Below are 55975 nucleotides of genomic sequence, written 5' to 3'. Positions count from 1 at the left end.
AGGTAGGCCGTGGTGGTCTTGCCGGAGGTGCCGGTGATGCCGATCTGGAGCAGGTCGCGCCCGGGGTGGCCGTAGATGGTGGCCGCGAGTTCGCCCATCCGCGCGCGGGGCTCGTCGGCGACCAGGACCGGCAGGCCGGTCGCGGCGGCGCGTTCGGCGCCCGCCGGGTCGGTCAGCACGGCGACCGCGCCGAGGCCGGCGGCCTGGGCGACGAAGTCGGCACCGTGCAGCCGGGCGCCCGGCAGGGCTGCGTACACGTCGCCGGGGCGGACCGCGCGCGAGTCATGGGTGATGCCCGTGACCTCCACTGTGTCCGCGGTGTCCGGGACGGCGGCGCCCAGCTGATCGGCGAGCTCCGCGAGGGGTGTGGCGGAGACCTGAACCGGCCTGGGCGGCCCCGGATATGTCACGGAAGCGCCCTTCTGGGTGGTTTGGGACTGATCAGCGTGTGGCACGGCGGTGAGCGTACCGGGCGCACCCGCTCCGGAGCGAAGTGAGGGCTCGGGGGCCCGGTGGTTCCCGGGATCGGGGGTGATCGTTGTCACGGGCTCGTTCCTGGTGGTCTTTCCGAAAAGCTGAGGCGCTGATCAGGGCTTGTAGTCGACGGGCAGCTTCGCCGCCTTGGCACCGGTCGGCGGGATCTGCAGGGTCTTGAGGGCGAACTCCATCACCTGCTTGTAGATCGGGCCGCAGATCTGGCCGCCGAAGTAGCTGCCGGCGGTGGCGTTCTGGATGGCGCAGTAGACGGTGATGCGGGGCTTGTCCGCGGGCGCGAACCCGGCGAACGACGAGGTGTAGCCGCGGTATCTGCCGGTGGCCGGATCCACTCGGTTGGCGGTGCCGGTCTTCCCCGCGACGTTGTAGCCGGGGATGGCCGCCTTGGCGCCCGTGCCCTGCTCGTCGTCCACGACGGACTCCAGCATCGCGGCGAGCGTCTTCGCGGTCTTCTCACTGACCACGCGGGTCTTCTTGGGCTGCGCGGACGGGGTGAAGCGGCCGTCGGCGCCCTTGGAGCCGCGCACCAGGGTGGGCTCCACCCGGACTCCGCCGTTGGCGATCGTCGAGTAGACGGAGGCCGCCTGCATGGCGTTGATGGAGAAGCCCTGACCGAAAGGAATCGTGTACTGCTGCGAGGTGGACCACTTGGCCGGGGCGGCGAGGATGCCCCGGGTCTCGCCGGGGAAGCCGAGCCCGGTGTAGCCGCCGATGCCGAACTTGCGCAGATACGAGTAGAGGACCTGGTTGGCCTGCTCCTGGGTCTTGCCGAGCTGGCCGGTGGCGAGGATGGTGCCGATGTTGCTGGACTTGGCGAGCACGCCGTTGAGCGTGAGGTACCAGGTCGCGTGGTCGATGTCGTCCTTGAAGAGCCGGTCGCCGCGGTGCAGCCGGTTGGGCACCACCACGTGCGTGAGCGGGGTGGCGGCGTTCTCCTCCAGGACGGCCGCCATCGACATCACCTTGGCGGTGGAGCCGGGCTCGTAGGCGTCCTGGAGGGCCGCGTTGCCCATCGCGGCGGCGTCGGCCGTCGACAGGTCGTTCGGGTCGAAGCCGGGCGAGTTGGCCATCGCCAGGATCTGCCCGGTCCTGGTGTCCTGGACGACCACGTAACCGCGGTCCGCCCTGGACTTCTTGACCTGCTCGGTGATGGCGTTCTGCGCGGCCCACTGGATGTCCCGGTCGATGGTCAGCTCGACGTCCGAGCCGGGTACGGCCGGGGTCTCCGTGGAGCCCGCGGTGGGCACCTCACGGCCGCCGGACTGGGCGTAGCGGATCTTGCCGTCCTTGCCGGTCAGCTGCTTGTCGAGCTGCTGCTCGACGCCGCCGCCGCCCTTGCCGTCGGCGTTGACCCAGCCCAGTATCCCGGCGGCCAGGTCGCCGTTCGGGTACACCCGCTGGCTGCTGGGGTCGGCGAAGACGCCGGCGAGCACGTTGACGGTGCCGGCGGCGGTCTCGGCCTTGTTGGTGAGCGCGGTCTTCAGGTCCTTGATCTGCTTCCAGACCTGCGGGGTCTGCCGGGCGGCGAGCCGGACGTAGCGCAGTTCCCGGTTCTCGGGCCGCAGCAGCTTGACGAGGGCGGCCTGGTCCTTGCCGAGGATCGGGGCGAGCAGCGCGGCGGCCTGCTCGGGGCCGTCGTTCACCTTGAGCTGCTTGCTGGTGAACATCGTGGGGTCGGCGGTGATGTCGTACGCGTCCTCGCTGATCGCCAGCGCCACGCCGTTGCGGTCGGTGATCCCGCCGCGCTCGGCGGCCAGGGTGTGCACGACGTACCGGTTCTGTTCGGCCTTCGCGGCGTACGCGCTGGCGTCCACGGCCTGCACCTGGAGCAGACGCCCGACGAAGACCAGCAGCACCAGGGTCAGGGCGAAGCCGACCATGCGCAGGCGGGGGCGGGGGCTGCCGAGCCGCAGGGGGCGCTGGGCCGGGGGGCGCGGCGCGCCCGGGCGGCGCACCGGGCGGGCGCCGGGGCCGGGGCCGCGCCGGACCGCGCCCCGGGGCTCCCGGGGGCGGGGCGGCCGGGCGGGGCCGGGCACGCGGCGGCGCGGCGACTGCCTTTCTCCAGAAGTGTCTGGCACGTCCGTCACCTGCCGGGGGTCGTGGTCGGGGTCGTCACGGGCGTGAGTGCCGGCGCCGGTGTCGTCACCGGTGTGGCGACCGGCGTGGTGACCGGCGTGGGTGCCGGTGCGGTCACCGCGGAGGAGCCGGCCGGCGTCGGCGGGGCGGGGGACGGCGTGCCGATGGCCTCGGGGGCGGCCGGCTGGGTGGTCCCCCGGAGGGCGGCGGTGCTGGGAACGCCCTTGACGGTGCCGTCGGAGCCGAGGAAGGCCGGGTCGCCGCCGGGGACCATGCCGAGTTCGCGGGCCCGGCGCTGCAGGGCGTCGGGAGCGGAGTAGGCGTCGATGTCCCGCTGCAGGGCCTGTTCCTCGTCGGTGAGGTTCTTGGTCTTCTTCTGCAGGTCGTCGAGTTTGAACGAGCCCTCGCTGAGCGCCGAGTTCAGCACCAGCAGGCCGATCAGGCCGCCGCCGAGCAGCAGGACGACCAGCAGGACGAACGGGGTGCGGGCGGCCTGGTTGGCCCGGCCGACCGGAAAGAGCCGGGCGAGCCGGGCGGCCCGTCCTTTCAGCTCGGGTTTCCTACTCACGTGTCCTCCGGTGGGTCCGGAAACCCAGCGTGCTCACGCCGCTCATTCAATGGACTCCCTGATGCGCTGGGCCCCTCGAAGACGCGCGGGCGCGGCCCGGCGGTTCTCGGCGACCTCTTCCTCGGTGGGAAGTTCGGCACCGCGCGTGAGCAGCTTGAGCCGGGGCTGGTACTGCTCGGGCACGACCGGCAGCCCGGGCGGCGCGGTGGTGGCGGCACCGGCCGCGAACACCTGCTTGACGAGGCGGTCTTCGAGCGAGTGGTACGACAGTACGGCGATCCGACCGCCGACCGCGAGGGCCTGCACCGCGGCCGGGATCGCCCTTTCCAGGACGGCCAGTTCGCCGTTGACCTCGATGCGCAGCGCCTGGAAGGTGCGCTTGGCAGGGTTGCCGCCGGTGCGCTTGGCGGCCTGCGGCAGGGAGTCCCGGATCAGCTCGACGAGCCGGGCGCTGTTGCCGAAGGGCTCCTTCTCGCGCTCCCGGACGATCGCCGAGACGATCCGTTTGGCCTGCTTCTCCTCGCCGTACGCGAAGAGGATGCGCACCAGGTCACCGGCCGGGTAGGTGTTGAGGACCTCGGCGGCGCTGATGCCGGTCGTCTGGTCCATGCGCATGTCGAGGGGGGCGTCCTGGGCGTAGGCGAAGCCGCGGTCCGCCTCGTCGAGCTGCATGGAGGAGACGCCGAGGTCGAACAGCACGCCCTGTACGCGCGCGATGCCGAGACGTTCGAGTACGTCGGGCAGCTCGTCGTAGACGGCGTGCACCAGGGTGGCGCGGTCACCGAAGGGGGCGAGGCGCTCGCCGGACAGGCGCAGGGCCTCCTTGTCGCGGTCGAGGGCGACCAGCCGGGCCTCGGGGAAGCGGGCCAGCAGCGCCTCGCTGTGGCCGCCGAGGCCGAGGGTGCAGTCGACGACCACGCTGCCCGGCGCCGCCAGGGCGGGTGCCAGCAGATCCAGGCACCGCTGGAGCATCACCGGAACGTGTCGACTCTGGCTCAAGGGGGCCTCTCAGGTCCGCGCGGGAGATACGCACCGCCGGGTCCCCGCCCGCTCGGTACGCGCGCCGCGCACGTGGGGAGACGGTCCGGGCGCCGTGCCGGGGTCTCCAGGGGATTTCACCAGCGGGGAGAGCCTCGCCTCCCGCTTCGCGTCACTTTAGTCCACCGTGTCGCCCGGTCAATCAACCGGCCTGTACGGCGCGTACGGCAGGGCGGCATGAGCCGGGATTGGAAAGGAATCACCCGTACAGCCCTGGTTTGCGCTCCGTGTGGGTTAGCTCACAACAAGCCACGATGACGTTCTTTGTGCCCTCTCACAGCAGGCTCTGAACGCCCGTGACCAGTACCGTCGTGTCTATGACGACTTCCGCAGCAGCTCCCACCGGACCCGAAGGCGCCATAACCGACGGCGGCACCGTGACGGATCGCCTGGTCGACGCCAACCGCACGTACGCGTCCGCCTTCACCGACCCCGGCATGGACGCCCGGCCCGTGCTGCACGTGGCCGTGGTGTCCTGTATGGACGCCCGCATCGACCTGCACAAGGCGCTCGGCCTGCAGCTCGGCGACTGTCACACCATCCGCAACGCGGGCGGCGTGGTCACCGACGACGTGATCCGCTCCCTCACCATCAGCCAGCGCAAGCTCGGCACCCGCAGCGTGGTCCTCATCCACCACACCGGCTGCGGCCTGGAGGCCCTCACCGAGGACTTCCGCACCGACCTGGAGATGGAGGTCGGCCAGCGCCCGGCCTGGGCGGTGGAGTCCTTCCGGGACGTCGACCAGGACGTACGGCAGTCCATGCAGCGGGTGCGCACCTCGCCGTTCCTGCTGCACACCGACGACGTACGCGGCTTCGTCTTCGACGTCCGCACCGGGCTGCTCCGTGAGGTCGACCCCGTCTGAGCCCACCGGCTCCGACGGACCGCCCGCCCCGAAAACCGCCGCCGTACCCTGTCAGGACGCTGTCGAATACACGACCGAAAGGCCGTAAGACCGACATAGTGCGAGCAGTTGTCCACAGGCGAGTGACACGAATCGGTAACGGCAGCAAGAATGCGGTGTGGGACGTCACGCGGAACTATTCACGCGTGGTGTCCGTGTTTCGGGGTGGGCCGGTTCCGCTGACAGAGCGCCGGCCCGGGCAATAAGGGGCCGAGGAGGGCCGGGTGACGACCTATGACGATCGAGCGAGCCTCACTGATCTGACCGCCACTGTGGAGCGGGTCCGCAGTTCGGTTGAGGGTGTGATCGAGGGCAAGCCGGAGGTCGTACGGCTTTCGCTGACCGTACTGCTGGCCGAGGGGCATCTTCTGATCGAGGACGTCCCGGGTGTCGGCAAGACGATGCTGGCGAAGGCGCTTGCGCGGTCCATCGACTGTTCGGTGCGACGCATCCAGTTCACGCCCGACCTGCTGCCGTCGGACATCACCGGCGTGTCCATCTGGGACCAGCAGCGCCGGGACTTCGAGTTCAAACCGGGCGCCATCTTCGCCCAGATCGTGATCGGCGACGAGATCAACCGCGCCTCGCCCAAGACCCAGTCCGCGCTGCTGGAGTCGATGGAGGAGCGGCAGGTCACCATCGACGGGCAGACCTATGAACTGCCCAGCCCGTTCATGGTGGTGGCCACCCAGAACCCGGTCGAGATGGAGGGCACCTATCCGCTGCCGGAGGCCCAGCGCGACCGCTTCATGGCCCGCGTCTCGGTCGGCTACCCCAGCGCGGAGGCCGAGTTGCAGATGCTCGACATCCACGGCGGGGCGAACCCCCTGGACGACCTCCAGCCGGTGGCGCACGCGCACGACATCGTGAAGCTCGTCGAGACCGTACGGGGCGTGCATGTCGCCGAGACGGTCCGGCGGTACGCGGTGGACCTGGTCTCCGCCACCCGTACCCACCCCGACCTCAGACTCGGCGCCTCCCCGCGCGCGACGCTGCACCTGCTGCGCGCGGCGAAGGCGTCCGCGGCTCTGAGCGGCCGGGAGTACGCGCTCCCGGACGACGTACAGGCACTCGCCGTGGCGGTCCTGGCGCACCGGCTGCTGCCCACCGCCCAGGCCCAGCTCAACCGGCGCACCGCGGAGCAGGTCGTCCAGGAGATCCTGCAGCAGACCCCGGTGCCCGCGGCGGCCCCCCGGCAGCAGAACGGCTTCGGTGGTCTGGGCCGGGGCGTGCCGGCGTATCCCCAGCAGCCCCCGCGGAGTCTGTGATGAGCGCCCCGGCGGAGGCCGACCGTGACGAGTCGGGCGGCGTCCGCACGGCCCTGGCCGGGCTGACCACCCGCGGCCGCTCCTTCCTGGCGGCCGGCATCGCTGCGGTGATCTGCGCGTACATTCTCGGCCAGAGCGATCTGCGCCGGGTCGGGCTGCTGCTCGCCGTGCTGCCGCTGATCTGCGCGGCCGTGCTCTACCGCACCCGCTACCGGGTGGCCGGCAGCCGCCGGCTCTCCCCCTCGCGGGTGCCGGCCAGCAGCGAGGCCCGCGTCCATCTGCGGATGGACAACGTCTCGCGGCTGCCCACCGGCCTGCTGATGCTCCAGGACCGGGTGCCCTACGTCCTCGGTCCACGCCCGCGCTTCGTCCTGGACCGGGTCGAGCCGGGCGGTCGGCGGGAGGTCTCCTACCGGGTCCGCTCCGACCTGCGCGGCCGCTATCCGCTGGGCCCGCTCCAGCTGCGCCTGACCGACCCGTTCGGGATGTGCGAACTGACCCGGTCCTTCTCGACGTTCGACACCCTGACCGTCATCCCGCGCGTGGAGCCGCTGTCGCCGATCCGGCTCAGCGGCGAGGCGAAGGGGTACGGCGACGGGCGGCAGCGCTCGCTGGCCCTGGCCGGCGAGGACGACGTGATCCCGCGCGGCTACCGGTACGGCGACGACCTGCGCCGCGTGCACTGGCGCTCCACCGCCCGCTACGGCGAGCTGATGGTGCGCCGCGAGGAGCAGCCGCAGCGCGCCCGCTGCACGGTGCTGCTGGACACCCGGGGCATCGCCTACGAGGGCGCGGGCCCCGACTCGGCGTTCGAGTGGGCGGTCTCCGGCGCCGCCTCGGTCCTGGTCCACATGCTCGAACGCGGCTTCTCGGTGCGGCTGTTGACGGACACCGGCAGCGCGGTGCCCGGTGAGGGCGCCGACGGTTTCGCGGGTTCCGGCCAGGACTCGGCGGACGCGGCCGGGCTGTTGATGGACACCCTGGCGGTGGTCGACCACTCGGACGGCACCGGCCTGTCCCGGGCCTACGACGTCCTGCGCGGCGGGAACGAGGGGCTGCTCGTGGCCTTCCTGGGCGACCTCGACGAGGAACAGGCGGCGGTGGCCACCAAGATGCGCCGGCGCAGCGGCGGTGCCGTCGCCTTCGTCCTGGACCCGGACACCTGGGTGCGGGAGCCCACCGACGTGCCCGCGCCGGGCAACGCGCACGAGGAGCGGCTGCGGATGCTGCGCGAGGCCGGCTGGACGGCGGTCAGCGTGGCGCGTGGTGCTCCGCTGGCCGAGCTGTGGCGGCAGGCGGACCGGGAGCGTCTGTCGGTGGCCGTGGCGGGCGGGGAGGCCCGGTGATGAGCGGACGGGCCCGGCTGGCCCTCACCGCGGCGGCGGCGACGCTGATGGCGTCCTGTTCCCTGCTGCCCCTGGTCTCCCCGACGACCTGGCTGTTCCAGGCGGCCTTCCTGGTGGCGGTCCAGACCGGCGTCGGCGCGGCCGCGCGGCGGGTGCCGCTGGCCCGGCCGCTGACCGTGGCCGCGCAGGCCCTGGTCACCCTGCTGATGCTCACCCTGGTCTTCGCCCGGGGCCACGCGATCGCCGGGCTGATCCCCGGCCCGGACACCTTCCGGTACTTCGCCGACCTGCTCCAGCAGGGCTCCGACGACGTCAGCCGGTATGCGATACCCGCGCCGCTGTCGGACGGCATCCGGCTGATGGTGATCGGCGGGGTACTGGTCGTCGGGCTGATCGTGGACACCCTCGCGGTGACCTTCCGCAGCGCGGCCCCGGCGGGACTGCCGCTGCTCGCGCTGTACTCGGTGGCGGCGGGCCTGTCCGACGGACCGACCGACTGGCTCTGGTTCCTGGTGGCGGCGTCCGGCTACCTGCTGTTGCTGCTCGCCGAGGGCCGGGACCGGCTCTCGCAGTGGGGCCGGGTGTTCGGCGGGGTCTCCCGTACCCCGGGCGGCCCGGAGAGCGGCGCGGTGGCCCCGGTGCGCACCGGACGCCGGATCGGCTTCGCGGTGCTGAGCGTCGCCCTGTTCGTGCCGTTCGTGATGCCCTCGATCCAGGGCGGCCTGCTGGACGGCACCGGGAACGGCGTCGGTGTGGGCAACGGGAACGGCGGCACGATCTCCGCGGTCAACCCGCTGGTGTCGCTGCGGGACAGCCTCAACTTGGACGAGGACCGGCAGGTGCTGTCCGTACGGACCAGCACCGCCGACCTCTCCGACATGTATCTGCGGATCGTCTCCCTGGACGACTTCGACGGCACCACCTGGAAGCCGGCCCAGCGGCACATCACCGGAGTCCCGGACACCTTCCCGACCCCGGTCGGTCTGGGCGGCGACGTCAAGCGGGCGGCGGTGCGGACCACGATCTCGGCCGCCGACTGGTACGCCCAGGACTGGCTGCCGATGCCGTACCCGCCGAGCGGGGTGAAGGTCGCCGGCACCTGGCGCTACGAGCCCGTCGGGATGACCCTGGTCGGCGACCACGGGCAGAGCACCCGCGGTGAGACCTACCAGGTCACCAGCCTGGACGTGCAGCCGACGGCTGATCAGCTGGCCGCGGCGCCGGAGCCGTCGGCGGCCATGAAGAAGGACTACACCAAGGTGCCCTCCTCGCTGCCGTCGGTGGTGGCGCAGACGGCCCGGGAGGTCACCGCGGGCTCGACGAGCCACTACGAGGAGGCGGTCAAGCTCCAGGACTACTTCGCGGTGAACGGCGGCTTCCAGTACGACACCCAGGTGCAGGTCGGCCGGGGCGAGGGCGCGATCGCGAACTTCCTGAAGCAGAAGCGCGGTTTCTGCGTGCACTTCTCCTTCGCGATGGCCGCGATGGCCCGGACGCTGGGCATCCCGGCCCGGGTCGCGGTGGGCTTCGCGCCCGGCACCCCGCAGGCCGACGGCACGGTCTCGGTGGGCCTCAAAGACGCGCACGCCTGGCCCGAACTGTACTTCGAGGGCGTGGGCTGGACCCGGTTCGAGCCGACCCCAACCCGCGGCACGACGCCGTCGTACACCGTTTCGGACACCCCCGGCTCCTCGGTGCCGGACCAGACGCTGCCCTCCAAGGGCGCCTCGGCGGCGCCGTCGGCCTCGGCCTCGGAGAGTCAGAGCTGCTCGGCCCAGCTGCGCAAGCAGGACGTCTGCGCGAGCCCGTCGGCGGCGAGCGCGGTGCAGCAGGGCGACGGCGGGCCGCCGTGGTGGCAGCTGGCGCTGTGGGCGCTCGCCGGACTCGCCGTCCTGGCGGTGCCGCTGTCACCGATGCTCTACCGGCAGCGGGTGCGTGCCAACCGGCTCGGGGCCTACGACCGTACCCCCGACGGTGTGGCGGCGCACACGCTGGCGGTCTGGCAGGAACTGACCGACACGGTCTGGGACTTCGGCGTCCTGCCGGACGACTCGCAGAGCCCGCGCGGCGCGGCCGCCCGGATCGTCCTGCTGGGCCGTCTCGACCCGGTCGCCGCCGCCTCGGTGCACCGGGTGGCGGACGCGGTCGAACAGGTGCTGTACGCGCCACGGCCGCGGCTGACGGCGGGCCTCTCGGACGACGTCCGCCGGGTCACGGCCGCGTTCAACGGCACGGTCGGCGTCCCCACCCGGCTGAGGGCGCTGTTCGCCCCGCGGTCGGCCGTGCGGGCGCTGTGGGCGGCGTCGGCCAGGTGGGCACGGCTGAAGGACCGGGCGGCAGCGACCCGCCCGACCCTGCGCAAGCCGTCGGGCCAGCAGGGCTGACCGGCGGCGAGCTGACCGACCGACGGCGGCTCGCACCGGAAGAGGGTTGACGGGCAGCGGGCTCGCTGACCGGCGGCGGGCTGACGGGCAGCGGGCTCGCCGACCGGCGGCGGGCTGACCGGCAGCGGCCTCGCCGACCGGCGCCGGGCTGACCGGCAGCGGCCTCGCCGACCGGCGCCGGGCTGACCGGCGCCGGGCTGACCGGCAGCGGCCTCGCCGACCGGCAGCGGCTCGCACCGGCAGAGGGTTGACCGGCGGCGGGCTCGCCGACCGGCACAGGGCTCGGCGGACATGACTGAGGGGGGACCACCCACCGGGTGGTCCCCCCCTCAGTCGCGCTCTGTTCTGCCTGTTCGGCGAATCCCTATTGGCCCTGCTCGTCCCGGCGGCGCTGCCAGCGCTCCTCGATGCGGTCCATCATGGAGCGCTTCGGCCGGACCTGACGGCGGGCCTGCTGGCCTCCCGCGGGCTGCTCGCCGGGCTTGGGAGCCTTGCGCCAGCCGGTGACGGCGAGGACCGCGCAGCCCAGCATGACGAGGAAGCCCACCACGCTGACCCAGATCTCCTTGGCAACCATTCCGGCCATGAGGAGCGCGATACCCACGAGGAAGCCGGCGATCGCCTGGTAGACCCGTCGCCGGGTGTACGACCGCAGCCCGCTTCCCTCAAGCGCTGTCGCGAACTTGGGGTCTTCGGCGTACAGCGCTCGCTCCATCTGCTCAAGCATTCGCTGCTCGTGCTCCGAGAGCGGCACGGCGTCCTCCTCATCGTGCAGTCGCCGGGGCGACCCGGGGGGTCCCTTCAGGATAGGCAGGGAATCGCCCCCGTGAAACCCGCCCCTCTAGGCCAATTGGCCAACCGGAATCCGCCATGGCCGTTCCGGCTCGCTGAGGCTTCCATTCCCCGGCGGCCGGCCCGTCATGCCGAGCGGTCTCCCTCGATCATACGGCGCAAACCCCTCGATCGGGGGGCCTGTGGCGTACTCCATCCGCTGCCGAGTCCCTGATCAGCGGGCTCGTCTCAGGGGAATCTCAGGCCCCGGCCGCACCCGGAGTCTCGCCGAGGACATGGAGCTGGGTGGCGACGGCGTGAAAGGCCGGGAGCTCGGCCGCGGCGGCCTCCAGCTTGAGCAGCGCGTCGAGAGCGCCGGGCTCGGTGTCCACCAGGACGCCGGGGACGAGGTCGGCGAAGACCCGCACGCCGTGCACGGCGGCGACGGCCAGACCGGCGCCCTCGACCAGGCCGGTGAGCTGCTCGGCGGTGAAGCGACGCGGCATGGGGTCGCCGCTGCCCCAGCGGCCGTCGGGGTCGTCGAGGGCCTGCCGGGCCTCCTTGAAGTGCCCGGCGAGGGCCCGCGCGACCACGGCCCCGCCGAGTCCGGCGGCGAGCAGGCTGAGGACGCCCTCGGAGCGCAGCGCGGCCACCGTGTTGCGCACGCCCTCGGCCGGGTCGTCGACGTACTCCAGGACGCCGTGGCAGAGCACGACGTCGTGGCTGCCGCGCTCGACCACGTCGAACAGGCCGAGGACGTCGCCCTGGACGCCCTTGACCCGGTCGGCGACGCCGGCCTCGGCGGCGCGGCGCTCCAGCGCGAACAGCGCGTTCGGGCTGGGGTCGACGACGGTGACGCGGTGGCCGAGACGGGCGAGGGGCACGGCGAAGTTGCCGCTGCCGCCGCCGGTGTCGAGGACGTCCAGCGCGTCCCGCCCGGTGGCCTTGACCCGGCGGTCGAGGGCGTCCTGGAGGACCTCCCAGACCACGGCGGTACGGAGAGAAGCGCGGGGTCGTGTGGGGTCCGGCACGGCAGTTGACTCCTCGGCGCGGCACCGCCTGTTGCCCGGCGGCGCGAACTCGGTGCCTCCCCGGCCCGGAGTGCGGGAGGAGGGAAGGCTTCAGGCGCTCTCCACCCTATTGCCTCCGCTGCCCGGCCATGGCCTCCGCCGCCTCCCCCAGGTCCTCCCGGGCAGGGCGTCCGCGTCCTGGTCAGCCCGCGTCGGGCAGCCCCCTGTCCGGGGCGCCGTCCGGCTGCTCGCCGTCCTGTCGGCGGGGCTGCGGCAGCACCGGCTGGAGGATGAGCATCCGCTCGACGATACGGAGGAACATCTCCACGTCCCGTATCAGGTCGTCGGCGTCGCGGCGGCCGGCCGCGCCCTGGATGCCCGCCTCGGCGCGGGCACGGCGGCCGGCGCCGGCGGCGAACAGGGCGCTCCACTCGGTGAGCTCGGGCGCCACCTCGGGAAGCACCTCCCAGGCGCTGCGGATGCGGGCCCGGCGCCGGGGCGAGGTCTCGGGGCGGGCACGGGCGGCGAGCACGGCGGCCGCGGTGCGCAGGGCGGCCAGATGGGCCGTCGCATAGCGCTCGTTGGGGGTGTCGAGGAGTTCGGCCTCGTCTAGGGCGGCGCGGGCCTGGGTGAGCAGGTCGAGGGCGGCGGGCGGGGCCGTGGCCCGGCGGAGCACAGGGTGCACGTCGCTCGCCGGGCCGGTCAGTGAGGGGGCAGGGCCGGTGGCGCGGCGCCGGTGGGCGGCGGCCGCTGAGGAGTTGGCCATGACGAACCTCCCGTCGTCTGGGTGACGGCTCCCTTACCCGGGGTGCCGTATGTGCCCATCGTGCGGTATGGCACTGACAATCCGTTCTGACCTGGGGTTTTGCTTCGATCGCGAGTTCGGGCTAGTTTTTGCACTGACCAGTCAGTTCAAAAACGAAGCCGATGCGGACACCACTTCGGAAGGCAGGGGGGAACCTGTGCACGGCGTACCTGTCAGGGCCGAGCGGCTCGGGCTCAAGGGCCCGCGCGGCTGGGCGTTCCAGGGGATCTCCCTGGACGCCGGGGCCGGCGCGCTGATCGCGGTGGAGGGGCCGTCCGGCTCCGGCCGTACCTGTGTGCTGCTCGCCCTCACCGGACGGATGAGGGCCACCGAGGGCACCGCGACCGTCGGCGGGGCCCGGCTGCCCAAGCAGTTGGCGGCCGTGCGCCGGATCAGCGCGGTGGCCAACGTCGCCGGGGTCACCGACCTCGAACCCGCCCTGACCGTCGGCGAACACCTGCGGGAACGGGCCCTGCTGCAGCGCCGGTTCGGCGACTCGCTGCGCGCCCTGCTGCGGCCCCGGGCCGAGAAGGGCGCACAGGCACGGCAGTTGACCGACGAGGCCCTGGCCGCCGCCGGGCTCGACCTGGAGTCGCTGCCGAAGGGCGCCCGGACCGCCGTACGGGATCTGGAGCGGATCGAGGCGCTGCGGCTGTCGGTGGCGCTGGCGCTGGTCGGGAGGCCGCGGCTGCTCGCCGTGGACGACGCGGACCTGAAGCTGTCGGCGGCCGAACGGACCCAGGTGCGGACGCTGTTGGCGTCGATCGCCGAGGCCGGCACGACCGTGGTGGCGGTCTGCGGGGAGGCGCTGGAGGGGGCCGTCGTGGTACGCACCGGGACCGTTCAGGAAGAGGAGAGCGGGATGCCGGAAGGCCCCGGAACCGGGGAGGAGGCCGGCGATGCGCTCACCGCGACTGGCCGCGCTTGAGCTCAGGCGCTTCGGACGGGGGAGGCTGCCCCGCGCGGCCCTGGTGGCCCTGCTGGTGCTGCCGCTGCTGTACGGCGCGCTCTACCTGTGGTCGTTCTGGGATCCGTACGGCCGGCTGGACCGCATCCCGGTGGCGCTCGTGAACGACGACAAGGGGGCGAGCGCGAGCGGCAGGAAGATCACCGCGGGCGACGACATCGTCGACGGGCTGCGGGACAGCAGGACGTTCGAGTGGCACCAGGTGAGCGCGGCGGAGGCCCGCCGGGGTGTCGAGAACGGCACCTACTACCTGTCGCTGACCATGCCCGCCGACTTCAGCTCGCGCATCGCCTCCAGTGCCGGCGACTCCCCGGAGACCGGTGCGCTCCAGGTCCGCACCAACGACGCGAACAACTACATCGTCGGCCAGATCTCCCGCACGGTCTTCAACGAGGTGCGCTCGGCCGCGTCCGCGAAGGCCTCCCGGTCCTTCCTGGACCGCATCTTCATCTCGTTCGGCGACATCCACGGGCAGACCGTGCGGGCCGCCGAGGGCGCAGACACGCTCAGCGGCGGCATCGGGAAGGCCGAGAAGGGCTCGAAGGACCTCGCTGACGGGCTGACGGACGCCAAGTCCGGCAGCGGGAAGCTCACCAAGGGGATCAGGAAGCTGGACACGGGCGCGGGGACGCTCAAGGACGGTTCCCGGCAGGTCTCGGACGGCACCCAGGCGCTCGCGGACCAGGTCAACGGGGTCTACGGCAAGGTCGGCCCGTATCTCGAGGACAACGAGAAGACCATCGGCGACACCGCGCGGCTGGTCGCCGACTCGGCGCGGACCGTCCGCGACAACCTGGGCGTCCTGGTGAAGGCGGCCCCCGTGGCCGCGAAGACCGCGCACACGGCCGCCGGCACGCTGGACGACGTCTACCGGGCGCGCTGCTCGGCCGGGCTGCTGACCGACCCGGTCTGTCCCGACCTGAAGAAGGCCAGGGACGCGGCCGACGACGTGGCCGCCGTCGCCGACGACCTCGACACGCTGATCGCGGACCAGCACGGCGACCTGAAGACGCTCGACGGGAACCTCGGCATCCTCCAGCGGCAGGCCCAGGCCCTCGCCGACCGGGCCCCGCACCTCTCCGAGGACGTCGCCGACGCCGTCAAGAAGATCAACAGGCTGAACGACGGCGCGGCCCGGGTCGCCGCGGGCACCGAGAAGCTGCACACCGGCCTCGGCACGGCCCTGACCGGCGCGACCGGCCTGGACACGGGCGTCGGCAAGCTCGAGAGCGGTGCCTACGACCTCAACGGCGGGATGTACAAGCTCGTCGACGGCTCCGGCAAGCTCGCCGGCGGTCTGCACGACGGCGCCGCCCGGATCCCCGACTACGGCAAGCAGGACCGCGACCGGCGCACCGGGGTGATGGCCGACCCGGTCCAGCTCGCCTCCAGGGACCTGCACAAGGCACCCAACTACGGCACCGGGTTCGCCCCGTACTTCATCCCGCTGTCCCTGTGGGTCGGCGCGATGGTGGCCTACATGCTGATCCAGCCGCTCAACCGGCGTGCCCTGGCGGCCGGTTCGGCGGCCTGGCGGATCGCGCTGGCGGGCTGGCTGCCGGTGGTCGCGGTCGGGGTGCTGCAGACGGCCGCCCTGATGGCCGTACTGCACTGGGCGATCGGTCTGGAGATGGTCCACGCGGCCGGGACGGTCGGGTTCCTGTTCCTGGTGACGGCGTGCTTCGCGGCGATCGTGCAGTGGCTGAACGCGCGCTTCGGGGCGGCCGGCCGGATCCTGGTGCTGGCGCTGCTGATGCTCCAGCTGACCTCGGCGGGCGGCACCTATCCCGTGCAGACCAGCCCGGGCTTCTTCAACGCGATCCACCCCTTCCTGCCGATGAGCTACATCGTGGCGGCCCTGCGGAGGCTGATCACGGGCGGCGGGCTGGGACCGGTGTGGCTGGCCTGTGCCGTCCTGACGGCGTTCACGGTGGGCGCCCTCGCGCTCACCGCCCTGTCGGCACGGCGCCGCCAGGTGTGGACGCTGGACCGGCTGCACCCCGAGCTGAGCCTGTGAGGAGATCCGTGTCCTCACCTCCGGTGCCCGCCGGTGCCGCCGTTCCTGTGAGAATCAGGACCATGGAAAGCAGCAGCACCACGGGCGGCAGCACGCGCCGTGAAGCCACCCGGCAGAAGCTCTACGAGGCGGCCGTCACCCTCATCGCCGAGCAGGGCTTCTCCGCCACCACGGTGGACGAGATCGCCGAGCGTGCCGGGGTCGCGAAGGGCACGGTCTACTACAACTTCGCGAGCAAGTCGGTCCTCTTCGAGGAGCTGCTGCGGCACGGCGTGGGCCTGCTCACCGCCTCCCTGAAGGAGGCCGCCGAGCGGAGCGCGCGGGAGGGCGGCAACCGCGTCGACGCCCTGGACGCCATGATCCGCGCGGGCCTGGTCTTCATCGACCGCTATCCGGCCTTCACGCAGCTCTACGTGGCCGAGCTGTGGCGCACCAACCGGGCCTGGCAGTCGACGCTGATGGTGGTCCGGCAGCAGGCGGTCGCGGTCGTCGAGGGCGTGCTGCGCGAGGGCGTCGAGAACGGCGAGTTCAGCGACGAGATCGACATCCAGCTGACGGCGGCCGCGCTGGTCGGCATGGTGCTGGTGGCCGCGCTGGACTGGAAGTCCTTCCAGCCGGAGCGCTCCCTGGACGACGTCCACTCGGCCCTGTCCCGGCTGTTGCAGGGGCGGGTGAGCGGGAAGGGCTGAGCCCTTCCGGGACCGGCACGCGCGCGTGGCCGCGAGAAAGCCGCCCGCGCGCGTGGGCGGACAAAAGCGCCAGGCGGCGCGTGGGCGGACGAAGGCACCGTACTCACGCGGGGGCGGACGAAGGCACCGCACTCACACGCGAGCAGACGAAGGCACCGCACCCGCACGCGAGCAGACGAAGGCACCGCACTCACACGCGAGCAGACGAAAGCGCCGGTCCGCCGTGGCCGCGTCCCCCGCGGGCCACCGTCGGACCGGCGCCTTCCGTGCACCCCCGTGCTTCCCCCGATTTCCCGTTGTTTCCCCCGGGTCCCCTCTCCCCCGTGTCTCGCTTCCGCCGACGGATCGGCGGAAGGAGCGGTCGAGGGCGCCGGCGCCGTTCCGCCGCCCCGTGTCGGCGGTACCGGACCTGGCGCCCTTTTCCGTGCCCCCACTCTCTCGTTCACGCAGGTCGCGGCCCATCCGCGCGCGTACTCAACTCACTCCCTAGGTACGCGTACTCAGCTCTGCGTGCTCAGGCCCAGGACGCGCGGGCGCCGACTGGTTACGATCGCGTCCGTGTCGGTACTCCCCTTGGTCTTCACCAGCGGCTGGGCCAGCGGAATCAACGCGTACGCGGTGGTGCTGCTGCTCGGCTTCTTCGGCGCGACGGGCCTGAGCGACGACGTCCCCGAGACGCTGCAACGCCCCGAGGTGCTGATCATCGCGGGCGTGCTGTTCCTGTGCGAGGCGGTCGCCGACAAGATCCCGTACGTCGACTCGGTGTGGGACTCCGTGCACACGGTGGTCCGCCCGGTGGCGGGCGCCTGGGTCGGGGCGCTGCTCGCCGGGCACAGCGGCTCCCTGTCGGACGTGGCGGCCGGGCTGATCGGGGGCTCGACGGCGCTGGCCAGCCACACGGTCAAGGCCGGGACCCGGATGGCGGTCAACACCTCGCCGGAGCCGTTCAGCAATATCGTGCTGAGCTTCGCCGAGGATCTCGGGGTCGGCGCGATCGTGTCGTTCGCGATGTTCCACCCGCTGGCGGCGGCGATCATCGCCGCGGTACTGCTGGCCACCGGTCTGATCGTGCTGGTGTTCCTGATCTCCCGGATCCGCCGCTTCTGGCGCCGTCGCGCCCAGCGCCGGGAGGAACGCCGGGTCGCGGCCCAGGTGGGCAGGCCGCCGGACTGACGGGCCGCCGAGCCGGAGTGTCGGTGGCGGTCGCTAAAGTCGCGGGCATGGGACGGATTGCGGTGATCGGCGCCGGGATGGGCGCCATGGCGGCGGCCGCCCGGCTGGCCGTCGCGGGCCACCGGGTGACGGTGTACGAGCGTACGGAGACGTACGGCGGCGGGGTGCGCCGGTTCGAGCGCGACGGGTTCGCCTTCGACACCGGCCCGGGGCTGCTGTCGCTGCCCGCCGTCTACCGCGACCTGTTCGTCAAGACCGGCAAGGAGCCGCTGGAGGACCGGGTCGAGCTGGTCCAGGTCGATCCCTCGGCCCGGCACGTCTTCGCGGACGGCACCGAGGTCGCGCTGCCGAACGCGTCCCGCGCGGGCGTCGTCACCGCCCTGGACGAGGCTCTCGGGGCGGGCGCCGGACAGCGCTGGGGTGACTTCCTGGTGCGGGCCCGGGAGGCCTGGGACCGCACCCGGCGTCCGCTGCTGGAGGAGCCGCTGTGGCCGAACTGGCAGGTGCTGGCCGAGCGCGAGCCCTATCCGTCCGTGCCGCACAGGAAGCTGCTGCGCACCCGCCGGGCCGGCACGCTCGCCGAGATCGGTGCCTGGGAGCTGCGCGACGAGCGGCTCGCCGCCCTCCTGAACAGCCATGCCCTCGCCCATGGCCTCAACCCCCGTGACACCCCGGCGAGCGCGGCGGTGCTGCCGTACCTGGAGCACGCCTTCGGCACCTGGTATGTGCGCGGCGGGACAAGGGAGTTGGCGCGTGCGGTGTACGAGCGGTGCGTACAGCGGCGGGTCGAGTTCGTGTTCGGCGCGGAGGTCACCGCGGTACTGGCGAAGGACGGCCGGGCGGCGGGGGTGGAGCTCGCCGGGGGCAGGGTGATCGACGCGGACCATGTGGTGGCCGGAGTGGATCCGGTGCGGCTAGAGGCCCTCACGCGGCTGACGGGGTGCCGGCTGGACGCCGAGGAGGATGTGCGGGCCGACACGAAGGCGGCGCGCCCGGGCCGCTTCACCGTGCTGCTCGCGCTGCGGGGCGGGCCCGAGGCCGGTGCCGCGCACCGCACGATCGTGCACGCCCCCGACGAGGAGACCGAGCTGGACCTGCTGGCCGCTCCCGGCGGCGACCGTCCGGTGCGCCCCACCGTGACGGTGCTGCGCCCCGACGACCCGGCACTGAGACCGGACGACGACCACGAGTCCGTGGTGCTGTCGGCGGTGCTGTCGTCCCACGCGGGCTGGGAGAGGGCCGACATGGCCCGGGTATGTACGGAGTTCCTCCTGGAAGCCGCCGAGGCCGCCGTCCCGGGGCTGCGGGAGCGCCTGATCTGGCACGAGACGCTGCTGCCGGAACGGGTCACGGGGACCGGGGGGTTCGGGGAGGTCTCAGCGCCCGCTCTCGCCGCCGGCAAGGGCCGTTTCCTGCACCCGGCCAACACCACCCGGCTGCCGGGCCTGTACCGGGTCGGCGGCTGGTCGCACCCCGGCGGCGGCCTTCCGCACGCCGGTATGTCCGGGGCGCTGGTGGCCGGGCTGATCGTGGAAGGGCCGGAGTTCCGCGGCTCGCAGTGAGGCGCGGTCCGCGCCGCGCGGAACGGCAGCTTCAGAAACGGTACTGCTCGTCGTACCCGGTGCCCTGCTGGCTCTGCTGCTGGCCCTGCCCGTCGCCCTGGTAGGGGTAGGGCTGCTCCTGCGGGAGTTCGCCGCCGTAGGTCTCGTCGGCGCGCTGCTGGGGGACCCAGACACCGCCCGCCGGGGTCTCGCCGTAGCCGCCGTTGCCGTACTGGCCCTGGGCGTAACCCTGCTGGTCGTACTGCTGGGTGCCGTACGACTGGTCGTACCCGGCGCCGCCGTAGGTCTGGTTGCCGATGTACGGGTCGGAGTAGTTGGCGTACTGCTGCTGGCCGTTGGCGTCGTAGCCGTACTGCTGCTGGCCGTAGCCGGAGTAGTCGTAGGCGTAGTTCTGGTCGGTGCCCTGGGCGGCGTACGCCTGGTCCTGGCCGGCGGTCGCGTAGGCGGGGTCGCCGGTGGTGGCGTAACCGGAGTCGTTGTATATGCCGTAGGAGCCGGTGTCGTCGGGCATCGGCTGCGGCTCGTACACCGCCGTGGACTCGGCGGCCGTGGGCTCGGCGGCGCGACCCGGGGAGAAGACGTCGTCCCGGTCGTAGTCGTCGCCGTAGGCCGGGTTACCGCCGGTGGCGTAGGCGGCCTGCTGGTCGGCGTAGGCGGCGTCGGCCGTCTCCGGGTCGGTGGCCTCCGGGCCCGGGTCCTCGTCGGGCTCGCCGCGGCGGCCCCTGATCAGGCCGCCCTCACCGTCGGCGCCGGGGCGCTTGACCGCCCAGCCGGACTCGAAGCCGCGGCGGAACGAGAGCGTGACGTAGGTCTGGCCGACCGCGAACGCGATCGCGCCCAGCCCGATGACGATCACCGACGGAATCAGGACACCGAACACGACCCCGAGGAAGCCGACGAAGGCGAGCAGCCGCCAGCGCAGCCGCGCCTTGTACTGCAGCAGTACCTCGCCCAGCAGCCACAGTGCGACGATGCCGAACGCTACGTAGAGGACCGTCCAGCCCATGTACGCCCCTCTCCCAGTAACCGCTACGCAGTGTGTCGTACTCCGGTGCGGCCGGTCTAGGCCCGCGGGGGATGGTGCAGGCCAAGGTTCTCGTGGATTTCCAGCGTCGCCGTGGAGCTGTTGAGCGTGATGAAGTGCAGTCCGGGGACGCCTTCGGCCAGCAGCCGTGCGCAGAACTCCGTGGCGAACTCGATACCGATGGAGCGTACCGCCGCCGGATCGTCTTTGGCTGTGAGGATCCGCTCTTTCAGGGCGTCCGGGAAGGACGCGTTGCTGAGTTTGGGCAGCCGTTCCAGCATCTTCACACTGGTGACGGGCAGGATTTCCGGAATCACCGGGGTCTCGCAGCCGGCCGCGGCGACCCGGTCGCGAAGGCGAAGGTACGACTCGGGCTGGAAGAACATCTGCGTGATGGCGTAGTCGGCCCCCGCACGGCACTTGTCGACGAAGTGCCGGACGTCGGTGTCCCAGTCGGCGGAGCGCGGGTGCATCTCCGGGAAGGCGGCCACGCCCACGCAGAAGTCACCGGACTCCTTGATGAGCCGGACGAGTTCGGCCGCGTAGGTCAGGCCCCGCGGGTGCGCCACCCACTCCCCCATCGGGTCGCCGGGCGGGTCGCCGCGCACCGCGAGCATGTTGCGGATCCCGGCGTCCGCGTACTGGCCGATGATGTTGCGCAGTTCGGCCAGCGAGTGGTCGACCGCGGTGAGGTGGGCGACCGGGGTGAGCGTGGTGTCGGCGACGATCTGCTGGGTCTCCCTGACGGTGCCCGCGCGGGTGGAGCCGCCGGCGCCGTAGGTCACGGAGACGAAGTCGGGGGCGACCGCCTCGACCCGCCGGAGCGCGCTCCACAGGTTCCGCTCGCCCTTGGGGGTTTTCGGCGCCGAGAACTCGAACGAGTACGTGGTCTTGCCGGAGGCGAGCATGTCACGCACGGTGCGTGCGCGGTCAGTCCTGGTGGATGCGGTTCCGAGGGCCATACTCGCAGGTTAGCCAGGGGTGGGCGGACACCCAACCGCACTCGGGAGATTTGCCGGGATTGTCCGCCCCGCGTCCGAATACTGGACAAGTTTCCGGACGGTCCGCCGAGGAGCCGCGCCGGCCGGAGCGGCCACGGCCGAGCAGCCGCGCCGGCCGGAGGGGGCGCGATCCAGGCCCTAGGCCGACCGCAGTCGCTTCGCGAACTCGGCCGCCGCGGCGCCCGGGTCGTCGGCCCCGGTGAGCGCGCGGACCACGACCACCCGGCGGGCGCCCGCGTCCAGCACCTGGTCGAGGTTGCCCAGGTCGATGCCGCCGATGGCGAACCAGGGGCGGTCCGTGCCCAGGGCGGCGGTGTACCGCACCAGGCCGAGGCCGGGGGCGGGGCGGCCGGGCTTGGTGGGGGTGGGCCAGCAGGGACCGGTGCAGAAGTAGTCCACACCGTCCTGGACGGCGGCCGCGGCGGCCTCGGACTCGGCGTGCGTGGAGCGGCCGATCAGGACGTCCGGCCCGAGGAGCGCCCGGGCGGCCGGGACCGGCAGGTCGCCCTGGCCGAGGTGGAGCACGTCGGCGCCGGCCGCGTGGGCGACGTCCGCGCGGTCGTTGACCGCGAGCAGCTTGCCGTGCCGGGCGCAGGCGTCGGCGAACACGGCGAGGTGCTCCAGCTCCTCGGCGGCCTCCATGCCCTTGTCCCGCAGCTGCACGATGTCGACACCGCCCGCCAGGACCGCGTCCAGGAACCCGGCGAGGTCGCCCTGCTCCTTACGGGCGTCCGTGCACAGGTAGAGCCGGGCGTCGGCCAGCTGGGCGCGGGCGGTGTCGGTCATCGGTGTGTCCCCCGTCGTGTCGGTACTGGCTGCCTCAGACGGCGAGCGCCTGGGCGCGGCGCTTCACCTCCGTGCCACGATTCTCGCTGAGCGCCTGCGCGGGGGTACCGGGCAGGGTCTCGTCGGGCGTGAAGAGCCACTCCAGCATCTCTTCGTCCGTGAAGCCGTCGTCCCGCAGGAGCGTCAAGGTTCCGGACAGGCCCTTGACGACCTTGTCCCCGTCGATGAAGGCGGCGGGGACGTGCAGCGCGCGGTTCTCACCACGGCGAACGGCGATGAGCTGGCCCTCCTTGACCAGCTGCCGCACGCGCGTCACATCGACGTCCAGCATCTCTGCGATGTCGGGGACGGTGAGCCAGGCGGGGACGAGAGCATCGGTCTTTGCGTCAATCTCGGTCACGGAAACAAGGGTAGGCGTTCCGGCGGGTGGGGCGCGATGGATCGTTGGCCGGGTGCGGCGCCCTGGGGGTCGGTCACGCGGTTCCCCGCGCCCCTACCGGGGCGCTCCGGTCGCGTTCTTCAGCGGGCGGGACGGATCCGCCAGTGCCTCCGCGTCCATGCGGGTGTTCGCCTCGATCAGCCTGCGGCCCTGCGCCAGGTCTCGCGGCCGGCCTACCGCCAGCAGAGCGACCAGGCGGTCCTCGCGGAGCCAGCAGACGCTCCAGGCCGGTCCCGTCGGGTCGCCGCGCCAGATCATGCGGTCGGCGACGGCATGGTGGCCGGCGTACTGCACGAAGCGGCCGAACTGCTCCGACCAGAAGTACGGCACCGGGTCGTAGACCGCGTCGGACTCGCCGAGGATGTTGGCGGCCACCGTGCGCGGGCCCTGGAGGGCGTTGTCCCAGTGGTGGACCAGCAGGCGCTCGCCGTAGCGGCCGGACGGGAAGGAGGCGCAGTCGCCGACCGCGTAGACGTCCGGGGCGCCGGTGCGCAGCCGGTCGTCGGCGAGCACCTCGCCGTGCGCGCCCAGTCCGATGCCGGAGCCGGCCAGCCAGGCGGTGGCGGGGCGGGCGCCGATGCCGACCACGACGGCGCCCGCGGGCACCCGCGAGCCGTCGTCGAGCACCACCGCGCCGGGTTCGACCCGCGCCACGCGCGTGTGCGTGCGCAGTTCGGCGCCGCTGTCGGCGTACCAGCCGGCCATCGGCGCCGCCACCTCGGCCGGGAGCGCTCCCGCGAGCGGGCGGTCGGCGGCCTCCACGACGGTCACCGCGCAGCCGGCCTGCCGGGCCGCGGTGGCGAACTCGGCGCCGATCCAGCCCGCGCCGACCACCACGATGTCGTGCTGCCGGGCGAGCACGGGCCGCAGCCGCTCGGCGTCGTCCAGGGTGCGCAGCAGATGGACGCCGGGCACGCCCTCGGTGCCGGGCAGCGTGATCGGCTCGGCACCGGTCGCGAGCACCAGGGCGTCGTACGGCACCGGTCCGGACTCGGTGTCCAGCTCACGGTCGGCGGGGCGCACGCCGAGGGCCTCACGGCCCAGCGCCAGCTCGATGCCGAGCGCCTCGAAGTCGACCTCGAAGGCGGAGCCCTCGGACTTGCCGAGCAGCACCGCCTTGGAGAGCGGCGGCCGGTCGTACGGCTGGTGCGGCTCGGCGCCGATCAGGGTGACGGTGTCGGTGAACCCCCGCTCGCGCAGGGCCACGGCGGTCTGCACCCCGGCCATGCCCGCGCCCACGACGACCACGCGTCGCCTCTGTGACGTGCTCGGTCGCTGCGTCTGCTCGCTCACCTGATCACCATAGACAAGAACGATAGACAACTGACAAAGAGTCAGTCAGGTGGCGTGCTGGGTGACCTGTTCCACACCGCCGGGGCAGGCCGTCCTACCGGGGCGGAGCCACCCGGGCTAGGGTGGCCGGGAAGCACACGCGGGAGCCCGGACGCACCGGGCTGAGAGGGAGGCTGGCGGCCTCCGACCGTACGAACCTGATCCGGGTCATGCCGGCGAAGGGAGGGGCTGGACGCCCATGTCCGCACATACGTCCGACGTCCTCGTCATCGGGGGCGGAATCATCGGCCTGGTGACGGCCTGGCGGTCCGCGCAGCGCGGGCTCGCCACCGCCGTGGTCGACCCCGAGCCCGGCGGCGGGGCCGCGCAGGTCGCCGCGGGGATGCTGGCCGCGGTCACCGAACTGCACTACGGCGAGCAGACCCTGCTGGGGCTCAACCTGGCCTCCGCCCGTCGCTATCCCGACTTCGCCGCCGAGCTCACCGAGCTGACCGGCCACGACCTCGGCTACCGGCGCTGCGGCACCCTCGCGGTCGCGCTGGACGCCGACGACCGGGCGCACCTGCGCGAGTTGCACGCCCTCCAGCAGCAGTCCGGGCTGGACTCCGAGTGGCTGTCCGGGCGGGAGTGCCGGCGCCTGGAACCGATGCTCGCGCCGGGCGTGCGCGGCGGGCTGCGGGTCGACGGCGACCACCAGATCGACCCGCGCCGGCTGGCGGCCGCCCTGGTGGCCGCGTGCGAACGGGCCGGGGTGGTCTTCCACCGCGACTGGGCCGAGCGTCTGGAGGTGGCACGGGAGCGGGCGGCCGGTGTCGTCACGCGCGCGGGCGACCTGCTGACCGCGGACCGGGTCGTGCTCGCCGGCGGCAGCCTGAGCGGGCGGCTGGCGGGGGTGCCGGACGAGGTGCTGCCGCCGGTGCGGCCCGTGAAGGGGCAGGTGCTGCGGCTGACCGTGCCCGCACCGTACGCGCCGTTCCTGAGCCGGACCGTGCGGGCCGTGGTGCGCGGCGGCCATCTCTACCTGGTGCCCCGGGAGAACGGCGAGCTGGTCGTCGGGGCGACCAGCGAGGAGCTGGGCTGGGACACGACGGTCACGGCGGGGGGCGTGTACGAGCTGCTGCGCGACGCGCACGAGCTGGTGCCCGGCATCACCGAGCTGCCGCTGACCGAGACCCGGGCCGGGCTGCGTCCCGGCTCCCCCGACAACGCGCCGCTGCTCGGACCGACCCGCCTCGAGGGACTGCTGCTGGCCACCGGGCACCACCGCAACGGAGTGCTGCTCACGCCGGTCACGGGAGACGTGATGGCGGAGCTGCTGACCGGCGGTGAGCTGCCGGAACAGGCCCGTCCGTTCACCCCGAAGCGTTTCGGCCCCGTCCCCGGCGCACTCCTGGAGCAGACCGCATGAACATCTCCGTCAACGGGGAGCGCCGGGAGATCACCCCGGGCACCGCTCTCGACACGCTCGTGAAGTCCCTGACGGTCGCGCCGTCCGGGGTGGCCGCCGCGGTCAACGAGACCGTCGTACCGCGCGGGGAGTGGCCGGGTACGGCGCTCGCCGAGGGTGACCGCGTGGAAGTACTGACCGCCGTACAGGGAGGCTGAGCCATGGCCGACGATCCGTTCGTGCTCGGGGGTACGTCCTTCTCCTCCCGGCTGATCATGGGGACCGGCGGTGCGCCCAGCCTGGAGGTGCTGGAGCGGGCGCTGGTCGCGTCCGGGACCGAGCTGACGACGGTCGCGATGCGGCGGGTGGATCCCGGCGTACGGGGGTCCGTGCTCTCGGTCCTCGAACGGCTGGGGATCCGGGTGCTGCCGAACACGGCGGGGTGCTTCACCGCCGGGGAGGCCGTGCTGACGGCCCGGCTGGCCCGGGAGGCGCTGGGGACCTCGATGGTCAAGCTGGAGGTCATCGCCGACGAGCGGACCCTGCTCCCCGACCCGATCGAGCTGCTTGACGCGGCGGAGACGCTGGTCGACGACGGGTTCACGGTGCTGCCGTACACCAACGACGATCCGGTGCTGGCCCGGAAGCTGGAGGACGTCGGGTGCGCCGCGGTGATGCCGCTCGGGTCGCCGATCGGGTCGGGGCTCGGGATCCGTAACCCGCACAACTTCCGGCTGATCGTCGAGCACGCGCGCGTGCCGGTGATTCTGGACGCGGGGGCCGGTACGGCGTCCGACGTGGCGCTGGCGATGGAGCTGGGCTGTGCGGGGGTGATGCTGGCGTCGGCGGTGACCCGGGCGCAGGATCCCGAACGGATGGCGTCCGCCATGCGGGCCGGGGTGGAGGCGGGGCGGCTGGCCCGGCTGGCCGGCCGGATCCCCTTCCGCCACTTCGCCGAGCCGTCGTCCCCCACGGAGGGCCTGGCCGCGTTCCACCCCGAGCACCCCGCGTTCTGACCGCCGGCCCCCTCCCGCCCGTCTCTCTCCCCCCCACGGACCCCCGAATCGGTTGGCCGAAAAGCCGGACTCTCCCGTGGGGGCCGAACACCGTCGGCGACCGCGGGACGTACGGGGGGAGCCCTGCCGGGCGCGTGGTGGGCGGCCGTCGGGGGCGCGCGTCGTCGGCGCGTGTGGGGCGCGTGGAGGGGCGCGCCGCGTCACAGGTGCGCTGCAAGTCGGTGGGGAAATCTGTCTCACCTGTGGGGGTTTCAGCCGGGGCTCGTACACTCGCGGGGTGGATACGACGCTTCAGGACCCCCTCGTCGGGCAGGTGCTCGACGGCCGTTATCGCGTCGACGCGCGAATCGCCGTCGGCGGGATGGCCACGGTCTACCGGGCCCTGGACGTCCGGCTGGACCGGGTGCTCGCGCTGAAAGTGATGCATCCGGCGCTCGCCGCCGACGGGTCCTTCGTCGAGAGATTCATCCGCGAGGCCAAGTCGGTCGCCCGGCTGGCCCACCCGAATGTCGTCCAGGTGTTCGACCAGGGGACCGACGGGCCGTACGTGTATCTCGCGATGGAGTACGTCGCCGGGTGCACCCTGCGTGACGTGCTGCGTGAGCGCGGCGCGCTGCAGCCGCGGGCCGCGCTGGACATCCTGGAGCCCGTGCTGGCCGCGCTGGGCGCCGCGCACCGCGCCGGGTTCGTGCACCGGGACATGAAGCCCGAGAACGTGTTGATAGGGGACGACGGGCGGGTCAAGGTCGCCGACTTCGGGCTCGTGCGGTCCGTGGACAGCGTCACCAACACCACCGGCGCGGTGCTCGGGACCGTGGCGTACCTGGCGCCCGAGCAGATCGAGAGCGGGGCCGCCGATCCCCGCGTCGACGTGTACGCGTGCGGTGTCGTCCTCTACGAGATGCTCACCGGCGAGAAGCCGCACGATTCGGACTCGCCCGCGGTGATCCTCTACAAGCATCTCCACGAGGACGTGCCGCCGCCGTCCGCCCTCGTGCCGGGGCTGGCCTACGAGCTGGACGGGCTGGTCGCCCACGGCACCGCCCGCAACCCCGAGGTCCGGCCGTACGACGCCGTCGCGCTGCTGGCCCTGGTGCGGCAGGCGCGGGCCACCCTGCGGGACGAGCAGCTGGACGCCGTACCTCCGCAGGCTCTCTCCGAGGCACATGACATAGCCGAGGACCGCACCAGCGTCATTCCGCGGTCGCTGGCCTCCCCCACGCTCGGCTTCGCTCGCGCGGGAGGACCCCCGTCCCGGCCGCTGCCCGTCGACGAACCGGACGACAAGGTCCTGATGACGAGCCGGTTCGAGGCGCCCCCGGTGCCGGAGCGGCGGCACGGGGCCCGCCGCCGGTCCCGGCGCGGGCTGGTCACGCTCGTCGTCGCCGTACTGGTCCTCTTCGGTGCCGGCACCGGTATCTGGTACATCAACTCCGGGCAGTTCACGAAGGTCCCGCCGCTGCTGTCGAAGACCGAGGCACAGGCCACCGCGCGGCTGAAGGAGGCCGGGCTCGACATCAAGAAGGTCGAGCACGCCTACAGCGACACGGTCAGGCGGGGCACGGTGATCAGCACCGACCCGGCGGCCGGCAAGCGCATTCGCAGCAACGACTCGGTGACGCTCACCATCTCGGACGGCCCGGAGACGGTGAAGGTGCCGGACGTGCAGGGCCGGACGCAGGCCCGGGCCAAGGCGCTGCTGAAGGCCGGCGGGCTCGAACCGGGCATGGTGACGCGGGAGTTCAGCGACGACGTGCCCAAGGGGTCGGTCATCTCCACCGATCCGGGTCCCGGGAGCAGGCGGCACGCGGGGACGGCGATCGCGCTCGTCGTCAGCAAGGGTTCGCCGGTCGACGTCCCGGATGTCACCGGTGACACCCTGGACGACGCCCGGCAGGAGCTTCAGGAGGCCGGGCTGAAGGTGACCGTTTCGGCCACCGAGGTCACTTCCGAGTACGACCAGGGGCAGGTGGCCCGGCAGACCCCGGCGGGCGACGCGCAGGCCGCCGAGGGCGACACGGTGACGCTGACGCTGTCCAAGGGCCCGGAGATGGTCGAGGTGCCGAACGTGGTCGGGGCCACGGTCGACGACGCGACGAAGCTGCTCGAGCAGTCCGGCTTCCAGGTCAAGGAGGACCGCGGGCTGTTCGGGCTGTTCGGCAACACCGTGAAGCGGCAGTCGGTGGACGCCGGGGAGCAGGCGCCCAAGGGGTCGACGATCACCATCACCATCCGGTGACCGGGGCCGGCCCATGGCGTGACACCCTTGACGGGTGAAGAGCCACCCGTCCCGTCCCTCCGGCACCCCGCGGTCCGGTCCCACCCGCAACCCCGTCGGCGGTCATGTCCCGGTGGCCGGTGGCCTGCACTCGGTGGGGCTGTCGTACGCCCGTGAGCTGAAGGCCGAGACCGTGCAGGTCTTCGTCGCCAATCCGCGTGGCTGGGCCACCCCGGCGGGCAGCCCCCGGCAGGACGAGGCGTTCCGGGCGGCCTGTGCGGAGGGGGCGATCCCGGCCTACGTGCACGCCCCCTACCTGATCAACTTCGGTTCGCACACCGAGGCGACGGCTCAGCAGTCGGTGGAGTCGCTGCGGCACTCGCTGCGGCGCGGGCGGGAGATCGGGGCGCTCGGGGTGGTCGTGCACACCGGGAGCGCCACCGGCGGGCGGGCCCGGGAGGTCGCGCTGAAGCAGGTGCGGGCATATCTGCTGCCGCTCCTCGACGAGCTCACCCATGACGACGACCCGTTCCTGCTCCTGGAGTCCACCGCCGGACAGGGCGCCTCGCTCTGCTCGCGGACCTGGGACTTCGGGCCGTACTTCGAGGCGCTGGACGCACATCCCAAGCTGGGCGTGTGCCTGGACACCTGCCATGTGTTCGCCGCCGGGCACGACCTGACCGGGCCGAGCGGCATGCACCAGACGCTGGACCTGCTGGTGGAGACGGTCGGCGAGGGACGGCTGAAGCTGATCCACGCCAACGACTCCAAGGACGTCGTCGGCGCGCACAAGGACCGTCACGAGAACATCGGTGCCGGGCACATCGGCGAGGATCCGTTCCGCGCGCTGATGACCCACCCGGCGACCGCGGGCGTACCGCTGATCATCGAGACGCCCGGCGGCAAGGAGGGGCACGCGGCCGACGTCGAGCGCCTCAAGCGGCTCCGCGACGGCTGACCGCGCCCGGGTCAGCCGACCGCCAGCGGCACCGCCGCCAGCAGCAGTCCCGCCCCGAGCAGCGCCATCGACCGGCGCAGCCACCGGTACTTCGCCGAGAGGATGACACTGACGTCCTGGAACTGGGTGAGCAGCCGGCCCACCCGGTCCGCGCCGACCTCGGCGGCGGCGCGGCGCAGCGCCTCCCGGTCGGTGACGGTGAGCGCGTCGGCGTAGAAGGTCGGGCCCGGTGCCGAGCGGAACGTACGGGCCGTACAGCACGAGGAGGCGGCCGCCACGCAGTTGCTCGCGGTGGTCGCCGTAGTCCGCCGGTTCCTGGAAGACCCGGCGCAGCCTGCGCAGTTCGTCCTCCGGGAGCGGGCGGCCCGTTACCGGAACGAGCCCCAAGCCTTCCCGGGAATACCCCAGGGGGGTATATATGTCGTTGTCTCAAGAGGGATCCGCACCTGACACCGGGGATCAGCCATGGACCACGACCACACCCTTCACGAGCACCACGGACACGACGAGCACCACGGGCACGCGGAACAGCCCCACACGCACCACGAAGCACACGGGACACACGCCGCGCGCGGCCCCGCCGGCGCCTCCTGGGCCATGGCCGTCCAGGCGACCCTGCACTGCCTCACCGGCTGCGCCATCGGGGAGGTGCTCGGCATGGTCGTCGGCACGGCCTTCGGCTGGGGGAACCTGCCCACCACGCTGCTGGCGATCGTGCTGGCGTTCTTCTTCGGCTACTCGCTCACCATGCGCGGAGTGCTGAGGGCGGGCGTCGACCTGCGCACCGCGCTGCGGGTGGCGCTGGCCGCGGACACCCTCTCGATCGCCGTGATGGAGCTGATCGACAACGGCACGATCCTGGTCTGGCCGGCCGCGATGGACGCCCAGCTGGGCGACGCGCTGTTCTGGGTCTCGCTGGCCGTCTCGCTGGTGATCGCGTTCGTGGTGACGACCCCGGTCAACAAGTGGACGATCGGCCGGGGCAAGGGACACGCGGTGGTGCACCGATACCACCACTGACCCGGCCCCGGGAACTCAGAGTTCCGGACCGTCCCCCGGCCCCTCCTGGTAGGAGTAGCGCTGCTCCTTCCAGGGGTCGCCGAGGTTGTGGTAGCCGCGCTCCTCCCAGAAGCCGCGCCGGTCGGCGGTCATGTACTCGATGCCGCGGACCCACTTGGGGCCCTTCCAGGCGTACAGCTGGGGGACGACCAGGCGCACCGGGAAGCCGTGCTCGGCGGTGAGGAGTTCGCCGTCCTTGTGGGTGGCGAAGATCGTGCGGTCGCCGGCGAAGTCCGCGAGGCGCAGGTTGGAGCTGAAGCCGTACTCCGCCCACACCATCACATGGGTGACGTCGGGAGCGGGCGGCGCGAGCTCCAGGACGGTCCACGCCGGGACCCCGCCCCACTCGGCGCCCAGCATGCTGAACTTGGTCACGCAGTGCAGATCGGCGACCACGGTGGTGTACGGCAGGGCCGTGAACTGCTCGTGGTTCCAGGTGTGCGGGCCCGCGTCGGCGGTGGCGCCGAACACCCTGAACTCCCAGCGCTCGGGACGGAACTTGGGCACCGGACCGTAGTGGGTGACCGGCCAGCCGCGCTGCAGCCGCTGCCCCGGCGGAAGCCCGGCTCCCGCGGCTTCTCTCGACGCGTGTTCCACCGGATGACCCATGCCTTCCATCCTGACAGACCACGGACGGTGCATCCGACCACGCAGATCTCTCAAAGATCAGCAAATCGGTCAACTAGCACCAAGTGCACCCTTACTTACTAAGTACGCACTTACTGGACGATCTTCCGTGCCGGTGCAATCATGCGCCGCACACACCCAGTGCGTCCCCCACGTACCCATGCGGAAGGAGCCTCTGCGATGCAGGGCGACCCCGAGGTCATCGAATTCCTCAACGAGCAGCTCACGGGTGAGCTCACCGCGATCAACCAGTACTTCCTGCACGCGAAGATGCAGGAGAACTTCGGCTGGTACAAGCTCGCGAAGTACACCCGGCACGAGTCGTTCGACGAGATGAAGCACGCCGAGGTGCTCACCGACCGGATTCTGTTCCTGGAGGGGCTGCCCAACTACCAGCGGCTCTTCCACGTGCGGGTGGGGCAGACCGTCAAGGAGATGTTCGAGGCGGACAAGCAGGTCGAGGTGGAGGCCATCGACCGCCTCAAGCGCGGGATCAAGGTGATGCGCGAGAAGGGCGACATCACGTCCGCGAACATCTTCGAGTCCATCCTGGAGGACGAGGAGCACCACATCGACTACCTCGACACCCAGCTGGACCTGGTGGAGAAGCTCGGCGAGGCGCTCTACATCTCGCAGATCATCGAGCAGCCCGAGAGCAGCTGAGTCACGCGGCTTCGTCGAGCGCGTCGTACTCCGAGAGATCCGGGAGATCGGTGGAGAGCACCGGGCGGCCCTGGTCGGCCAGCTCACGGCGGGGGCAGGCGCCCCGGCCGAGAATCGCCTGGATGCGACGGACGCACGAACCGCAGTCCGTGCCCGCCTTGCAGGCGGACGCTATCTGGCGAGGGGTGCAGGCCCCGTCCTCCGCGTGCTGCTTGACCTGCGCTTCGGTCACCCCGAAACAGCTGCAGACGTACACGCGGATTCACCTCCCGCCGGGATCGATCAGTGGTGCCGTCCCGATTGGTCGGTGAGGCAAACCTAACCTTACCCATCACCCGGCGAGTGCAAAAGTGGAGTGGGGCGCGGATCGCATGTGATCCGCGCCCCACTTCCCGCGAGACTCCCCGCGAGGCCGCCTACTGGTCGCGGTACATCTCCGCGACCAGGAACGCCAGGTCGAGGGACTGGCTGCGGTTCAGGCGCGGGTCACAGGCCGTCTCGTAACGCTGGTGCAGGTCGTCGACGAAGATCTCGTCGCCGCCGCCCACGCACTCGGTGACGTCGTCACCGGTGAGCTCGACATGGATGCCGCCCGGGTGGGTGCCGAGCGTCTTGTGGACCTCGAAGAAGCCCTTGACCTCGTCGAGCACGTCGTCGAAGCGGCGGGTCTTGTGGCCGGAGGCCGCCTCGTACGTGTTGCCGTGCATCGGGTCGGTGATCCAGGCGACGGTGGCGCCCGAGGCGGTGACCTTCTCGACCAGCTCGGGAAGCTTGTCGCGGACCTTGTCGGCGCCCATCCGGACGACGAAGGTCAGCCGGCCCGGCTCGCGGTCCGGGTCGAGGCGGTCGATGTACTTCAGCGCGTCCTCGGCCGTCGTCGTCGGGCCGAGCTTGAGGCCGATCGGGTTGCGGATCTTCGAGGCGAACTCGATGTGCGCGCCGTCCAGCTGCCGGGTGCGCTCACCGATCCACACCATGTGCGCCGAGACGTCGTACAGCTTGCCGGTGCGGGAGTCGACCCTGGTCAGGGCGGACTCGTAGTCCAGCAGCAGCGCCTCGTGCGAGGAGAAGAACTCGACCGTCTTGAACTCCTCGGGCTCCGCGCCGCAGGCCCGCATGAAGTTCAGCGCGTTGTCGATCTCGCGGGCGAGCTGCTCGTAGCGCTGGCCCGACGGGGAGGACTTCACGAAGTCCTGGTTCCAGGCGTGCACCTGGCGCAGGTCCGCGTAACCGCCGGTGGTGAAGGCACGCACCAGGTTCAGCGTGGAGGCGGACGCGTTGTACATCCGCTTCAGCCGCTCGGGGTCCGGGACGCGGGAGGCCTCGTCGAACGCGAAGCCGTTGACGGAGTCGCCCCGGTAGGTCGGCAGCGTCACCCCGTCACGGGTCTCGGTCGACTTGGAGCGCGGCTTGCTGTACTGGCCGGCGATCCGGCCCACCTTCACCACCGGGACGGACGCGGCGTACGTCAGCACGGCGCCCATCTGGAGGAGGGTCTTGAGCTTGTTGCGGATGTGGTCGGCCGACACCGCGTCGAAGGCCTCGGCGCAGTCGCCGCCCTGGAGGAGGAACGCCTCTCCCTTGGCGACCGCCGCCATCCGGGCGCGCAGCTGGTCGCACTCGCCCGCGAAGACGAGCGGCGGATACGACTCCAGCTCCGCAACGACTGCGCGCAGAGCCTCGGGGTCGGGGTACTCGGGCTGCTGCGCCGCGGGCAGGTCTCGCCAGGTGTTGCCGGCGCTCGGGCCGGTCTTAGCGTTCACGGTCACACCGTAAACATTACGGGGTCGTGTCGACTGTTTTTTCCCTGGCTCGACTGGTGAGACGGAGTGATTGCCCTGTGGACGGAGTGCGGGGTGCGGTAGGGTTTCCGCATGTTCGCGCTTTCGAACCAGAACTGGTGGTGGACCGCTTCTCCGGCGGCCCACTGACTGCGCGTACGCAAGACTTCGCGAAGGCCGCCCGAGGGGCGGCCTTCGGCGTTTCCGGGGCCGTTCCTCTCCACCTGCAAGGGACCGCAGAGGACTCATGGACCTGACCCAGCTGCTCCACGACGACCGCCCGTTCGCCCTGCTCCGCCGCCGTGCCCCCGGCCATGACGAGAGCACGGTGGAGGTGCTGCTCGGCCCGGTCACCGCGCGTGACCGGCTGGCCGCACTGCCCGAGGAGGGGCTCGCCCTGGTGCCCTTCCGCCAGATCCGCGAGCGCGGCTTCGACGTCCGCGACGACGGCACGCCCCTGCTGGTCCTCACCCCCGAGGAGACCCACACCCTGCCGCTGGCGGACGCCCTGGCCCAGCTGCCCGGGCACGCGGTGCGGGTCGAGGACGGGGGCTTCGACGTCGACGACGAGGAGTACGGGGAGATCGTCGGCCGGGTGCTGCGGGAGGAGATCGGCCGGGGCGAGGGCGCGAACTTCGTGATCCGGCGGACCTACCGGGGCCGGATCCCGGGCTTCGGCCGGGCCGACGCGCTCGCGCTGTTCCGGCGGCTCCTGGAGGGCGAGCGGGGCGCGTACTGGACGTTCGTGGTGCACACCGGGGACCGGACCCTGGTCGGCGCCAGTCCTGAGGTGCACGTCCGGATGTCCGGCGGCACGGTGGTCATGAACCCGATCAGCGGGACGTACCGCTATCCGGCCGAGGGGCCCACTCCGGACCACCTGCTCGGCTTCCTCGCCGACGGCAAGGAGATCGAGGAGCTGTCGATGGTCGTCGACGAGGAGCTCAAGATGATGTGCACGGTGGGTGACATGGGGGGCGTGGTGGTCGGGCCCCGGCTCAAGGAGATGGCCCACCTCGCGCACACGGAGTACGAGCTGCGCGGCCGGTCCTCGCTGGATGTGCGGGAGGTCCTGAAGGAGACCATGTTCGCGGCGACCGTCACGGGCTCGCCGGTGCAGAACGCCTGCCGGGTGATCGAGCGCTACGAGCCCCTCGGGCAGGACGGGGTCGGGCGTGGCTACTACGCGGGTGCGCTGGCCCTGCTCGGCCGGGACTCCGGCGGCGCCCAGACCCTGGACTCCCCCATCCTGATCCGCACCGCGGACATCTCCTCGGAGGGCCTGCTGCGGGTCCCGGTCGGCGCCACGCTGGTGCGCGGCTCGGACCCGGCGGGCGAGGTCGCGGAGACGCACGCGAAGGCGGCGGGGGTCCTCGCGGCTCTCGGGGTACGGCCGGCACGACCGCGTACCGAGGGGACGCGGCCCCGGCTGGCCGACGACCCCCGGGTGCGGGCCGCGCTGGACGGGCGCCGGGCCGCGCTGGCGCCGTTCTGGCTGCGGATGCAGGAGCGGACCGGGGAGCTGGCCGGACACGCGCTGGTGGTGGACGCCGAGGACACCTTCACCGCGATGCTCGCGCACGTGCTGCGGGCGGCCGGGCTCGACGTCACCGTCCGGCGCTACGACGAGCCCGGGCTGCGGGCGGCGGTGCTCGCCCACGAGGGGCCGGTGGTGCTGGGCCCGGGTCCCGGTGACCCGTCCGACCTGGACGATCCGAAGATGCGGTTCCTGCGGGAGCTCACGGCGACCGTGATCCGGGAGCACCGGCACGGGGTGCTGGGCGTCTGCCTGGGACACGAGCTGATCGCGGCCGAGCTGGGCCTGGACATCGTACGGAAGGAGGTGCCCTACCAGGGGGCGCAGACGACCGTGGACCTGTTCGGGCGCCCGGAGACGGTCGGCTTCTACAACAGCTTCGTGGCCCGCTGCGAGGAGGACACCGCGCGGGAGCTGGCGGCGCACGGCGTGGAGGTGAGCCGGGCGGCCAACGACGAGGTGCACGCCGTACGGGGGCCGGGGTTCGCCGGGGTGCAGTTCCACCCCGAGTCGGTGCTCACGCTGAACGGCGCCGCCGTGGTGCGGGAGCTGATCGGCCAGGTGCGCGGCACCGGCACGTTCTCCGAGCGGCGGCCGGCCCGGTAGTCCAGGACGTCCAAACCACAGGGTCCGCCCAGAAAGAACGCGTGCCGTCACGGTGACCGTGACGGCACGCGGACGGCCGTACCACGAGGTGCGTGGGGAACGGGATCCGGCGGTCAGCCGAAGAACACGCCGACCTCTTCGTACAGCTTCGGGTCGACGGTCTTCAGCCGGGCCGTGGCCTCCGCGATCGGCACCCGGACGATGTCGGTGCCGCGCAGCGCGACCATCTTGCCGAAGTCGCCGTCGCGGACGGCGTCGATGGCGTGCAGGCCGAAGCGGGTGGCCAGCCAGCGGTCGAAGGCGCTGGGCGTACCGCCGCGCTGGATGTGCCCGAGGACGGTGGTCCTGGCCTCCTTGCCGGTGCGCTTCTCGATCTCCTTGGCCAGCCACTCGCCGACCCCGGACAGCCGGACGTGCCCGAAGGAGTCCAGCGACCCGTCCTTGAGCACCATCTCGCCGTCCTTCGGCATGGCGCCCTCGGCGACGACCACGATCGGGGCGTACGACGCCTTGAAGCGGGAGGTGACCCAGGCGCACACCTGGTCGACGTCGAAGCGCTGCTCGGGGATGAGGATGACGTTGGCGCCGCCGGCGAGGCCGGAGTGGATGGCGATCCAGCCGGCGTGCCGGCCCATCACCTCGCAGACCAGGACCCGCATGTGGGACTCGGCGGTGGTGTGCAGCCGGTCGATGGCCTCGGTGGCGATGCCGACCGCGGTGTCGAAGCCGAAGGTGTAGTCGGTGGCGGACAGGTCGTTGTCGATGGTCTTCGGTACGCCGACGACAGGCACGCCGTACTCGTCGGTGAGGCGGGCGGCGACGCCGAGGGTGTCCTCGCCGCCGATCGCGATGAGCGCCTCGACCTCCAGCTTGGCGAGGTTGTCCTTGATCCGCCGGATGCCGTCCTCCTGCTTCAGCGGGTTGGTCCGCGAGGAGCCGAGGATGGTGCCGCCGCGGGGCAGGATGCCGCGCACGGCGGGGATGTCGAGGCGGACGGTGTCGCCCTCGAGGGGTCCGCGCCAGCCGTCCCGGAAGCCGACGAAGTCATAGCCGTACTCCTGCACGCCCTTGCGGACGATGCCCCGGATGACGGCGTTGAGCCCGGGGCAGTCGCCGCCTCCGGTCAGTACTCCGACCCGCATGGAAATGTCCCTTCGCCGCGGTTGCCTGGTGGGACTCACGCTAATGGTGATCCAGCTCACACAGGGATGGGCGCGGAAGGGCAATTCCGGTGAATTGTCGGGCGGTTGGTTTACGTCCGGGCCGCGAAGATCAGATCAGCCGCCTTCCGGACCGTCGTCGAGGCCGCGCTCTATGGCGTATCGGACCAGCTCCACCCTGTTGTGCAACTGGAGCTTGCCGAGGGTGTTCTGGACGTGGTTCTGGACCGTGCGGTGCGAGATGACCAGCCGCTCGGCGATCTGCTTGTAGCTCAGGCCCTTGGCGACCAGCCGCAGCACCTCGGTCTCGCGGTCGGTGAGCCGGGGCGCGTCGGGACCACCGGCGTCCGCGGCCGGCACCGGCTCGGAGGCCAGCCGGCGGTACTCGCCGAGCACCAGACCGGCGAGGCCCGGCGTGAACACCGGGTCACCGACGGCGGTTCGGCGGACCGCGTCCAGCAGTTCCTCGGTCGAGGCCGACTTCAGGAGGTAGCCGGTCGCGCCGGACTTCACCGCCTCCAGCACGTCGGCGTGCTCCCCGCTCGCCGAGAGCACCAGCACACGCAACGCCGGGTTGTGGCCGACGAGTTCCTTGCAGACCTGGACGCCGGGCTTGGCGGGCAGGTTGAGGTCCAGGACGAGGACGTCGGGCGCGGCCGCCTTGGCGCGGCGCACCGCCTGCTCGCCGTCCCCCGCGGTGGCGACCACCTCGAAACCGGACTCGGCCAGATCCCGGGCGACCGCGTCGCGCCACATGGGGTGGTCGTCGACCACCATGACCCTGATGCTCATCGCCGCTCCGCCTTCCCCAGGGAGACCTTCGGTACCTTCAGCTCTACTTCCGTGCCCTGCCCGGGAGTCGAGAACAGCTCGGCGCTGCCGCCGAGGTCGCGCAGCCGCCCCCGGATCGACTGGGCCACCCCGAGCCGCCCCTCCCCCTCGGCCTGGGCGAGCCGGCCCTCCGGGATGCCGGGGCCGTCGTCCCGTACGGTCACCACGATCTCGCCGGGCTCGTCCTCGACCAGGATCCAGGCCCGCGCCCCGTCCCCCGCGTGACTGCGCACATTGTCCAGGGCGGCACCGACGGCGGCCGCCAGCTCGCGCGCCGCACCCGGCGGCAGCTCCACCGGCGCCCCGGGCTCGGCCAGGCTCACCCGTGCTCCGGCGTACGGCGCGAGCAGCGCGCGCAGGTCGACGGGACCGGCGTCGTCCGGCTCCTCGACGAGGCGTACGACCGCACCCTGGGCCGCGTCCTCGGAGGCCCGGGAGAGCGGCACCAGACCGCCGGAGACCAGGGTGCGCAGCGCCACCTCCTGCTCCCCCGCCATCCGGCCCAGTGCGGCCGCCTCGCCGCCGAGGACCGCGCCGCGCCGCTGCACCATCGCCAGCACCTGGAGCACGCTGTCGTGGATGTCCCGGGCGAGCCGCTCCCGCTCCCGGGTCGCCGCCTCGATCTCCAGGGCGCGGGCCAGGGTGCGCTCGGAGGCGCGGGCCACCTCGACGACGTACCCGATGGCGATGGAGGCGACCCAGACCAGGATCACGTTGTGGACGGTGTCGCGGGCCGGGTGGCCGCGCTCGACCATGTTGGCGGCCGCGACCGGTGTGGAGGCGAACGCGGCCCAGCGCCAGCCGCCCTTGAGGGCGTAGGCGAGGACCGAGCCGGCGGTCCATATCGACGGCAGGGTCGGGCCGCCGCGGTCGATGTGCGTCTGGGTGACCACCCAGGGGGTCAGCACGATGCCGGTGAGCGCGATCGCCAGGTCGACGGCGAGGAAGCGCTTGGTGCAGGCCGCCGCGCTCTGCACGCGGGGCAGGGTCGCCAGCGTCCAGACGGTCAGGACGGCGTAGTAGGCGATCGCGACACCCGCGCGGTCGTACTCGTCGTAGGCGGACGCGAACAGGCCGATCGCGTACAGCAGGGTCAGCACGCGGTAGCCGGTGAGGGCACGCCACAGGGGCAGCTCGACCGACATCCGTATGACGCGTTCCCGCTTTGTCATCTCCCCCAGTCCCCCCCGGTCCCCCGGTCCCTCCGGTCCCCCTTGCCGCCGGTCTAGGACTCGGCGGCCTTCTTCTCGGCCCTCGCCGCCTCCTTCTCGGCCTTGGCGGCCTCCGCGATCTGCCGCTTGGCAGCGGTCGCGTAGATGTCGACGTACTCCTGGCCGGAGAGCTTCATGATCTCGTACATGACCTCGTCGGTCACCGCGCGCAGCACGAACCGGTCGTGCTCCATGCCCTGGTAACGGCTGAAGTCCAGCGGCTTGCCGATCCGGATGCCCGGCCGCATCAGCTTGGGCATCACCTGCCCCGGCGGCTGGATCTTCTCCGTGTCGATCATGGCGACCGGGACGACCGGGGCGCCCGTCGCGAGCGCCACGCGCGCGAGGCCGCCGGGCTTGCCCCGGTAGAGCCGGCCGTCCGGCGAGCGGGTGCCCTCCGGGTAGATGCCGAACAGCTCGCCGCGCTCCAGTACGTCCATGCCGCTCCGCACCGCCGCCTCACCGGCGCCGCGCCCGCCGGAGCGGTCCACCGGGAGCTGGCCGACGCCCTTGAAGAAGGCGGCCGTGAGGCGGCCCTTCACGCCGGGCGTGGTGAAGTACTCGGCCTTCGCGATGAAGGTGACCTTGCGGTCCAGCACCGCGGGCAGGAAGAACGAGTCCGAGAAGGACAGGTGGTTACTCGCCAGGATCGCCGGGCCCTCGGCCGGGACGTTCTCCAGGCCCTCCACCCAGGGCCTGAAGGTGACCTTCAGCGGTCCCCCGATAGCGACCTTCATCGCGCCGTACAACAACCGAGTGCCTCCCGTTTCCGTCGATGAGACCTTAACCCGCAGCGCCGGGAATGGCCCCGACGACCCTGGTCGGTGTCAGTGCCGTCGCGTACGGTGAAGGACATCCGAAGTCGTCGTTCGGGCCTCTCTCAGTTCCTGCCCCCTCTCATGAATTGGAGACCGAAGGTGCCGGTTCTCCCTGGAGCCGAGCCGTACCGCCATGACGGCGGGGAGGTCGGTGTCCTGCTCTGCCACGGTTTCACCGGCTCGCCCCAGTCGCTGCGCCCCTGGGCGGAGCACCACGCGGCACACGGCCTCACCGTGGCCCTGCCCCTGCTGCCCGGGCACGGCACCCGCTGGGAGGACATGCAGGTCACCGGCTGGCAGGACTGGTACGCGGAGGTGGACCGCGAGCTGCGGCTGCTGCGCGAGCGCTGCTCCCAGGTGTTCGTGGCGGGCCTGTCCATGGGCGGCGCCCTGGCGCTGCGGCTCGCCGCCAAGAACGGGACGGGTGTGGACGGCGTGGTGATCGTCAACCCGGCGAACAAGGTGCACGGCCTGTCCGCGTACGCCCTTCCGGTGGCCCGGCACCTCGTCCGCACGACGCCGGGCATCGCCAGTGACATCGCCAAGCCGGGCTCCGCCGAGGTGGGGTACGACCGGGTGCCGCTGCATGCCGCGCACTCGCTGCGGAACTTCTTCCGCCGGGTGGACGGCGAGCTTCCGCAGGTGACCCAGCCGCTGCTGCTGCTGCGCAGCACCCGGGACCATGTGGTCCCGGCGGTGGATTCGGCCCGGATCCTGAGCCGGGTGTCCTCCACGGACGTAACCGAGGTAGTGCTGGAACAGAGTTACCACGTGGCGACGTTGGACCACGATGCGGACCGGATCTTCGAGGAGAGCCTCGCCTTCATCGGCCGGCTCGCACCCAGTGTCGGCAAGGAAGGGACGGCCGCAGTTGGCTGAGCACGACTCCGACCGCGAGGACCGCGAGCCGGACGAGAAGGGGGTGCCCTTCGACGAGGCAGCCGCCTGGGCGGCGATCGTCGCGGGGTACGGCGAGGAGCCGCCGGACCCGCCGGGCGCCTCGCCCTACAAGCCGGTGGAGGACCTGGCGCTGCCGGCCATGGAGGAGGACGCCGCCGAACCCGCGGCGGCCGAGGAACAGCGGCCCGCGCAGCCCCTGGGCAGTTCCATCTCCTTCGCGCCCGGGGTGGGCCCGCGGGACTACACGGCGCCGGAGCCGTCCGAGGACGACTTCGACGATGACGACGAGGGGCACTTCGTGCCGCCCGAGCCGCCGCCGCTGCCGGACTCCGACACGACCGCCAGGTTCGCCTGGCTGGGCGTGGTGGGCGGTCCGATCCTGCTCCTGCTCGCTGTGCTGCTCGGCTGGGACATGACCTGGTGGCTGGCGACGCTGGGGATCGGCGGGTTCCTCGGCGGCTTCGTCACCCTGGTGACCCGGATGAAGACGGACGACGACGAGGACGAGGACCCGGGGCGCGGCGCCGTGGTCTGAGACTCACCGCGACCGCGGCTCCCTGCTAGGACGCCGGGATGGGTGAGGGCGGCCAGGACCGGCAGATGGGCAGAGCCTCCCGACGCCGCCCTCGCGTGGCTCGGCCCGGGGGCCTCGCAGGCTTCGGGCGGCTGCGCCGGACTCCGTCCGGCGGCTCCGGTTCAGGCCGCGGGCACCCGAAGCGCGGCCAGGACGGGCAAGTGGTCCGTCGCCCTGGCGAGGTCGGCGTCGGTCACGCCCGGCTGCTCCAGGGGCACCCCGCAGCCGAGCACCTCGATGCCCTTCGTCGCGAAGATCGCGTCGATGCGCTGGTGGGGGTCGGTGGACCCGGAGGTGAACTCGCCGCCCCAGGGTGCGGTGGTACGGCAGTCCTGGAAGGCGTCGGCCAGGCGGCGGAAGGTGCGGCCGTCGGGGCGGTCGTTCAGGTCGCCGCCGGCGATGGCGTGCGCCACGTCCATGCCGGCGACCCGGTCGAGCAGCATGCCGCCCTGCTCGTACCGCTCCTCCTGCTGGAGGCTGAGGTGGAAGCTGGTGACGCCGAGGCGGGCGCGGCCGAAGCGGACGACGGCGGTCGCCAGGCCGCGGCGGTGCAGGCCGGGGGTGAGGGGCAGGAGCACGTCCTCGGTGCGCTCCACGGTGGCGCGCAGGTCGCAGAGGACGGCCGGGCCGGCCGCGGTCGCCCCGCCGGTGAGGATCACCAGGTCGGAGGCGGCGGCCAGGCGGGCGAGCTTCTTGCGCCAGCGGAAGAACCGGGGGGCTTCCTGGATCAGGACCAGGTCGGGGGCGCAGGCCTTGATGACACGGGCCAGGGCCTGGGTGTCGTCCCGCATGGAGCGGATGTTGTAGCTGAGGACGCGGATGACGGCGGAACCGTCGGGCTCTGTGTGGGAGTTGGGGAGCGGCGCCATGTGGATCAATGTACGCCCACCGGGTGGGGGCGCGAGGTGGGTGGGCGACTGCCGGTCGTGTGTGGCTGGTCGCGCGGTTCCCCGCGCCCCCGCAAAAAAGCAGGTGGGACTCGCGGGCGGCACTTACATGATCGGGTCGGGCTCCCTCGCGAGGTCGGCCGCGCCGACCAGGCCCGCCTCGTTGCCCAGCTGGGCGGCGATGACCTCGGCCACCGGGCGCCAGTTGCCGCCTACCAGCCAGCGCTTGTAGGACTTGCGGATCGGGTCCAGGACCAGTTCGCCCTCGTCGGAGAGGCCGCCGCCGACGATGAAGGCGGAAGGGTCGAAGAGGGAGGCCAGGTCGGCGAGGCCGGCGCCGGCCCAGCGGGCGAGCTCGCGGTAGGAGTCGACGGCTACCGGGTCGCCCTGGCGGGCGGCCATGGAGATGTGCTTGCCCTCGATGCCGTCGGGGCTGCCGTCGCCGAGGCCGAGCAGGACCTCGGCCGCCTCGGGGGTGGCGTTGGCGCGCTGCTTGGCGTAGCGGACGAGGGCGCGGCCGGAGGCGTACTGCTCCCAGCAGCCCTGCGAGCCGCAGCCGCACAGCAGCCCGTCCGGGACCATGCGGATGTGACCGAACTCGGCGGCGACGCCGAAGTGCCCGCGGCGCAGCTTGTTGCCGATGATGATGCCGCCGCCGAGGCCGGTGCCGAGCGTGATGCAGATGACGTTGCGGTGGCCCTTGCCGGCGCCGAACTTGTACTCGCCCCAGGCGGCGGCGTTGGCGTCGTTCTCCACGACCACGGGGAGGCCGACGCGGGCCTCGACCTTCTCCTTCAACGGCTCCTGGCGCCAGTCGATGTTGGGCGCGAAGTAGACCGTGGAGCGCTGCCGGTTCACATAGCCGGCGGCACCGATGCCCACGCCGACGATCTCGTGCCCGGCGCGCGCACCCTCTACGGCGGAAGCAATGGCGTCCACGATGCCCTCGGGCGTGCCCGGGGTCGGCACCTTGTGGGTCGAGAGGATGTTGCCTTCCTCATCGACCACGCCGGCCGCGATCTTCGTGCCGCCGATGTCGACGCCGATGGTGAGTCCCATGAATCCCTCAGTTTCGGTCGAGCCCCGCTACGGCCAACCGTACCCGAGGGGGATGTCAGTCGAGGTCGATGCGTTCGCCGGGGCCGGGGTCGTCGCCCTTGTCCTGGCCGCCGGAGGCCCAGCGGGTCTCCTGCGCCTGGACCGCGGAGCGGTAGGCGGCGAGGAGCTCGGTGCCGGCCGCGGCCAGGTGGTCGAAGACGTCGGGGTTGCGCTCTATGACGGGCTCGACGGCGTTCTTCGCCTGCTGCACGACCTGCCGGACCACCTGCTGGGCGGCGGGCCCGGCGACCGCCCCGAGGAGCGGGGTCTGGATGCCGGAGAGCTTGTCGGCGACGACGTCGACGAGCTTGCGCAGTTCCTCGGCGGCCGACCCCGGGGTGGGGCCGTACTGGGCGCGGCGGCGGGCCTTCTCCGACTCCAGGTCCTCGGCACAGGCCGTGGCCCAGGCGTCGTCGTCGGTCACTCGTACGTCGTCCGCGGCCTCGGAGGCGTCGGCTGTGGGGCGCTCTTCGCTCATGACGGACTCCTGACTACGGTTCGTCTCTACGACGTTACCCGAACGGGCGTACCGGATTCACTGTCAGCGCGGCCACAGATCCGGGTCCGGCGCGAAGCGCAGCCGCAGTTCGCCGTCGCGCAGCGCGGCCCCGGCGACGGTGCAGCGGCGCAGGGCCGACGGGAGCGCGACGATCCGGCGGAAGCCGCCGACGGTGATCACGAGTTCGTCGCCGCGCCGGACGAGGTCGAGGCCGTCCCGTATCGCACCGGGCAGCGGGATGTGCCAGACGAGGACGCCGTCCTCCTCGATACGGTCGGCGACGGGCCACTCGACCGGTGCGGGCGCGATGTTGACGCCGGGCACGGTGAGAGCCGCGAGGTCCTCGGTACCGCGCGGGTCGTGCCCGAGGTGGGGCACGGGGGTGACGTCGAACGTCTCCGCCCAGTCGTCGAGGGCCTTGCGCTGCTGCGCGACGAGGCCGTGCAGCGGGGTGTCCTCGGGCAGCACGCGGTTGGCGACCAGGGCCTCGGTGCGCAGGCCGCGCAGGGCGAGGCCGAGGCGGGCGGTGCGGACCGCGTCGGCGCCGGCCGGACCGGGCTCCGCGACCAGGCGCACGGCGGTGCGGCGGTCGGCGAGGACGGCCTCCACCGCGGCCAGCTCGACGTCCCAGCGGGCGGCCGTCTCGTAGAGCCAGTCGGCGGGCATGGGGACGCCGGCCAGCCGGCCGAGGACCGGGCGCAGGGCGCGGGCCGCCTGCCGCTCGGGCGGCAGCAGCCGGCGCAGGTAGCGGCGCAGCTCCTCGGGGAGGGCGAGCAGGGCGAGGGCGTGCGGGGCGGGCGGGAGGTCCACGACGAGCAGCTCGTACCGCTCGGAGAGGGCGGCGTCGCGCAGGGCGCGCAGCAGGGACAGCTCCTCGGCGCCGGGCAGCGGGGTGAGCTCCTCGGCGTCCAGGCGGGAGGCGCCCAGCAGGTCGAGGACGCCCGCGGCGCGGGTCTGGAAGTCGGTGAGGTCCTCGCGGAAGCGGGCGGCGGCGTCGGGGCGCCAGGCGGTGAGGGTGGGGGTGAGGCGGGTGGGCTCCGGTCCTGTCGCCGCGCCCAGAGCGGCGCCGAGGGTGTCCGTGCGGTCGGCGCCGAGGACGAGGGTGGGGGTGCCCTCGGCCGCGGCGCGCAGGGCGGTGGCCGCGGCGACGGTCGTACGACCGCTGCCGCCCGGCCCGGTGATCAGGATGGTGCGCATGGGGGTGAACCGTAACGGACGTCGGCCTCCCTTGAAGGTGCCCGGCGCTGGAGCCGGGGCGGGGGTGGGGGTGGGGTCGCTCACCGGCGCTTGCAGGGTGCCTCCCCCAGAGGGGGTACCCCCAGCGCCCACCCGTGCCGCCTGGGGGCACCTCCCGGGCCCTTGAGGCACTGGGGGAGGCACGACTGCCCGCGGCTGAAGAGAAGCGGCCGACGAAGCGCCCCGAAAGGGGAGCGGGGCTGTGCCGATGTGCGGCTCCGCCGCGTGGGCGCGACCAGCCCCGACCGGCCCGCGGCCGAACCGTGCGACCAGCCCCCACTCACCGGCGGTCGAAAAGCTACGCGCCCGCCTCCACCCGCTTCTTCAGCCCCGCCAGCGCCCGGTCGATGATGACCTTCTCGGCCTTGCGCTTGATCATCCCGAGCATCGGGATCTTCACGTCCACCGTCAGCGAGTAGGTGACCTCGGTCGCCCCCGCGCCCGCCGGCTTCAACAGGTACGACCCGTCCAGCGACCGCAGCATCTGGGACTTCACCAGCGTCCAGGACACCTCGTTGTCACCGGTCCACGTGTAGCCCAGCGTCTGGTCGTCCTTGATCGCACCCGCGTCCATGACGAGGCGGACCTGCTCGGCCCGGCCCTTCGCGTCGGTCTTCAGCACCTCCGCCTCCTTCACCTCACCGGTCCAGTCCGGGTAGCGGGCGAAGTCGGCGATCACCGCCATGACGTCGGCCGGGGCCGCCTCGATCGTGATGCTCGAGCTGGTGTGTTCCGCCATCGCCGTGGCTCCTCCAGATGCGGGCCGGTGAGACCGGTACAAGGGGTCTCCGTGCGCGAGCGTGCGCACGCGTGTGCAGCGTGAAGGCTACCGCGCGTCCGACCAGGCGACTTCACCCCCGTCCGGGGCCGTCGTCACCATTCCAGCGCCCAGGGCCGGCCGGTACCGGCGAAGTGCCCGACGTTCACGCACTCGGTGGCCCCGATCCGCATCCGCTTCACCAGCGGCTGGTGGACATGTCCGAAGAGCGAGTAACGCGGCCTGGTGCGCCGGATCGCGTCGAGCAGCGCCCGGCTGCCCCGTTCGAAACGGCGCGCCACCGTGTCGTACACCAGCTCCGGCACCTCCGGCGGAATGTGCGTGCACAGCACGTCGACCTCGCCGAGCGCCTCGATCTTGGCCGCGTACTCCTCGTCGGAGACCTCGTAGGGGGTGCGCATCGGCGTCCGCAGCCCGCCGCCCACGAAGCCGAAGACCCGGCCGCCGATCTCCACCCGCTGTCCGTCGAGGATCGTGGTGCCCGGTCCCGCGTACTCCGGCCAGAGCGGCGGGATGTCGACGTTGCCGTAGGTGGCGTACGTCGGGGTCGGGAACGCCGCGAACATCTCGGCGTACTGCTTGCGCACCGCCTTCTCGATCGCGGTCGCCCGGTCCATGCCGATCCCGCTCCACAGCCGGGCCCCCAGCTCCCGGGCCTCCTCGAAGCGGCGGGCGGTGCGGAGTTCGACGAGGCGGTCGGCGTTCTCGACGCCGAACAGGTCGGGGAAGATGCCGCGCGAGTGGTCGGCGTAGTCGAGGAAGAGGACCAGGTCGCCGAGGCAGATCAGGGCGTCGGCGCCGTCGCCGGCCCTGGCCAGGTCACGGGCGTTGCCGTGGACGTCGCTGACCACGTGGACACGGGTCGTTCGGTTGCCGGAGGGTGTGGCTGCCATGGTGATCAAGCGTAGGCCTGTGCGGCAAACGTGAACAGGCGGTGGCCGGGCCTGGGGTTACTGGTCAGTCACTAAAGCCGTGGACTACCGTACGCGAAGGAACACCAACCTGTGTGACGCACCGAACATCTCGCCGGGACCCCCTGTCGAAGAAGCCATACCGACGGGTAACGTCCGGGCAGTCCAGTCGTGCTCAGGATTTCAACCAACGGATCATGTGGCCCGTGGCGAAGCCCTGAGTACCTGCCCGAGCCTTGGACCGCACCGTCGCATCGCACAACGTCGTGGCGCCGGCGCCCTATGAGGAGCAGCAGTCTTGCGCGAGTTCAGCCTTCCGGCTTTGTACGAGGTCCCCGCGGACGGCAATCTGACCGACATCGTCCGCAGAAACGCCGCGCAGCATCCCGATGTCGCCGTCATGGCCCGCAAGGTCGGCGGTGTCTGGCAGGACGTGACCGCCGCGACCTTCCTGACCGAGGTGCACACGGCCGCCAAGGGCCTCATCGCCTCCGGCGTGCAGCCGGGCGACCGGGTCGGCCTGATGTCCCGCACCCGCTACGAGTGGACGCTCCTCGACTTCGCGATCTGGTGCGCGGGCGCGGTCACCGTGCCGGTGTACGAGACCAGCTCGCCGGAGCAGGTGCAGTGGATCCTCAGCGACTCCGGCGCGACCGCCTGTGTCGTCGAACTCGACACCCATGTGGCCGCCGTCGAGTCGGTGCGCGAGACGCTGCCGGCCCTCAAGCAGGTCTGGCAGATCGAGGCCGGCGGCCTGGAGGAGCTGGGCCGGCTCGGCCAGGGCGTCACGGACGCGACCGTCGAGGAGCGCAGCTCGCAGGCGAAGGCGGACGACCCGGCGACCATCGTCTACACCTCGGGGACGACGGGCCGTCCCAAGGGGTGCGTCCTCACCCACCGCAACTTCTTCGCCGAGTGCGGCAACATCGTGGAGCGCCTGCGCCCGCTGTTCCGCACCGGTGAGTGCAGTGTGCTCCTCTTCCTTCCGCTCGCCCACGTCTTCGGCCGGCTCGTGCAGATCGCCCCGATGATGGCGCCGATCAAGCTGGGCTGCGTCCCGGACATCAAGAACCTCACCGACGAGCTGGCCGCGTTCCGGCCGACGCTGGTCCTCGGCGTCCCGCGGGTCTTCGAGAAGGTCTACAACTCGGCGCGGGCCAAGGCGCAGGCGGACGGCAAGGGCAAGATCTTCGACAAGGCCGCGGACACCGCGATCGCGTACAGCAAGGCGCTGGACACGCCGTCGGGCGCGTCCCTCGGCCTGAAGATCAAGCACAAGACCTTCGACAAGCTCGTCTACAGCAAGCTGCGGGCGGTGCTCGGCGGCCGGGGCGAGTACGCGATTTCCGGCGGCGCCCCCCTGGGCGAGCGCCTGGGTCACTTCTTCCGCGGCATCGGCTTCACGGTCCTGGAGGGCTACGGCCTGACCGAGTCCTGTGCCGCGACCGCGTTCAACCCCTGGGACCGGCAGAAGATCGGCACGGTCGGCCAGCCGCTGCCCGGCTCGGTGATCCGGATCGCGGACGACGGCGAGGTGCTGCTGCACGGCGAGCACCTGTTCCGGGAGTACTGGAACAACCCCGGCGCGACGGCCGAGGCGCTGGCCGACGGCTGGTTCCACACCGGTGACATCGGCACCCTGGACGAGGACGGCTACCTCAGGATCACCGGCCGCAAGAAGGAGATCATCGTCACCGCGGGCGGCAAGAACGTCGCCCCGGCCGTGATCGAGGACCGCATCCGCGCGCACGCGCTGGTCGCGGAGTGCATGGTGGTGGGCGACGGGCGGCCGTTCGTGGGCGCGCTGGTCACCATCGACGACGAGTTCCTGGGCCGCTGGGCGGCCGAGCACGGAAAGCCGGCGGGTTCCACCGCGGCGTCGCTGCGTGACGACCCGGACCTGATCGCTGCGGTCCAGGACGCTGTCGACGACGGCAACGCCGCGGTGTCGAAGGCGGAATCGGTGCGGAAGTTCCGCATTCTGGCCTCCCAGTTCTCGGAGGAGTCGGGCCACCTGACGCCGTCCCTGAAGCTCAAGCGCAATGTGGTGGCGAAGGACTACGCGGACGAGATCGAGGCCCTCTACCAGAAGTAGAGCGGCACTTGACCGGGGTGTCCGCTCGGGTCCCCGCTCACAGGTCCTCGGCGAGAACCCGTTCCATCGTCCGCTCGGCGAGCGCGGTGATGGTCACGAACGGGTTCACGCCGATGTTCCCGGGCACCAGCGAGCCGTCCGTGACGTACAGCTTCGGATACCCCTTCACCCGGCCGTAGTCGTCGGTCGCCTTGCCCAGCACGCAGCCGCCCAGCGGGTGGTAGCAGAAGTCGTCCGCGAACACCTTGCCGGACGACCCGAACAGGTCGTACCGGTAGATCGTGGCGTTGGCCAGGTTGATCCGGTCGAACAGTTTCTTGGCCATGGCGACCGAGACCGCGCTCTGGGCCGCGGTCCAGCCCAGCTTCACCCCGTCGCTCGCGGCGTCGTAGGTGAAGGAGGCCCGTTGCGGGTTCTTGGTGATCGCCAGGTACAGGCTGACCCAGGTCTCGAACCCGATGGGCAGCGGGGCGATCTCCGCGAAGACCGGGTTGTCGGTGTTGGCCCAGTCGTCGATGCCCATCACCGGCATGGTCGCCTGGTTGGCCCCGGTGGTGTCCCAGATGTGGTTGGCGCGCCCGAGCATGGTGTTGCCGTTGGTGCTCCAGCCGGCGCCGACACTGGCGTTGAGCGCGGGCAGCGTCCCGGTGTCGCGGGCCCGTACGAGCAGTTCGGTGGTCCCGAGGCTCCCGCCGCCGAGGAACAGGTAGGTGCAGCTGTACTGCTTGGTCTCGACGACGGCACCGGTCACGTCGATCCGGTCGACGCCGAGCAGCCAGCCGCCGTCGGCCGCCCGGCTGACGGACTTCACCTTCTCCATGGTGTGGATGGTGAGGTTGCCGGTGCCGAGGGCGGCGGCGAGATAGGTCTTGTCGAGGCTCTTCTTGCCGTAGTTGTTGCCGTAGATGACCTCCTGCGCGAGCGCGGACTTCGTGGCGGTGCCGGCGGCTTCCTTCTGCATGTACCCGAAGTCGTAGACGTTGGGCACGAAGGTGGTCTTGAGGCCGGCGTTGGCGGCGGCCTTCCTGGAGGTCCGGGTGAACCGGTACCACTCGGTCGACTCGAACCAGGTGGCGTCGACGGTGTTGACGCCGAGCATGGAACGGGCGCGCGGGTAGTACGTGTTGTACATCGCGCTCGCGTCCACGGTCGGGAACTGCTCGGCGAAGTACGACTGGAGCGGGGTGACCGCCATCCCCCCGTTGACCAGCGAGCCCCCGCCCACACCGCGCCCGACGTACACGGACATGTTGTCGTAGTGCACCCGGTCCAGGACGCCGGGATAGGGGGTGATGTCCTTGTTGACGACGTCCAGCCAGAGGAAGCTGGCGAGCGGCGCCTCCGTGCGGGACTTGAACCACATGGATCTCTTGTCCGGGGCGGCGGTGGAACAGAAGACCTTGCCGTCGGAGCCGGCCGTGTTCCACAGCTGCCCCATCTCGATCATCAGGGTCCGCACGCCGGCCTGTCCGAGCCGGAGCGCGGCCACGGCCCCGCCGTACCCGGAACCGACCACGATCGCGGGCGCGTTGTCGACGGCGGCCGCCTCCTCGGCGGCCTGCGCCGACTGGAGCCCGACTCGGGTGAGACCGGCCGCGGCGGCGGTCTGGAGGGCGATCATGCCCAGGATGTGACGTCTAGTCAGCTGACGCTGCATCAGTTTTGCTGTCATGCGCGCAGCATGTGCGGATTTTCCGGTTCCGCCTAGGCCTGCGACAGACTTAGTGACAACGCGCCCCACAGGGGCACGGGGAACTGCGCGACCAGCCACAACGCACCCGCGGACGAACCGCGGCCCAGCCCCCTACAGCAACGCCTTCAGCCGCTCCGCGAGGAGGTCCCACCGCCACTTCTCCTCAACCCACCGCCGCCCGCGCTCCCCCATCCGCTGACGCAGTTCGGAGTCGCCCAGGAGCGCCACGATCCGTTCGGCGGCCTCCTCAGGCGAACCGCCCCGCACCACCCACCCGGTCTCCCCGTCGAGCACCGCGTCCGGCGCCCCGCCGGAGTCCCCCGCCACCACCGGCAACCCGGTGGCCGAGGCCTCCAGGTACACGATCCCGAGCCCCTCCACGTCCAGCCCGCGCCGCCGGGTCCGGCAGGGCATCGCGAACACGTCACCGGCGCCGTAGTGCGCGGGCAGCTCGGCCCACGGCACGGCCCCCGTGAACCGCACCGACGCCTCGACCCCCGTCTCCCGGGCCAGCCGCCGCAGCTCCTTCTCGTACGGCCCGCCGCCCACGACCAGCAGCACCGCGTCCGGCTGGGCGGCCAGGATCAGCGGCATCGCGAGGATCAGCGTGTCCTGCCCCTTGCGCGGCACCAGCCGCGACACGCACACGACCACCGGCCGGTCGCTCAGGCCCAGCCGTGCCCGCACCTCCGCGCCCCCGGACCCGGGATGGAACGTCTTCTCGTCCACGCCCGGCGGCAGCTGCACCATCCGCCCGGCCGCGGCCGGACCGAGCGCGGGGGCGATCCGCGAGCGGGTGTACTCGCCGAGATACGTGATCGTGTCGGTCGCCTCGCCGATCCGCCCGAGCAGCTGCCGGGCGGCGGGCAGCTGGGCCCAGCCCGCCTCGTGCCCGTGGGTGGTGGCGACCAGCCGCTGTGCCCCCGCCTTCCGCAGCGCCGGCGCCATCAGCCCGAGCGGAGCCGCCGCCCCGAACCACACGGAGGCGCACCCGTGCTCCCGGAGCAGCCCGACCGCCGTGCGGGTCGCCGCCGGCGTGGGCAGCAGCATCGTCGTACGGTCGCGTACGACGGTGAAGGGCTGCTCCGCGTCGAACGCGGCGGTGGCCTCGAGGCCCTCCCGGCTCCGCTTCCACGTGGACGCGTAGACGACGAGCCGCTCCGGGTCCAGCCGCAGGGCCATGTTGTGCAGAAAGGCCTGGATGCCGCCCGGCCGGGGCGGGAAGTCGTTCGTCACGATGAGGGTCTTGTGCATCGCGGCCGACCTTACCCGCACAGTGTGTTCGGCCGTGCTTCATGGCCCTCGCACAGCCCGGCGGGAGATCATGTGGCGCACTCCCAGACAGGGCGACGGACAGGGGCTCAGGTGGACAGGACGGGCGAGAGGCGTGCCCTGGCGTTGCTGCTGGCCGTCTGGGGTGCCACCCGGCTGGCGCTGCTGCTGTCCGTGCTGAAGGTGTTCGTGTTCCCGGGCGCGGACGTCACGACCGACGTGTCGGTGATCTACCAGGGGTGGTACGAGGTCCTCCGGCACGGAACGTTCCCCCTGGACGACGTCACCTGGCAGTACCCGCCCGCGGCCGCCCTGGCGATCCTCGCCCCCGGGCTGCTGCCCTTCCTGGACTACCCGACCGCCTTCTTCGTGCTGGCCTTCCTGGCCGACCTGGTGGTGCTCTCCCTGCTCCTCTACACGGGCCTGCGGCCCGGCCGGACCCTGCGCGGCGCCTGGATCTGGGTGCTCGGCGTGCCGCTGCTCGGGCCGACCGTCTACTCCCGCTACGACCTGATGGTCACCGCCGTCGCGGTGGCCGCGCTGCTCACCGGGGCCCGGCACCCCCGGCTGATGGGCGCGCTGGCCGGCTTCGGCGCGATGGTCAAGGTGTGGCCGGCGCTGCTGCTGGTGGGGGCCGTACGACGGCGGGCCTGGGTGTCGGCGGCGGTCACGGCGGGCCTGGTCGGGGCGCTGTTCGCGGTGGCCATGCCCGGCGCGTTCGCCTTCCTGACCTTCCAGCGGGACCGGGGCACCGAGGTGGAGTCGCTGGGCGCGCTGGTCCTGCACATCGCCCGGCACTACGGCTGGCAGGGCGAGGTGCTGCTGAACTACGGCTCGATCGAATTCCTCGGCCCGCAGGTGAAGGCGGTGAGCGCGGCGGCCCTGGTGCTGACCGCGTGCGCCTTCGGCTGGCTGCTGGTGTGGCGGCTGTGCGCGGCCCGCTTCCGGTCCCACACGCTCGCGGACGCCGCCTTCACGGCCGTCCTGATGTTCACGGTCACCAGCCGGGTGATCAGCCCGCAGTACATGGTGTGGCTGGTGGGCCTGGCCGCCGTCTGCCTCTGCTTCCGGGCCGGCCGGATGACCCTGCCGGCCGTCCTGCTCCTCCTGGCCGCCTTCGTGACGGTCCTGGAGTTCCCGGTCGGCTTCTCGCACGTCGTGGTGAGCGACTGGTACGGCATCACCCTGCTGCTCCTGCGCAACGGCCTGCTGGTCGCGGCGACGGTCACGGCGGCCCGGCAGCTGTGGCGCTCCACGGTGACCGAGGCCCCGGGCGCTCCGCTGCCCGCCCAGGTCGCCCGGGCGAAGGAGACCTCCGCGCCCTCCTGAGCGGAGGCCGGTTCAGTCGCCGAGCCGGTCCGTCAGGTAGGCGTGCCAGCGTGCGGTGAAGTCCGGCAGGGTGGTGCCGAGTTCCGTGCGCAGCGCGTCCTCGACGGCGCCGGCGCGGCCCTGGTGGGCGCCGACGGCCCGGTAGAACGCGCCGAGCCGCTCCTCGCCCCAGTGGGCGGCGATCATCCGGCAGGCCAGCCAGCCGCCCTCGTAGGCCTCGGCCAGCTTGGTGGGGTCGTCGGTGAAGCCGAAGTCCTTGTCCACCGGAAGGTCCTCGGGCAGGTCCCCGTCCCGTACGGCGCGGGCCAGCTCCGGTGCCGCCTCGGCGGGCGTACGGCCGCTGTCGAGATAGCCGATCCAGTCGGCGTACCCCTCGGAGAGCCAGAGCGGGGTGGCGGCCGAGGTGTGGGCGCGGGTGGCGACATGGGTCGTCTCATGGGTGAGGACCACCTGCTTGCCGACCGGGCCGAGGACGGCGTACGCCTCCGGGTTCAGGATGACCCGGTCCGCCGGGGCCTGGCCGGAGCCTCCCACCTCGCCGGTGGTGACGGCGGCGATGCCCCGGTAGTTGGAGGCGGGGGCGCCCAGCAGGCCCGCCATGCCGTTCAGCGACTTGGGTACGACCACGACCACCCGCTGGGTCCACTGCGTGCCCCAGGCCTTGGAGACCTCGGGGACGGCGGTGTCGGCGAGGCCGGCGTAGTCCCGCAGGGTGTCCCTGGACTGGCCGACGCCGAGCACCAGGCTGTGCGCGCCCCGGACGGCCGTCACGGTGCCCTGGTCCCACAGCTGCTGCCCCGACTTCCCGGCGGGTCTGTCGGCGGCGACGTACCAGTGGCCGTCGGCGGTGCGGCTGAGGGTAAGGGCGCGGTCGGTGGTGACCGGGGCCCTGTCGTAGCCCTGGATGCGGTAGCTGAGCCGGGCCTCGGCGGTGGCCTGGGCACCGTCCGGGTGGAGGGCGGTGAGCCGGTAGCCCCAGTCCGCGAGCGGCACGGCCCGCAGGTTCGCGTACGAGCTCCGGGTGCCGGTCTCGGTGTAGGCCCGCTCGTCATGGCCGAGGACGGCGGCCGCACGCCGGTCCAGGACCTGCTGCACCTCGGCCATCGCCGAACCGGTCGCCGCCTGCCCGCCGCCGCATCCCGTCAGCGGCAGGAGCAGCAGACACAGTCCCACCGCTCCTGAGCGCCACGCCCGCCTGCCACCAGCCACTTTCCGATCGTACGGGTCGGGGCCGGAAAGTCAGGGCCGGGTGACCGAGGAGATGGGCATCATGCCGACCGGGTCGTAGCGGACCGGGGCACCCGGGTAGGGGGCGTGGATGACCTGCCCGTTGCCGACGTACATCCCCACATGGCTGGCGTCGGACCGGTAGACGACCAGGTCACCGGGTTGCGCCTGGGAGAGCGGCACCTGGTGGCCGGCGTGGCGCTGCTCCTGCGAGGTGCGGGGCAGGTGGATGCCGGCGTGCGCGTACGACCACTGCATCAGGCCCGAGCAGTCGAACCCGGAGGGGCCGCTGGCGCCCCACACGTACGGCTTGCCGAGGGCGGCGCGGGCGGCGGCCACCGCGGCGGCGGCGCGGCCGTCGGGGGCGCCGGCACCGGAGAGGTCGGGCAGGTCGGCGCGGTCGTCGCCCCGGGAGGCGTGTTCGAAGGCGGCGCGGTCGGCGGCGGGCAGCGTGTTGAGCAGCCGGCGGGCCGTGGCGAGCTTCTTCTCCACGGTGGCCTTGTGGGAGGCGACCGCGGTGCGGCTGCGCTCCAGCTCGGCGAGCTCGCCGGTGGCCTCGCTGCGCTCCTGGGCGAGTTCGCGCATCGCCGTCTGGAGCTCCCTGAGCTGCCCGGCCTGGCGGACGTCGATGCGGTCGAGGAGGGACGCCCGGTCGAGGTAGTCCTCGGGGTCGTCGGAGAAGAGCAGGGCGACGGTGGGGTCGAGGCCGCCGGAGCGGTACTGGGCGCCGGCCAGTGAACCGAGCGTCTCCCGCATGGCGTTGATGCTCTGCTGCCGGCGGGCGATGCGGTCCTGGGAGTCGTTCACCTCGCGGCGCAGGGCGCCGGCCCGCTCGTCGGCCTTGTTGTAGGCCTCGGTCGCCTCCTCGGCCTGCTGGTACAGCCGGTCCACCTCGGCGCGGGTGTGCCCGTGCGGGGCCGCGCTCGCGGGCGTGGCGCCGAGCGCGGCCGCCGCGGCGGACAGCGCACAGAGGGCGGCACCGGCGCCCCGGTTGAACCCGGACGGTGCGAGACGGCGGTGAAACCCCACGGTGGTCCTTCTGCCGGCGGACGGGTACCGCTTCCTCCGGCGCCGGGGACGGGGATGCCCCGGCACCGGAGGAAACGCGGCAGACAGTAGCCGTGCGACCACACCCCGGCCAAAGACCCTCGACGGCCACGCAACGTGACGCCCCGCCGCTGACGCAGGTCACCGGCGGGGCGTGGAGTCATCTTGGGTTGTCGGGATTCGCCCGTTCGGGCGCCCCGCAGGGTTGATCTTGGGCCGTACGAGTGTCGCCGTAACCCGCTGGGGTCAGATCCGGACGCCGAACTCGAACGTCATGTCACCGATCGACTCGTAGCGCACCACGGCACCGGTGTGCGGGGCGTGCAGCACCTGGCCGTTGCCGGCGTAGAGACCGACGTGGTGGTAGTCGCCGTAGAAGATGACCAGGTCGCCGACCTTGAGGTCGCTCTGGCTGTAGATCCGGGTGCCGGCGTTGGCCTGGGCCTCGGAGGTGCGCGGGATGGTGACGCCGGCCTGGGCGTAGGCCCAGGAGGTCAGGCCCGAGCAGTCGAAGGAGGACGGTCCGGAGGCGCCGTAGACGTACGGCGAGCCGATCACGGACTGGGCGGCGGAGAAGGCGGCGGCGGCCCTGCCGGAGGCGGAGCCGGTGTTGCCGAGGTCCACCCGGGAGGAGGCGCGGCTGGCGGCCTGGGCCTGCTCGGCGTCCAGGGCGGCCTTCTCCTTGGCCGTCAGGGTGTTGAGGAGCTTCTGCGCGTCGGCGAGCTTGGACTGGACGGCGCTCTTCTGCTTGGCCAGCTCGGTGCGGGTGGCGGAGAGGTCCTTGAGCTTGTCCGTCGCCTCTGCCCGCTCCTGGGCGAGTTCGCGCTGTTTGTCCTGAATCTTCTTCAGGGCCTCGACCTGCTGGCCGCTCAACTGGTCGAGCGTGGACGCCTTGTCGAGGTAGTCGTCCGGGTTGGACGAGAGGAAGAGCTGGACCGAC

At 72.2% G+C, this 55975-nt stretch carries 53 protein-coding genes and 1 riboswitch (2 of these 54 cut by a window edge); of the genes, 22 read left to right on the top strand and 31 right to left on the bottom strand.

What is annotated here, in order from left to right:
• The 4 genes in view from ACWDGI_RS17850 to rsmH are tightly spaced (at most 42 nt apart) and all read right to left on the bottom strand, a layout consistent with a single transcriptional unit that may run on beyond the window.
• Positions 1-545: the 5' portion of a UDP-N-acetylmuramoyl-L-alanyl-D-glutamate--2,6-diaminopimelate ligase gene (locus tag ACWDGI_RS17850; protein WP_450760002.1), read on the bottom strand. The gene continues 1117 nt to the left of window position 1, outside the view; the window shows 545 of its 1662 coding nt (coding positions 1-545); the start codon lies at positions 543-545; its stop codon lies off the left edge, out of view.
• 42 nt (positions 546-587) lie between these two features.
• Positions 588-2573 carry a peptidoglycan D,D-transpeptidase FtsI family protein gene (locus ACWDGI_RS17845; RefSeq protein WP_450760000.1) on the bottom strand — a complete coding sequence of 662 codons (1986 nt, stop codon included), beginning with the start codon at positions 2571-2573 and terminating at the stop codon, positions 588-590.
• Positions 2574-2578: 5 nt separating this feature from the next.
• Positions 2579-3139, bottom strand: a complete 561-nt coding sequence (locus tag ACWDGI_RS17840) for a septum formation initiator family protein (protein WP_450759998.1) — start codon at positions 3137-3139, stop codon at positions 2579-2581.
• A 42-nt stretch (positions 3140-3181) separates the two neighbouring features.
• Positions 3182-4138, bottom strand: coding sequence for a 16S rRNA (cytosine(1402)-N(4))-methyltransferase RsmH (gene rsmH / locus ACWDGI_RS17835; protein ID WP_450759996.1), 957 nt, complete (start codon positions 4136-4138; stop codon positions 3182-3184).
• A gap of 356 nt (positions 4139-4494) precedes the next feature.
• Here rsmH and ACWDGI_RS17830 point away from each other — a divergent pair, with 356 nt between their 5' ends.
• The 4 genes from ACWDGI_RS17830 (at position 4495) to ACWDGI_RS17815 (ending at position 10080) form a co-directional block, all read left to right on the top strand.
• Positions 4495-5043: a beta-class carbonic anhydrase gene (locus tag ACWDGI_RS17830; RefSeq protein ID WP_450759994.1), complete on the top strand. Its 549-nt coding sequence runs from the start codon at positions 4495-4497 to the stop codon at positions 5041-5043.
• Positions 5044-5306: 263 nt separating this feature from the next.
• The gene (locus ACWDGI_RS17825; protein WP_450759992.1) at positions 5307-6350 is read left to right on the top strand and encodes an AAA family ATPase; all 1044 of its coding nucleotides are present in this window, start codon (positions 5307-5309) and stop codon (positions 6348-6350) included.
• Positions 6350-7696 carry a DUF58 domain-containing protein gene (locus ACWDGI_RS17820; protein ID WP_450759990.1) on the top strand — a complete coding sequence of 449 codons (1347 nt, stop codon included), beginning with the start codon at positions 6350-6352 and terminating at the stop codon, positions 7694-7696. Before ACWDGI_RS17825 ends, ACWDGI_RS17820 begins: the two co-directional genes overlap by 1 nt.
• Positions 7696-10080, top strand: coding sequence for a transglutaminase TgpA family protein (locus ACWDGI_RS17815; RefSeq protein ID WP_450759988.1), 2385 nt, complete (start codon positions 7696-7698; stop codon positions 10078-10080). Before ACWDGI_RS17820 ends, ACWDGI_RS17815 begins: the two co-directional genes overlap by 1 nt.
• Before the next feature lie 364 nt (positions 10081-10444).
• On the opposite strand, the gene ACWDGI_RS17810 is transcribed toward ACWDGI_RS17815, so the two are convergent.
• The 3 genes from ACWDGI_RS17810 to ACWDGI_RS17800 form a co-directional block, all read right to left on the bottom strand.
• Positions 10445-10834, bottom strand: a complete 390-nt coding sequence (locus ACWDGI_RS17810) for a DUF3040 domain-containing protein (protein WP_450759986.1) — start codon at positions 10832-10834, stop codon at positions 10445-10447.
• Between the two features lie 277 nt (positions 10835-11111).
• The gene (locus tag ACWDGI_RS17805; protein WP_351695297.1) at positions 11112-11882 is read right to left on the bottom strand and encodes a methyltransferase; all 771 of its coding nucleotides are present in this window, start codon (positions 11880-11882) and stop codon (positions 11112-11114) included.
• Between the two features lie 181 nt (positions 11883-12063).
• Complete coding sequence (locus tag ACWDGI_RS17800) at positions 12064-12627, bottom strand: SAV_6107 family HEPN domain-containing protein (RefSeq protein ID WP_450759984.1); 564 nt, start codon at positions 12625-12627, stop codon at positions 12064-12066.
• Between the two features lie 196 nt (positions 12628-12823).
• Here ACWDGI_RS17800 and ACWDGI_RS17795 point away from each other — a divergent pair, with 196 nt between their 5' ends.
• From ACWDGI_RS17795 to ACWDGI_RS17775, 5 genes are all read left to right on the top strand, one after another.
• Positions 12824-13594, top strand: a complete 771-nt coding sequence (locus tag ACWDGI_RS17795; protein WP_450759982.1) for an ATP-binding cassette domain-containing protein — start codon at positions 12824-12826, stop codon at positions 13592-13594.
• On the top strand, positions 13566-15650 hold the full coding sequence (locus ACWDGI_RS17790; protein ID WP_450759980.1) for a YhgE/Pip family protein: 2085 nt from the start codon (positions 13566-13568) through the stop codon (positions 15648-15650). The genes ACWDGI_RS17795 and ACWDGI_RS17790 overlap by 29 nt, the downstream gene beginning before the upstream one ends.
• Positions 15651-15712: 62 nt before the next feature.
• Positions 15713-16339 (top strand): TetR/AcrR family transcriptional regulator, encoded by a 627-nt coding sequence (locus ACWDGI_RS17785; protein ID WP_450759978.1) that lies wholly within the window; start codon positions 15713-15715, stop codon positions 16337-16339.
• A gap of 558 nt (positions 16340-16897) precedes the next feature.
• Positions 16898-17512, top strand: coding sequence for a DUF4126 domain-containing protein (locus tag ACWDGI_RS17780; protein WP_450759976.1), 615 nt, complete (start codon positions 16898-16900; stop codon positions 17510-17512).
• Positions 17513-17559: 47 nt separating this feature from the next.
• Positions 17560-19074, top strand: coding sequence for a phytoene desaturase family protein (locus tag ACWDGI_RS17775; protein WP_450759974.1), 1515 nt, complete (start codon positions 17560-17562; stop codon positions 19072-19074).
• A 31-nt stretch (positions 19075-19105) separates the two neighbouring features.
• Here the strand turns inward: ACWDGI_RS17775 and ACWDGI_RS17770 are convergent, their stop codons facing one another.
• The 5 genes from ACWDGI_RS17770 to ACWDGI_RS17750 all read right to left on the bottom strand — a co-directional run bounded on the left by ACWDGI_RS17770 (position 19106) and on the right by ACWDGI_RS17750 (position 23617).
• Entirely contained in the window at positions 19106-20080 is a 975-nt protein-coding gene (locus ACWDGI_RS17770) for an SCO2102 family sporulation regulator (protein WP_450759972.1), read from the bottom strand.
• A gap of 56 nt (positions 20081-20136) precedes the next feature.
• On the bottom strand, positions 20137-21060 hold the full coding sequence (metF, locus tag ACWDGI_RS17765) for a methylenetetrahydrofolate reductase [NAD(P)H] (protein ID WP_450759970.1): 924 nt from the start codon (positions 21058-21060) through the stop codon (positions 20137-20139).
• A gap of 177 nt (positions 21061-21237) precedes the next feature.
• Complete coding sequence (gene thiE, locus ACWDGI_RS17760; protein WP_450759968.1) at positions 21238-21885, bottom strand: thiamine phosphate synthase; 648 nt, start codon at positions 21883-21885, stop codon at positions 21238-21240.
• A 34-nt stretch (positions 21886-21919) separates the two neighbouring features.
• Entirely contained in the window at positions 21920-22285 is a 366-nt protein-coding gene (locus ACWDGI_RS17755) for an Rv2175c family DNA-binding protein (protein ID WP_450759966.1), read from the bottom strand.
• Positions 22286-22378: 93 nt separating this feature from the next.
• Positions 22379-23617, bottom strand: coding sequence for an NAD(P)/FAD-dependent oxidoreductase (locus ACWDGI_RS17750; RefSeq protein WP_450759964.1), 1239 nt, complete (start codon positions 23615-23617; stop codon positions 22379-22381).
• 129 nt (positions 23618-23746) lie between these two features.
• A riboswitch (TPP riboswitch) is annotated at positions 23747-23858 on the top strand.
• Here ACWDGI_RS17750 and thiO point away from each other — a divergent pair.
• The 5 genes from thiO (at position 23856) to ACWDGI_RS17725 (ending at position 29196) form a co-directional block, all read left to right on the top strand.
• Complete coding sequence (thiO, locus tag ACWDGI_RS17745; protein ID WP_450759962.1) at positions 23856-25025, top strand: glycine oxidase ThiO; 1170 nt, start codon at positions 23856-23858, stop codon at positions 25023-25025. Its footprint overlaps the riboswitch before it by 3 nt.
• On the top strand, positions 25022-25222 hold the full coding sequence (gene thiS / locus ACWDGI_RS17740; protein WP_360482358.1) for a sulfur carrier protein ThiS: 201 nt from the start codon (positions 25022-25024) through the stop codon (positions 25220-25222). Before thiO ends, thiS begins: the two co-directional genes overlap by 4 nt.
• Positions 25223-25225: 3 nt before the next feature.
• Positions 25226-26020 carry a thiazole synthase gene (locus ACWDGI_RS17735; protein ID WP_450759960.1) on the top strand — a complete coding sequence of 265 codons (795 nt, stop codon included), beginning with the start codon at positions 25226-25228 and terminating at the stop codon, positions 26018-26020.
• Positions 26021-26297: 277 nt separating this feature from the next.
• Entirely contained in the window at positions 26298-28259 is a 1962-nt protein-coding gene (gene pknB, locus ACWDGI_RS17730; RefSeq protein ID WP_450759958.1) for a Stk1 family PASTA domain-containing Ser/Thr kinase, read from the top strand.
• 34 nt (positions 28260-28293) lie between these two features.
• Positions 28294-29196 (top strand): deoxyribonuclease IV, encoded by a 903-nt coding sequence (locus ACWDGI_RS17725; RefSeq protein ID WP_450759956.1) that lies wholly within the window; start codon positions 28294-28296, stop codon positions 29194-29196.
• A gap of 11 nt (positions 29197-29207) precedes the next feature.
• On the opposite strand, the gene ACWDGI_RS17720 is transcribed toward ACWDGI_RS17725, so the two are convergent.
• Positions 29208-29474 (bottom strand): Pycsar system effector family protein, encoded by a 267-nt coding sequence (locus ACWDGI_RS17720; RefSeq protein WP_450759954.1) that lies wholly within the window; start codon positions 29472-29474, stop codon positions 29208-29210.
• A gap of 187 nt (positions 29475-29661) precedes the next feature.
• Here ACWDGI_RS17720 and ACWDGI_RS17715 point away from each other — a divergent pair, with 187 nt between their 5' ends.
• Positions 29662-30216: a DUF4396 domain-containing protein gene (locus ACWDGI_RS17715; RefSeq protein WP_450759952.1), complete on the top strand. Its 555-nt coding sequence runs from the start codon at positions 29662-29664 to the stop codon at positions 30214-30216.
• Between the two features lie 15 nt (positions 30217-30231).
• Here ACWDGI_RS17715 and ACWDGI_RS17710 read toward each other — a convergent pair whose 3' ends face one another.
• On the bottom strand, positions 30232-30864 hold the full coding sequence (locus ACWDGI_RS17710; RefSeq protein WP_450759950.1) for a sulfite oxidase-like oxidoreductase: 633 nt from the start codon (positions 30862-30864) through the stop codon (positions 30232-30234).
• Between the two features lie 198 nt (positions 30865-31062).
• Between ACWDGI_RS17710 and bfr the strand changes: the two genes are divergently transcribed.
• Positions 31063-31545 carry a bacterioferritin gene (bfr, locus tag ACWDGI_RS17705; RefSeq protein WP_362567597.1) on the top strand — a complete coding sequence of 161 codons (483 nt, stop codon included), beginning with the start codon at positions 31063-31065 and terminating at the stop codon, positions 31543-31545.
• A 1-nt stretch (position 31546) separates the two neighbouring features.
• Here the strand turns inward: bfr and ACWDGI_RS17700 are convergent, their stop codons facing one another.
• Complete coding sequence (locus ACWDGI_RS17700; protein ID WP_450759948.1) at positions 31547-31801, bottom strand: (2Fe-2S)-binding protein; 255 nt, start codon at positions 31799-31801, stop codon at positions 31547-31549.
• A gap of 160 nt (positions 31802-31961) precedes the next feature.
• On the bottom strand, positions 31962-33314 hold the full coding sequence (locus ACWDGI_RS17695) for a class II 3-deoxy-7-phosphoheptulonate synthase (RefSeq protein WP_450759946.1): 1353 nt from the start codon (positions 33312-33314) through the stop codon (positions 31962-31964).
• Between the two features lie 105 nt (positions 33315-33419).
• Here ACWDGI_RS17695 and ACWDGI_RS17690 point away from each other — a divergent pair, with 105 nt between their 5' ends.
• Both ACWDGI_RS17690 and ACWDGI_RS17685 read left to right on the top strand, forming a co-directional pair.
• Entirely contained in the window at positions 33420-33476 is a 57-nt protein-coding gene (locus ACWDGI_RS17690; protein WP_111582571.1) for a trp operon leader peptide, read from the top strand.
• Between the two features lie 97 nt (positions 33477-33573).
• Complete coding sequence (locus ACWDGI_RS17685) at positions 33574-35469, top strand: anthranilate synthase family protein (RefSeq protein WP_450759944.1); 1896 nt, start codon at positions 33574-33576, stop codon at positions 35467-35469.
• 113 nt (positions 35470-35582) lie between these two features.
• Here the strand turns inward: ACWDGI_RS17685 and ACWDGI_RS17680 are convergent, their stop codons facing one another.
• From ACWDGI_RS17680 to ACWDGI_RS17665, 4 genes are all read right to left on the bottom strand, one after another.
• On the bottom strand, positions 35583-36611 hold the full coding sequence (locus tag ACWDGI_RS17680) for a 6-phosphofructokinase (protein ID WP_450759942.1): 1029 nt from the start codon (positions 36609-36611) through the stop codon (positions 35583-35585).
• A gap of 135 nt (positions 36612-36746) precedes the next feature.
• Positions 36747-37421 carry a response regulator gene (locus tag ACWDGI_RS17675; RefSeq protein WP_450759940.1) on the bottom strand — a complete coding sequence of 225 codons (675 nt, stop codon included), beginning with the start codon at positions 37419-37421 and terminating at the stop codon, positions 36747-36749.
• On the bottom strand, positions 37418-38632 hold the full coding sequence (gene macS, locus ACWDGI_RS17670; RefSeq protein ID WP_450759938.1) for a MacS family sensor histidine kinase: 1215 nt from the start codon (positions 38630-38632) through the stop codon (positions 37418-37420). Before macS ends, ACWDGI_RS17675 begins: the two co-directional genes overlap by 4 nt.
• Positions 38633-38685: 53 nt before the next feature.
• Positions 38686-39408 carry a lysophospholipid acyltransferase family protein gene (locus ACWDGI_RS17665; protein ID WP_450759936.1) on the bottom strand — a complete coding sequence of 241 codons (723 nt, stop codon included), beginning with the start codon at positions 39406-39408 and terminating at the stop codon, positions 38686-38688.
• Positions 39409-39588: 180 nt separating this feature from the next.
• Between ACWDGI_RS17665 and ACWDGI_RS17660 the strand changes: the two genes are divergently transcribed.
• The gene (locus ACWDGI_RS17660; RefSeq protein ID WP_450759934.1) at positions 39589-40368 is read left to right on the top strand and encodes an alpha/beta hydrolase; all 780 of its coding nucleotides are present in this window, start codon (positions 39589-39591) and stop codon (positions 40366-40368) included.
• A complete protein-coding gene (locus tag ACWDGI_RS17655) occupies positions 40361-40924 on the top strand; it encodes a hypothetical protein (RefSeq protein WP_450759932.1) in 564 nt (187 codons plus the stop codon). Before ACWDGI_RS17660 ends, ACWDGI_RS17655 begins: the two co-directional genes overlap by 8 nt.
• Positions 40925-41085: 161 nt before the next feature.
• Here ACWDGI_RS17655 and ACWDGI_RS17650 read toward each other — a convergent pair whose 3' ends face one another.
• The 6 genes from ACWDGI_RS17650 to ACWDGI_RS17625 form a co-directional block, all read right to left on the bottom strand.
• Positions 41086-41832, bottom strand: coding sequence for an endonuclease/exonuclease/phosphatase family protein (locus tag ACWDGI_RS17650; RefSeq protein ID WP_450759930.1), 747 nt, complete (start codon positions 41830-41832; stop codon positions 41086-41088).
• Between the two features lie 123 nt (positions 41833-41955).
• Positions 41956-42909 carry an ROK family glucokinase gene (locus ACWDGI_RS17645; protein WP_360482421.1) on the bottom strand — a complete coding sequence of 318 codons (954 nt, stop codon included), beginning with the start codon at positions 42907-42909 and terminating at the stop codon, positions 41956-41958.
• Between the two features lie 55 nt (positions 42910-42964).
• Positions 42965-43426: a DUF5304 domain-containing protein gene (locus ACWDGI_RS17640; protein WP_450759928.1), complete on the bottom strand. Its 462-nt coding sequence runs from the start codon at positions 43424-43426 to the stop codon at positions 42965-42967.
• Positions 43427-43489: 63 nt separating this feature from the next.
• Positions 43490-44644 carry an ArsA family ATPase gene (locus ACWDGI_RS17635; RefSeq protein WP_450759926.1) on the bottom strand — a complete coding sequence of 385 codons (1155 nt, stop codon included), beginning with the start codon at positions 44642-44644 and terminating at the stop codon, positions 43490-43492.
• A gap of 337 nt (positions 44645-44981) precedes the next feature.
• Entirely contained in the window at positions 44982-45422 is a 441-nt protein-coding gene (locus ACWDGI_RS17630; protein ID WP_351732362.1) for an SRPBCC family protein, read from the bottom strand.
• Between the two features lie 134 nt (positions 45423-45556).
• The gene (locus ACWDGI_RS17625; protein ID WP_450759924.1) at positions 45557-46354 is read right to left on the bottom strand and encodes a metallophosphoesterase family protein; all 798 of its coding nucleotides are present in this window, start codon (positions 46352-46354) and stop codon (positions 45557-45559) included.
• A 316-nt stretch (positions 46355-46670) separates the two neighbouring features.
• On the opposite strand from ACWDGI_RS17625, the gene ACWDGI_RS17620 reads away from it, so the two are divergent.
• On the top strand, positions 46671-48467 hold the full coding sequence (locus ACWDGI_RS17620; protein ID WP_450759922.1) for an AMP-dependent synthetase/ligase: 1797 nt from the start codon (positions 46671-46673) through the stop codon (positions 48465-48467).
• Positions 48468-48504: 37 nt separating this feature from the next.
• Here the strand turns inward: ACWDGI_RS17620 and ACWDGI_RS17615 are convergent, their stop codons facing one another.
• Positions 48505-50139, bottom strand: a complete 1635-nt coding sequence (locus ACWDGI_RS17615) for a GMC oxidoreductase (protein ID WP_450759920.1) — start codon at positions 50137-50139, stop codon at positions 48505-48507.
• Between the two features lie 132 nt (positions 50140-50271).
• Positions 50272-51414 (bottom strand): glycosyltransferase family 4 protein, encoded by a 1143-nt coding sequence (locus ACWDGI_RS17610; protein WP_450759918.1) that lies wholly within the window; start codon positions 51412-51414, stop codon positions 50272-50274.
• 111 nt (positions 51415-51525) lie between these two features.
• Here ACWDGI_RS17610 and ACWDGI_RS17605 point away from each other — a divergent pair, with 111 nt between their 5' ends.
• Positions 51526-52761, top strand: coding sequence for a glycosyltransferase 87 family protein (locus tag ACWDGI_RS17605; protein ID WP_450759916.1), 1236 nt, complete (start codon positions 51526-51528; stop codon positions 52759-52761).
• Positions 52762-52773: 12 nt separating this feature from the next.
• Here ACWDGI_RS17605 and ACWDGI_RS17600 read toward each other — a convergent pair whose 3' ends face one another.
• The 3 genes from ACWDGI_RS17600 to ACWDGI_RS17590 form a co-directional block, all read right to left on the bottom strand.
• Positions 52774-53970: a hypothetical protein gene (locus ACWDGI_RS17600; protein ID WP_450759914.1), complete on the bottom strand. Its 1197-nt coding sequence runs from the start codon at positions 53968-53970 to the stop codon at positions 52774-52776.
• Positions 53971-54000: 30 nt separating this feature from the next.
• On the bottom strand, positions 54001-55017 hold the full coding sequence (locus ACWDGI_RS17595; RefSeq protein ID WP_450759913.1) for an NlpC/P60 family protein: 1017 nt from the start codon (positions 55015-55017) through the stop codon (positions 54001-54003).
• A gap of 264 nt (positions 55018-55281) precedes the next feature.
• Positions 55282-55975 carry the 3' portion of an NlpC/P60 family protein gene (locus tag ACWDGI_RS17590; protein ID WP_450759912.1) on the bottom strand. The gene runs 341 nt beyond the window's last position, so only the last 694 of its 1035 coding nucleotides appear in the window; its start codon lies beyond the right edge, outside the window — the gene reads right to left on this strand; the stop codon is at positions 55282-55284.

The organism is Streptomyces sp. NPDC001220, assembly GCF_053597895.1.
Note: the sequence above shows the minus strand (reverse complement) of the source record. Positions and strands in the feature narration are given on the sequence as shown.

Excerpts from the sequence above, each read along its gene's own strand:
- ACWDGI_RS17830 (WP_450759994.1), top strand. The coding sequence starts at position 4,495 with ATGACGACTTCCGCAGCAGCTCCCACCGGACCCGAAGGCGCCATAACC.
- ACWDGI_RS17820 (WP_450759990.1), top strand. The coding sequence starts at position 6,350 with ATGAGCGCCCCGGCGGAGGCCGACCGTGACGAGTCGGGCGGCGTCCGC.
- ACWDGI_RS17815 (WP_450759988.1), top strand. The coding sequence starts at position 7,696 with ATGAGCGGACGGGCCCGGCTGGCCCTCACCGCGGCGGCGGCGACGCTG.
- ACWDGI_RS17800 (WP_450759984.1), bottom strand. The coding sequence starts at position 12,627 with ATGGCCAACTCCTCAGCGGCCGCCGCCCACCGGCGCCGCGCCACCGGC.
- ACWDGI_RS17790 (WP_450759980.1), top strand. The coding sequence starts at position 13,566 with ATGCGCTCACCGCGACTGGCCGCGCTTGAGCTCAGGCGCTTCGGACGG.
- ACWDGI_RS17785 (WP_450759978.1), top strand. The coding sequence starts at position 15,713 with ATGGAAAGCAGCAGCACCACGGGCGGCAGCACGCGCCGTGAAGCCACC.
- ACWDGI_RS17775 (WP_450759974.1), top strand. The coding sequence starts at position 17,560 with ATGGGACGGATTGCGGTGATCGGCGCCGGGATGGGCGCCATGGCGGCG.
- ACWDGI_RS17770 (WP_450759972.1), bottom strand. The coding sequence starts at position 20,080 with ATGGGCTGGACGGTCCTCTACGTAGCGTTCGGCATCGTCGCACTGTGG.
- metF (WP_450759970.1), bottom strand. The coding sequence starts at position 21,060 with ATGGCCCTCGGAACCGCATCCACCAGGACTGACCGCGCACGCACCGTG.
- thiE (WP_450759968.1), bottom strand. The coding sequence starts at position 21,885 with ATGACCGACACCGCCCGCGCCCAGCTGGCCGACGCCCGGCTCTACCTG.
- thiO (WP_450759962.1), top strand. The coding sequence starts at position 23,856 with ATGTCCGCACATACGTCCGACGTCCTCGTCATCGGGGGCGGAATCATC.
- thiS (WP_360482358.1), top strand. The coding sequence starts at position 25,022 with ATGAACATCTCCGTCAACGGGGAGCGCCGGGAGATCACCCCGGGCACC.
- ACWDGI_RS17735 (WP_450759960.1), top strand. The coding sequence starts at position 25,226 with ATGGCCGACGATCCGTTCGTGCTCGGGGGTACGTCCTTCTCCTCCCGG.
- ACWDGI_RS17715 (WP_450759952.1), top strand. The coding sequence starts at position 29,662 with ATGGACCACGACCACACCCTTCACGAGCACCACGGACACGACGAGCAC.
- ACWDGI_RS17710 (WP_450759950.1), bottom strand. The coding sequence starts at position 30,864 with ATGGGTCATCCGGTGGAACACGCGTCGAGAGAAGCCGCGGGAGCCGGG.
- bfr (WP_362567597.1), top strand. The coding sequence starts at position 31,063 with ATGCAGGGCGACCCCGAGGTCATCGAATTCCTCAACGAGCAGCTCACG.
- ACWDGI_RS17685 (WP_450759944.1), top strand. The coding sequence starts at position 33,574 with ATGGACCTGACCCAGCTGCTCCACGACGACCGCCCGTTCGCCCTGCTC.
- ACWDGI_RS17680 (WP_450759942.1), bottom strand. The coding sequence starts at position 36,611 with ATGCGGGTCGGAGTACTGACCGGAGGCGGCGACTGCCCCGGGCTCAAC.
- ACWDGI_RS17675 (WP_450759940.1), bottom strand. The coding sequence starts at position 37,421 with ATGAGCATCAGGGTCATGGTGGTCGACGACCACCCCATGTGGCGCGAC.
- macS (WP_450759938.1), bottom strand. The coding sequence starts at position 38,632 with ATGACAAAGCGGGAACGCGTCATACGGATGTCGGTCGAGCTGCCCCTG.
- ACWDGI_RS17665 (WP_450759936.1), bottom strand. The coding sequence starts at position 39,408 with ATGAAGGTCGCTATCGGGGGACCGCTGAAGGTCACCTTCAGGCCCTGG.
- ACWDGI_RS17650 (WP_450759930.1), bottom strand. The coding sequence starts at position 41,832 with ATGGCGCCGCTCCCCAACTCCCACACAGAGCCCGACGGTTCCGCCGTC.
- ACWDGI_RS17645 (WP_360482421.1), bottom strand. The coding sequence starts at position 42,909 with ATGGGACTCACCATCGGCGTCGACATCGGCGGCACGAAGATCGCGGCC.
- ACWDGI_RS17640 (WP_450759928.1), bottom strand. The coding sequence starts at position 43,426 with ATGAGCGAAGAGCGCCCCACAGCCGACGCCTCCGAGGCCGCGGACGAC.
- ACWDGI_RS17635 (WP_450759926.1), bottom strand. The coding sequence starts at position 44,644 with ATGCGCACCATCCTGATCACCGGGCCGGGCGGCAGCGGTCGTACGACC.
- ACWDGI_RS17630 (WP_351732362.1), bottom strand. The coding sequence starts at position 45,422 with ATGGCGGAACACACCAGCTCGAGCATCACGATCGAGGCGGCCCCGGCC.
- ACWDGI_RS17625 (WP_450759924.1), bottom strand. The coding sequence starts at position 46,354 with ATGGCAGCCACACCCTCCGGCAACCGAACGACCCGTGTCCACGTGGTC.
- ACWDGI_RS17615 (WP_450759920.1), bottom strand. The coding sequence starts at position 50,139 with ATGACAGCAAAACTGATGCAGCGTCAGCTGACTAGACGTCACATCCTG.
- ACWDGI_RS17610 (WP_450759918.1), bottom strand. The coding sequence starts at position 51,414 with ATGCACAAGACCCTCATCGTGACGAACGACTTCCCGCCCCGGCCGGGC.